General features: G+C 46.1%; 49 protein-coding genes and 1 tRNA gene (1 of these 50 running past the window's edge). 27 read left to right on the top strand and 23 right to left on the bottom strand.

Features of this window, described 5'->3' with window-relative positions:
• From ppk1 to glsA, 5 genes are all read right to left on the bottom strand, one after another.
• Positions 1-1744, bottom strand: the 5' portion of a protein-coding gene (gene ppk1, locus L0U89_RS15955) for a polyphosphate kinase 1 (protein WP_234862427.1). Its footprint begins 380 nt before the window's first position; 1744 of the gene's 2124 nt are visible here — the first part of the coding sequence; its start codon is at positions 1742-1744; its stop codon lies beyond the left edge, outside the window.
• A gap of 65 nt (positions 1745-1809) precedes the next feature.
• On the bottom strand, positions 1810-3768 hold the full coding sequence (gyrB, locus tag L0U89_RS15950) for a DNA topoisomerase (ATP-hydrolyzing) subunit B (RefSeq protein ID WP_234862426.1): 1959 nt from the start codon (positions 3766-3768) through the stop codon (positions 1810-1812).
• A 229-nt stretch (positions 3769-3997) separates the two neighbouring features.
• Positions 3998-4363 carry a CoA-binding protein gene (locus tag L0U89_RS15945; protein ID WP_040480644.1) on the bottom strand — a complete coding sequence of 122 codons (366 nt, stop codon included), beginning with the start codon at positions 4361-4363 and terminating at the stop codon, positions 3998-4000.
• Positions 4364-4365: 2 nt separating this feature from the next.
• Positions 4366-5325 carry a glycine N(alpha)-acyltransferase GlsB gene (gene glsB, locus L0U89_RS15940; RefSeq protein WP_234862425.1) on the bottom strand — a complete coding sequence of 320 codons (960 nt, stop codon included), beginning with the start codon at positions 5323-5325 and terminating at the stop codon, positions 4366-4368.
• A gap of 11 nt (positions 5326-5336) precedes the next feature.
• A complete protein-coding gene (glsA, locus tag L0U89_RS15935; protein WP_234862424.1) occupies positions 5337-6194 on the bottom strand; it encodes a lyso-glycine lipid O-acyltransferase GlsA in 858 nt (285 codons plus the stop codon).
• 182 nt (positions 6195-6376) lie between these two features.
• Between glsA and L0U89_RS15930 the strand changes: the two genes are divergently transcribed.
• Complete coding sequence (locus L0U89_RS15930) at positions 6377-7210, top strand: SDR family NAD(P)-dependent oxidoreductase (RefSeq protein ID WP_234862423.1); 834 nt, start codon at positions 6377-6379, stop codon at positions 7208-7210.
• Positions 7211-7225: 15 nt separating this feature from the next.
• Here the strand turns inward: L0U89_RS15930 and surE are convergent, their stop codons facing one another.
• The 4 genes from surE to dnaG form a co-directional block, all read right to left on the bottom strand.
• Complete coding sequence (surE, locus tag L0U89_RS15925; RefSeq protein WP_008628640.1) at positions 7226-8008, bottom strand: 5'/3'-nucleotidase SurE; 783 nt, start codon at positions 8006-8008, stop codon at positions 7226-7228.
• A 5-nt stretch (positions 8009-8013) separates the two neighbouring features.
• A complete protein-coding gene (locus tag L0U89_RS15920; RefSeq protein ID WP_234862422.1) occupies positions 8014-8649 on the bottom strand; it encodes a hypothetical protein in 636 nt (211 codons plus the stop codon).
• Positions 8650-8753: 104 nt separating this feature from the next.
• Entirely contained in the window at positions 8754-9977 is a 1224-nt protein-coding gene (locus L0U89_RS15915; protein WP_234862421.1) for a bifunctional 3,4-dihydroxy-2-butanone-4-phosphate synthase/GTP cyclohydrolase II, read from the bottom strand.
• A gap of 85 nt (positions 9978-10062) precedes the next feature.
• On the bottom strand, positions 10063-12003 hold the full coding sequence (gene dnaG / locus L0U89_RS15910) for a DNA primase (RefSeq protein ID WP_234862420.1): 1941 nt from the start codon (positions 12001-12003) through the stop codon (positions 10063-10065).
• 178 nt (positions 12004-12181) lie between these two features.
• Here dnaG and L0U89_RS15905 point away from each other — a divergent pair, with 178 nt between their 5' ends.
• Genes L0U89_RS15905 through L0U89_RS15895 form a run of 3 tightly spaced genes read left to right on the top strand, consistent with a single transcriptional unit; the run spans position 12182 to position 16579 of the window.
• Positions 12182-13273: an Mrp/NBP35 family ATP-binding protein gene (locus tag L0U89_RS15905; protein WP_234862419.1), complete on the top strand. Its 1092-nt coding sequence runs from the start codon at positions 12182-12184 to the stop codon at positions 13271-13273.
• 5 nt (positions 13274-13278) lie between these two features.
• Positions 13279-13527 (top strand): NifU family protein, encoded by a 249-nt coding sequence (locus L0U89_RS15900; RefSeq protein ID WP_234862418.1) that lies wholly within the window; start codon positions 13279-13281, stop codon positions 13525-13527.
• A 10-nt stretch (positions 13528-13537) separates the two neighbouring features.
• Positions 13538-16579 (top strand): T9SS-dependent choice-of-anchor J family protein, encoded by a 3042-nt coding sequence (locus L0U89_RS15895; RefSeq protein WP_234862417.1) that lies wholly within the window; start codon positions 13538-13540, stop codon positions 16577-16579.
• A gap of 65 nt (positions 16580-16644) precedes the next feature.
• Here L0U89_RS15895 and prs read toward each other — a convergent pair whose 3' ends face one another.
• Together prs and L0U89_RS15885 are read right to left on the bottom strand one after the other, a co-directional pair.
• Positions 16645-17565: a ribose-phosphate diphosphokinase gene (gene prs / locus L0U89_RS15890; RefSeq protein ID WP_234862416.1), complete on the bottom strand. Its 921-nt coding sequence runs from the start codon at positions 17563-17565 to the stop codon at positions 16645-16647.
• Positions 17525-19033: a nicotinate phosphoribosyltransferase gene (locus L0U89_RS15885; protein ID WP_234862415.1), complete on the bottom strand. Its 1509-nt coding sequence runs from the start codon at positions 19031-19033 to the stop codon at positions 17525-17527. The genes prs and L0U89_RS15885 overlap by 41 nt, the downstream gene beginning before the upstream one ends.
• Before the next feature lie 154 nt (positions 19034-19187).
• Between L0U89_RS15885 and L0U89_RS15880 the strand changes: the two genes are divergently transcribed.
• The 3 genes from L0U89_RS15880 to L0U89_RS15870 all read left to right on the top strand — a co-directional run bounded on the left by L0U89_RS15880 (position 19188) and on the right by L0U89_RS15870 (position 21361).
• Positions 19188-19802 (top strand): RNA polymerase sigma factor, encoded by a 615-nt coding sequence (locus L0U89_RS15880; protein ID WP_234862414.1) that lies wholly within the window; start codon positions 19188-19190, stop codon positions 19800-19802.
• The gene (locus L0U89_RS15875; RefSeq protein WP_234862413.1) at positions 19792-20541 is read left to right on the top strand and encodes an anti-sigma factor family protein; all 750 of its coding nucleotides are present in this window, start codon (positions 19792-19794) and stop codon (positions 20539-20541) included. Before L0U89_RS15880 ends, L0U89_RS15875 begins: the two co-directional genes overlap by 11 nt.
• A 112-nt stretch (positions 20542-20653) precedes the next feature.
• Entirely contained in the window at positions 20654-21361 is a 708-nt protein-coding gene (locus L0U89_RS15870) for a hypothetical protein (protein WP_234862412.1), read from the top strand.
• A 22-nt stretch (positions 21362-21383) separates the two neighbouring features.
• Here the strand turns inward: L0U89_RS15870 and L0U89_RS15865 are convergent, their stop codons facing one another.
• The 4 genes from L0U89_RS15865 to L0U89_RS15850 all read right to left on the bottom strand — a co-directional run bounded on the left by L0U89_RS15865 (position 21384) and on the right by L0U89_RS15850 (position 26697).
• A complete protein-coding gene (locus tag L0U89_RS15865) occupies positions 21384-24161 on the bottom strand; it encodes a CHAT domain-containing protein (RefSeq protein ID WP_234862411.1) in 2778 nt (925 codons plus the stop codon).
• Between the two features lie 36 nt (positions 24162-24197).
• Complete coding sequence (locus L0U89_RS15860; RefSeq protein ID WP_234862410.1) at positions 24198-25094, bottom strand: hypothetical protein; 897 nt, start codon at positions 25092-25094, stop codon at positions 24198-24200.
• 39 nt (positions 25095-25133) lie between these two features.
• Positions 25134-25958 (bottom strand): DMT family transporter, encoded by an 825-nt coding sequence (locus tag L0U89_RS15855; RefSeq protein ID WP_157198543.1) that lies wholly within the window; start codon positions 25956-25958, stop codon positions 25134-25136.
• Between the two features lie 85 nt (positions 25959-26043).
• Positions 26044-26697 carry an ABC transporter ATP-binding protein gene (locus L0U89_RS15850; protein ID WP_234862409.1) on the bottom strand — a complete coding sequence of 218 codons (654 nt, stop codon included), beginning with the start codon at positions 26695-26697 and terminating at the stop codon, positions 26044-26046.
• Between the two features lie 138 nt (positions 26698-26835).
• Between L0U89_RS15850 and sucC the strand changes: the two genes are divergently transcribed.
• The 3 genes from sucC (at position 26836) to L0U89_RS15835 (ending at position 29113) form a co-directional block, all read left to right on the top strand.
• Positions 26836-28053 carry an ADP-forming succinate--CoA ligase subunit beta gene (gene sucC / locus L0U89_RS15845; protein WP_234862408.1) on the top strand — a complete coding sequence of 406 codons (1218 nt, stop codon included), beginning with the start codon at positions 26836-26838 and terminating at the stop codon, positions 28051-28053.
• Positions 28054-28068: 15 nt separating this feature from the next.
• Positions 28069-28142 (top strand) — tRNA-Arg (locus tag L0U89_RS15840).
• Positions 28143-28276: 134 nt separating this feature from the next.
• Positions 28277-29113 (top strand): universal stress protein, encoded by an 837-nt coding sequence (locus tag L0U89_RS15835; RefSeq protein ID WP_234862407.1) that lies wholly within the window; start codon positions 28277-28279, stop codon positions 29111-29113.
• A gap of 130 nt (positions 29114-29243) precedes the next feature.
• On the opposite strand, the gene L0U89_RS15830 is transcribed toward L0U89_RS15835, so the two are convergent.
• A complete protein-coding gene (locus tag L0U89_RS15830) occupies positions 29244-30155 on the bottom strand; it encodes a DUF3078 domain-containing protein (protein ID WP_234862406.1) in 912 nt (303 codons plus the stop codon).
• Between the two features lie 258 nt (positions 30156-30413).
• Between L0U89_RS15830 and L0U89_RS15825 the strand changes: the two genes are divergently transcribed.
• The 6 genes from L0U89_RS15825 to L0U89_RS20485 all read left to right on the top strand — a co-directional run bounded on the left by L0U89_RS15825 (position 30414) and on the right by L0U89_RS20485 (position 32912).
• Positions 30414-30899, top strand: coding sequence for a DUF4136 domain-containing protein (locus L0U89_RS15825; RefSeq protein ID WP_234862405.1), 486 nt, complete (start codon positions 30414-30416; stop codon positions 30897-30899).
• A 4-nt stretch (positions 30900-30903) separates the two neighbouring features.
• Positions 30904-31215: an Mpo1-like protein gene (locus L0U89_RS15820; protein ID WP_008628609.1), complete on the top strand. Its 312-nt coding sequence runs from the start codon at positions 30904-30906 to the stop codon at positions 31213-31215.
• Positions 31216-31325: 110 nt separating this feature from the next.
• Positions 31326-31697, top strand: a complete 372-nt coding sequence (locus tag L0U89_RS15815) for a response regulator (RefSeq protein ID WP_008628608.1) — start codon at positions 31326-31328, stop codon at positions 31695-31697.
• 213 nt (positions 31698-31910) lie between these two features.
• On the top strand, positions 31911-32396 hold the full coding sequence (locus L0U89_RS15810; RefSeq protein WP_234862404.1) for a hypothetical protein: 486 nt from the start codon (positions 31911-31913) through the stop codon (positions 32394-32396).
• 70 nt (positions 32397-32466) lie between these two features.
• Positions 32467-32667, top strand: coding sequence for a hypothetical protein (locus tag L0U89_RS15805; protein WP_008628606.1), 201 nt, complete (start codon positions 32467-32469; stop codon positions 32665-32667).
• Between the two features lie 119 nt (positions 32668-32786).
• A complete protein-coding gene (locus L0U89_RS20485; RefSeq protein ID WP_008628604.1) occupies positions 32787-32912 on the top strand; it encodes a hypothetical protein in 126 nt (41 codons plus the stop codon).
• Positions 32913-32962: 50 nt separating this feature from the next.
• On the opposite strand, the gene L0U89_RS15800 is transcribed toward L0U89_RS20485, so the two are convergent.
• Complete coding sequence (locus L0U89_RS15800; RefSeq protein WP_234862489.1) at positions 32963-34510, bottom strand: peptide MFS transporter; 1548 nt, start codon at positions 34508-34510, stop codon at positions 32963-32965.
• A gap of 314 nt (positions 34511-34824) precedes the next feature.
• On the opposite strand from L0U89_RS15800, the gene pckA reads away from it, so the two are divergent.
• Positions 34825-36432 carry a phosphoenolpyruvate carboxykinase (ATP) gene (gene pckA / locus L0U89_RS15795; protein WP_234862403.1) on the top strand — a complete coding sequence of 536 codons (1608 nt, stop codon included), beginning with the start codon at positions 34825-34827 and terminating at the stop codon, positions 36430-36432.
• A 149-nt stretch (positions 36433-36581) separates the two neighbouring features.
• On the top strand, positions 36582-37019 hold the full coding sequence (locus L0U89_RS15790; protein ID WP_008628597.1) for a peptidylprolyl isomerase: 438 nt from the start codon (positions 36582-36584) through the stop codon (positions 37017-37019).
• A gap of 49 nt (positions 37020-37068) precedes the next feature.
• On the opposite strand, the gene L0U89_RS15785 is transcribed toward L0U89_RS15790, so the two are convergent.
• From L0U89_RS15785 to L0U89_RS15770, 4 genes are read right to left on the bottom strand one after another with little or no spacing between them, the layout of a single operon-like run.
• Positions 37069-38355 (bottom strand): NupC/NupG family nucleoside CNT transporter, encoded by a 1287-nt coding sequence (locus L0U89_RS15785; RefSeq protein WP_234862402.1) that lies wholly within the window; start codon positions 38353-38355, stop codon positions 37069-37071.
• Between the two features lie 54 nt (positions 38356-38409).
• Entirely contained in the window at positions 38410-39015 is a 606-nt protein-coding gene (locus L0U89_RS15780) for a bifunctional nuclease family protein (RefSeq protein WP_234862401.1), read from the bottom strand.
• 5 nt (positions 39016-39020) lie between these two features.
• Positions 39021-39989: an electron transfer flavoprotein subunit alpha/FixB family protein gene (locus L0U89_RS15775; protein ID WP_234862400.1), complete on the bottom strand. Its 969-nt coding sequence runs from the start codon at positions 39987-39989 to the stop codon at positions 39021-39023.
• Positions 39990-40024: 35 nt separating this feature from the next.
• Positions 40025-40762 carry an electron transfer flavoprotein subunit beta/FixA family protein gene (locus tag L0U89_RS15770; RefSeq protein ID WP_234862399.1) on the bottom strand — a complete coding sequence of 246 codons (738 nt, stop codon included), beginning with the start codon at positions 40760-40762 and terminating at the stop codon, positions 40025-40027.
• A 98-nt stretch (positions 40763-40860) separates the two neighbouring features.
• Here L0U89_RS15770 and L0U89_RS15765 point away from each other — a divergent pair, with 98 nt between their 5' ends.
• The gene (locus tag L0U89_RS15765) at positions 40861-41169 is read left to right on the top strand and encodes a tetratricopeptide repeat protein (protein WP_234862398.1); all 309 of its coding nucleotides are present in this window, start codon (positions 40861-40863) and stop codon (positions 41167-41169) included.
• A 5-nt stretch (positions 41170-41174) separates the two neighbouring features.
• On the opposite strand, the gene L0U89_RS15760 is transcribed toward L0U89_RS15765, so the two are convergent.
• Positions 41175-42176 (bottom strand): quinone oxidoreductase family protein, encoded by a 1002-nt coding sequence (locus tag L0U89_RS15760; RefSeq protein ID WP_234862397.1) that lies wholly within the window; start codon positions 42174-42176, stop codon positions 41175-41177.
• 40 nt (positions 42177-42216) lie between these two features.
• Positions 42217-43806, bottom strand: a complete 1590-nt coding sequence (gene dnaB, locus L0U89_RS15755; RefSeq protein ID WP_234862396.1) for a replicative DNA helicase — start codon at positions 43804-43806, stop codon at positions 42217-42219.
• 253 nt (positions 43807-44059) lie between these two features.
• On the opposite strand from dnaB, the gene L0U89_RS15750 reads away from it, so the two are divergent.
• The 8 genes from L0U89_RS15750 to L0U89_RS15715 form a co-directional block, all read left to right on the top strand.
• Entirely contained in the window at positions 44060-45436 is a 1377-nt protein-coding gene (locus L0U89_RS15750) for a UDP-N-acetylmuramate--L-alanine ligase (RefSeq protein ID WP_234862395.1), read from the top strand.
• Positions 45433-46239 carry a 3'-5' exonuclease gene (locus L0U89_RS15745; protein WP_234862394.1) on the top strand — a complete coding sequence of 269 codons (807 nt, stop codon included), beginning with the start codon at positions 45433-45435 and terminating at the stop codon, positions 46237-46239. Before L0U89_RS15750 ends, L0U89_RS15745 begins: the two co-directional genes overlap by 4 nt.
• A gap of 95 nt (positions 46240-46334) precedes the next feature.
• On the top strand, positions 46335-47096 hold the full coding sequence (locus L0U89_RS15740; RefSeq protein ID WP_234862393.1) for a PASTA domain-containing protein: 762 nt from the start codon (positions 46335-46337) through the stop codon (positions 47094-47096).
• A gap of 6 nt (positions 47097-47102) precedes the next feature.
• On the top strand, positions 47103-48938 hold the full coding sequence (locus L0U89_RS15735; protein ID WP_234862392.1) for a T9SS type A sorting domain-containing protein: 1836 nt from the start codon (positions 47103-47105) through the stop codon (positions 48936-48938).
• Between the two features lie 6 nt (positions 48939-48944).
• Positions 48945-49256 carry a rhodanese-like domain-containing protein gene (locus L0U89_RS15730; protein WP_008628577.1) on the top strand — a complete coding sequence of 104 codons (312 nt, stop codon included), beginning with the start codon at positions 48945-48947 and terminating at the stop codon, positions 49254-49256.
• A gap of 98 nt (positions 49257-49354) precedes the next feature.
• Complete coding sequence (locus L0U89_RS15725) at positions 49355-50830, top strand: M28 family peptidase (protein ID WP_234862391.1); 1476 nt, start codon at positions 49355-49357, stop codon at positions 50828-50830.
• Positions 50831-51140: 310 nt separating this feature from the next.
• Positions 51141-52118, top strand: a complete 978-nt coding sequence (locus L0U89_RS15720; RefSeq protein ID WP_234862390.1) for a PorP/SprF family type IX secretion system membrane protein — start codon at positions 51141-51143, stop codon at positions 52116-52118.
• Between the two features lie 647 nt (positions 52119-52765).
• Positions 52766-57671, top strand: a 4906-nt coding sequence (locus L0U89_RS15715) for a beta strand repeat-containing protein (protein WP_234862389.1), incomplete at its 3' end; no start/stop codon positions are given.

The following is a 57671-nucleotide window of genomic DNA, read 5'->3' as shown; positions in this document are numbered from 1 at the left end:
AGCATATGCCCCTGATTATCAATTTGACAGGAACACCTGCTTGCGATGCGCGATATAGCGCATAGATGATTTCTGAATCCTCCAGCGAATTGACCTTGATGAAAATCCCCGCTGGCAGTCCCTTTCGAGCGTTTTCGGATTCTTGCTCGATAAATTCGATCAGCTGTTTTCGCATATCCCGCGGAGCGGTGATCAGGTTTTGGTAAGAGGAGGGCATAGAGTGGCCCGTGATTACGTTGAAAAACTCGGAAACGTCGTTGGCCAAAACCTCATTTGTCGTCAGCAAACCAATGTCTGTGTAAAGTCTCGCCGTGTCCTCGTTGTAATTGCCGGATCCAAGATGGACAAAGCGGGTGACTTGGTTTTCGTCCCGCTTAACGATCAGCATCAGCTTGGTATGTGTCTTCAAGTTGCTGATTCCATAAATAACAAAACAGCCCGCTTTCTGGAGTTTTTTGGCCTCCCTGATATTGTTCTCTTCATCAAACCTAGCCTTTACCTCAAATAATACCGATACGTGTTTGCCGTTTTCCGCAGCCCGCAACAAAGTTTTGGTCACCCGGGAGTCTTTTGCCAATCGGTAAATGGTCATTTTGATCGCCATCACGGTGGGGTCGTCCGCAGCCGCATCCAATAGTTCCATGATAGGATCTATGTTGTTGTAAGGATGATGCAACAGGATATCCCTGGTTTTCAAAACCTGGAAAATATCATCAGAGCCCACGGCTGGATAAGAAATCGGAGGTACAGGTGGCGGTATTTGAGGAAGCTTGTCTTTGAATCTCTTGTTACCAATTACCTGCCATAAACCCGTGAAATCCAGCATACTAGCCCTTTCCACTTTAAAAATACTATCATCTGCGATATTCCATCTTTCTTTGAGCAAACTCACCATCCACCGGCTATATCCTTCCTCGATTTCTATCCTTACCACACGGCCGGTCTTACGCTCGTTAAGCTTTCTTTTTACTTCCTCCAGGAAGTTGGCATCCATGTCTTCACTTTCCTCCAAGGTGAAGTCGCCGTTTCGGGTAATCCTGAATAGGTTGATGGATTCGATATTGACATTGCGGAAAAGCGAAACGATATTCTCCCGTATTACCTCCTCAATCGGGATATAAACTACTACGTCTTCGCGCTCGATTTCGAAGAACCGGGGAATATTTGCAGGAATCTGCACGAATGACAATTTCCTGTTATCCTTTTTCTCTCCAATCGCCAGTGTGACTACCCCAAAAATCAGCAGCTTATTCATCAAAATGGGGAAAGTTCTATACCCGTCAAACACCATCGGAGTCAACATCGGATACACCGCCTTCATGAAATAGGATTTGATCGTCTCTTGTTCCTCTGGCTCAAGGTTCCGGACATTGCTCAGGATAAAACCGTCCTTGGCCATATTGGGCAGCAAATTCCGGGTAAAATGTTCTTGCTGGCGCTTGTGAAATTGTTGGCACTCAAGCATCAGTCGCATTTTGAAAGGTTCCTCGCGGAGTCCCGAATAGTCGATACGCTCCTTGTCATAATCGAGGTAGTTGTAAAGCGAACCAACCCGGATCATGAAAAATTCGTCCAAATTGGACGCTGTGATCGCCAAGAACTTCAATTTCTCAAAAATAGAACGGCTGTCCTTTTTGGACTGGTCCAATACCCGTTCATTGAATTTCAACCAGCTCAGATCCCTAGAGATCAGATCCGAGCTCTCGATGATGCTTTCAAATTTATCCTTTGCTGTGACTCTCATGGTTGGAAATAGTTCCTACAAATCTAATATTCTGGGCAAAAAAAAGAGCCTTTCGGCTCTCCTTTTTAGGTATCTATCTTGGCGTATTTCGCATTGCGCTCGATGAAATCCCTTCTCGGAGCCACTTCATCGCCCATCAGCATGGAGAATAGGTGGTCTGCCTCTGCGGCGGATTCGATCGTCACTTGTTTGAGGGTTCGGGTGTTGGGGTCCATGGTTGTACTCCACAGCTGCTCGGGGTTCATTTCTCCGAGACCTTTGTACCGTTGGATATTCACGCTGTCCTCCTTTCCTTCTCCTGCCATTTCCCTGATGAGCCTTTTTCGCTCTTCCTCGGTCCAGCAATACCGTTCATCTTTTCCCTTTTTCAGCAAATACAACGGTGGCTGCGCGATGTATACGTAGCCTCTCTCGATCAAAGTCCTCATATATCTGAAAAACAGTGTCAGAATCAAAGTCCTGATATGGGAACCATCAATATCCGCATCGGTCATAATGACGATTTTATGGTACCTCAGTCCTGAGAGGTCAAGTTCCTTGTCGTCATTCGCGGTACCAAATCTGACTCCCAATGCGGTGAGGATGTTTTTGATTTCGTCGTTGTCGTAAATCTTGTGCTCGTGGGCTTTTTCAACGTTCAAGATTTTACCCTTCAAAGGCAATATCGCTTGAAACTCCCGATCCCTACCCTGCTTAGCGGAACCACCCGCAGAGTCACCCTCGACCAAGAAAAGTTCGCAAATGGTTGGATCGGAATTGGCGCAATCGGCGAGTTTACCCGGCAATCCACCACCGCCCAAGACGTTTTTACGCTGCACCATCTCGCGGGCTTTCCGTGCCGCATGCCGGGCCTGTGCGGCCAAAATCACCTTCCCAACAATTGTTTTTGCTTCTTTGGGATGCTCTTCAAGCCAAGTCTGAAGCACTTCGGAAACGGCTGAATTTACCGCTCCAGCCACGTCAGAGTTGCCCAATTTCGTCTTCGTCTGACCTTCAAACTGCGGTTCGGCCACCTTTACGGAGATAACCGCTGTCAATCCTTCTCGGAAATCATCTCCAGCGATATCGATCTTGAGCTTGTCGAGCATGCCAGACTTGTCTGCGTAACTCTTCAAAGTCCTTGTCAGCGCCATCCTAAAACCCGAGACGTGAGTGCCACCTTCATAGGTATTGATTGTGTTGACGTATGAAACCACATTTTCCGAATAAGAAGAATTGTAGTTCATAGCGACTTGAACCGGTACATTTCCTTTTTCGGACTCGATATAGATGGGTTGGTCGATGATCTTTTCTTTGGTTTCATCCAGATATTGGACAAATTCCACCAATCCTCCTTCCGAGAAGAATTCATCGTTTCTTGGCGTTCCATCTTCCTCAAGCTCGCGGTAGTCTTTCAAGAAGATCCGTATTCCCGCATTCAAAAAAGACATCTCACGAAGGCGATTGGCAATCGTTTCGTACTTGTACTCTGTAATGGTAAAGATGCTGTCGTCCGGCTGAAAATGGATGGTAGTCCCACGCTTATTGGTGGTTCCCACCTCACGCACAGGATATTGGGGTACGCCGATTGCATATTCTTGTTCGAAAATCTTGCCATCGCGGTGCACTGTCGCTTTCAGATGCGTAGACAAAGCGTTGACGCAGGACACACCCACGCCGTGCAAACCACCCGAAACCTTGTAGGTATCTTTGTCAAATTTACCTCCAGCGTGCAAAACGGTCATGACGACCTCAAGGGCTGACTTCTTCTCCTTGGGGTGCATGTCGGTCGGGATTCCGCGGCCGTTGTCTTCGACTGTTACAGAATTGTTTTCGTGTACGGTGACGTGGATGGTATCGCAATGTCCAGCCAGCGCCTCGTCAATCGAGTTATCCACCACTTCCCAAATCAGGTGATGGAGTCCTTTGATTCCAACATCCCCGATGTACATTGCGGGCCTTTTTCTTACTGCTTCTAGTCCTTCTAAAATCTGGATATTTCCTGCTGAATACTCCTGTTGACTTCCTGCTTTCTTTTCGCTCATAACTTGTGTAAAAACGTCTTTTTTTGCTAGAAAAAAAGAGATTTTGGTGATTTTCAATTGAGGCGTAATAATACACAAAAAAAACGAGAGCGCCGCCGTTTTGCGACAGCTTGAGACCTTATTTGTAGCCTTATTTTACCAAAAATATCTGCGGAAAATGCGCCTTCTCCATTCAGTCAGGGGTGCGGAAATCGCAGCAACATTTTGTTTTTTTAATAAAAGACCATCATCAATACTGCCCCGTGCTCAGCAGCACCAAGGTGCAAGCGGGCCATACCTGAATCCCTTGGGCTTTTGCCAATTTCTCGAGTTCGGGATTCTCGGTACCGGGATTGAAAATGATCCGTTTTGGCTTAAGGGATAGAATATAATCATACCATTCAGGTTGATTTTGAGGACCAATGTACAGTGTCACTGTGTCGACATCCGGAATGGCAGGCCTAGTCCTCAAATCCAATATCGGCTTCCCGAAAACCTCTCCTGTCTTTATGCCCACCGGGATAAAATCAAACTTAAGCCGATCCAACATCGAGGCAGCTGTGAAGGCGTAACGTGTCGGATTATCGGTTGCACCGAGAATCACTGTCTTTTTCATGTTCAAACTGTCCTACTCCCAAACACCCTGTCCCGCTCGAAAGTCTCGAGGTGACGGTGTTTTTTACTTTCGTAGATATCGGCGATGGTGATCAAAATCCCAGTCTCTTCCACTTCACCAAATTCGTCATTGAGTGCCGTACCAAAGGTCTTCATGGTGGGCGAAAGATTCATGTAGGTATTGATCAAGGGTGGGATATTTTCACCAAAACCCCGGATTTTGCTGTTGAGAAGTTTGTAGCCTTCTTTATAATCCAAACCATCAAAAATCCCGAAAAATTGGCTCCTATCTGTCTCGTAGGTCAACTCAAGATGGGAATGTGGCTTTACGAGATTTTCCTTATCAGGGAAATAAAAGTGCATGAAATACAGCAACAAGTCCCGCGCTTCACGTTGGTAGTGGGGATACATCGTTACCTTTCCAAATAGGAATTTAATTTCAGGATTAAGCATAATCACCGCTCCCAAGCCATCCCAAAGGTTATCCAAGGAGAATAACCCCTTTCGATTGTCAATACTTGGCTGATATTTGGGTTGGACAAACGACCTCCCAAGTTCGATGGTCACAGGGATGTAATCGCGTTCGAATCTTTCGGAAAACGAAAACAGATGTGTCGTAGAAAGGTTCGGGTGGCCTTCATCATTGAGCCCCGCTTCCCCACATTTGATCAGCCGATATCCTGCCACAATTTCCTCATCCTCAGGATTCCAGGTGATCAATTGCTTGTAGCAATTCTCATTGGTATCGTTTTCATCAATATCCATCGGCAAACCGGTACCGCCGCCCGCAGCCCTGAAAGTCAATTCCCTCAACCGGCCGATTTCACGCATGGTGTTGGGTGCCTGATGGTAATCTATAAGGTAAATATGGTTGTTCCCGTTATTTGCATAACGCAGAAAACGCTCCTCAGTAAGTTCTTCTTTAATCAACCCACGGTCAACTGCTGGAATAAGTACTTGCATAGGAAAATTGTTTAGGACATCTGGTAAACGGTCTGTTTCACCCATTCCGCCCATTGGCTTTCTGTTTTGGATTTATCAAAGTACTGGTAAGAAATTGGTTTTCCTACATGGATTGTGACTTTTTTACCCCGTTGCGAAAACATCTCATCGGGAAGGTAAAACATCTCAATGTTGGACTTTATCCCCAGTCGTTTTCTGAGTCGCGCAAAATTGTAAAAGAAATTTGAATTGCGCCCTTCTATGTACACAGGAACGATGTCTTTTTTGTACCGCTTCGCTTTGCTGATAAAACTCTTCTTCCATTCCAGGTCTTTGATACCTCCGGGTTGCATCCTCGACACCAACCCAGCCGGGAAAACCAAAACGGCATAGTTGCCGGAATAAGTATCTTCGATCAATTGACTGACTTCGCGGCTGTTGGTACCATGCTTGTTGACCGGAACAAATATGGGCTCAAAGTTCTTGATGTTCATCAGGATATCATTGACCAAAAACCGCAGGTCATCCCGATATTTCCCCAGCGCGTGCATGAACGCGATCCCATCCAAGCCGCCCAAGGGATGATTGGAGGCAAAAATCACCGGTGAATCTGCTGGGATATTTTCTGCACCTGTCAAGCTAACCTCCACGCCAAACTCTGCGATAAGTGCATCCACAAACGCCAAGCCCTGCAAGTGTCCAATCTTGGCCATCACGCGGTTGATTTCGTCCTGATGGACAATTCTCTTCACGTAGCTGATGACAAACTTTGGCAAAATGCCGTAGACCCTCGGATTTTTTTTCCGAAAGACATCATCGATATCAATGAATGGTTTTTTAGTCTCCAATTGGATCGGGGATAGCCTGAAAACGGGTTTCTCGTAAATCATTGACCATCAAGCAAAGGCACCAAGAAGCACTTTAGGTCGGTTTCTTTCTTTCCTAAAACTCAAGAATCAATTAGGCTAAAATTACAAAAAAATGGACACGACGATTGAAAATTATCGATTCTACCGGGAAAATTGCAAACCAAAACTGGTCGGAGTTGGTTGAAAACTCAAAAAACAACTAAATGAAAATAGCCATAACTGGCGCCACTTCCGGAATTGGTTGGGTGACTTTGAAGAGAATAATTCCGGATGCCGAACAAGTTTTTCTTTTGGCCAGGAATAAAGACAAAGCCGATGTACTCCTGAAAAGCCTGCCAAGCGATCAATTGCAAAAAGTAAGATTCGTGGCTTGTGACCTTGCGGATTTAGACTCTGTAATTGCGGCGGCAAAAACCATCCAATCCCAAACCACGCATTTGGATTGTTTGGTCAACAATGCAGGTGGCATATTTGACAAGAAGGAATTTACGAAGGATGGGGTCGAGATGAGTCTCGCTGCCAATCACCTCGGTCATTTCTTGTTGACAAACAGGCTGATTCCACTCCTTTTGGCCGCAAAAAATCCCAAGGTCATCAATGTGAGTTCGGAGGCGCACCGCATGGCCAAACCCGACTTTGACGATCTGAATTTTGTGAAGAAATCCTACAGCTCGTTTTTGGCCTATGCCAATGTCAAGCTGTTCAACATCCTGTTTTCCAAATCCCTTGTCGACATGTACGGAAAAAAAGGCCTGCGAAGCTATTCCCTGCACCCAGGCGTCGTCAAGACCAATTTTGGGAAAGAGACCAAAGGGGTTTTCAGTTTGTTTTGGAAAATGGCGGCTCCGTTCATGATTTCCGCCGACGACGGTGCCAAAAACAGCCTTTTTCTTATTAAATCGGATTTTTCGGCCGAACAAAACGGAAACTACTTCAAGAATCAAAAACCTAAAAAACCCTCTTCCTTGGCACGTTCGGTCAAGACACGGGAGCAATTGTGGGAAGTGTCCGAAAAAATGTTGGAAAAGTGGTTGTGATTTTTGGGAGGAATTTTAGAACTCCTCCCATTTCCAATCTTGGTTGATCTGATTGATGGCATGGTGTGCCGTCAAATCGTATTGGCAAGGAACTATTGACACGAAGTTGTTGGCAATCGCCCATTCGTCGTTGTCCTCGCCTTTGTCAAAATTCACGAAGTTGCCAGCCATCCAAAAGTACTTCCTGCCATTTGGGTCATAGCGCTCAGAGAACTCCTCCTGCCATTTGGCGTGTGCCTGTCTACAGACTTTAATCCCCTTGATCGCCTCAAATCTTTTGGGCGGAAAATTCACGTTTAGCGCGACTCCTTTTGATATGCCGTTTTCAAGAACCTGCTTTGAAATCTTGTAAACGTATTCCTCTACATGGCTGAATTCCGCCTTGGAAGAGTAATCACAAAGGCTGAAGCCGATGGAGGGAAGTCCTTCCAATGCGCCTTCGATCGCTGCAGACATGGTGCCTGAATACAAAACCGATATCGATGTATTGCTTCCGTGATTGATACCGCTTACGACCAAATCTGGCTGACGATCCTTGAGCACGTAATGTTTGGCCAACTTTACACAATCCGCCGGGGTTCCGCTGGATTTGTAGGCCTGCACACCTTCAAAAATATCCTCTTCGTAGAGCCGGAGCGTTTCACCGATGGTAATCGCATGACCCATGCCGGATTGGGGGCTGTCTGGCGCTACGACCACTACTTCACCCAATTGCTGCATCACATTGACCAACACGCGTATTCCTTTGGAGGTGATCCCGTCGTCGTTTGACACGAGGATCAAAGGCTTTTTGGACATTAAATTTACCTGATTTGATTATAGTATGCCGTAATCCTGAGGAGATCCCCACGCTTGTCATGCGAAAGTCTGTTCTTTCGCATGTACACGTCGACCTCGTCCGAACGGTCGGCTAAGATATCCAAAAGTTCTTTTTTCTTTTGGTTGTAATGCTGGATTTTTCCATCCTTCAAAAAATAGAAATTGAATGCCAACTTATACGCTCCACCCATCGGCGGGCCCCAAATGGGATTCATCATCATCGGGCCATACATGCCCATTCCACGGCTATCAGTGGTGATATATTCGCGACACAGCAGGATAATCTCCTCACCCTCGGTCAGCACTTCGAAAAACACCGGCGTCTCGTAATCCCCTGTAAGTGGATATGGGAGGGTGTAAAATGTCCTTACACCTCCGTACTGCTCGTCAAATATCTCGAAATGGGTCACATTTGAAGCGCCAAAGGTCTCCACTCCGCTGTTTTGGACCTGAACAAGATTGTTTTCCAAGTCATATTTAAGCATACCCTGAAATACCTGCCCGTTGACACTGAAAACCTGTCCCTTGTGCCAAATCTGGGATGGGAACTGTCCGCTTTGTGCAAGGGCCTGCACAGCTGCACACATCAACAAGAACCACAGCAAATGAATTTGTTTCATGTATTTGGCTTGATTATTCCAATTAAGGTACGAAACGAGCGACAAATATGTTGATGCAATTTGCATGCTTTTTTAATTTTCGGTCCGAAAAGAGAAACCTTTTCTTATTTCAAGTTTTTCAAAATGGAATGGCCCATTTTATCACGTTTGGTAGCAAGGTATTTTTCATTGTGGGGATTGGGTTTGATTTCCAGGGGAATTTGTTCTACGATTTCGAGCCCATAACCTAAAAGCCCAACTCTTTTGGTAGGATTGTTGGAGATCAAGCGAATTTTGGAAATACCCAAGTCCCTCAGGATTTGGGCACCCACACCGTAGTCACGCTTGTCCATAGGAAATCCCAACGCCAAATTGGCTTGCACGGTATCCATTCCCTGTTCTTGGAGTTTATAGGCTTTCAGCTTGTTGATCAGGCCTATGCCCCTACCCTCTTGGTTCATATAGACAACTACGCCTTTACCTTCCTTTTCGACCATTTCCATCGCTTTGTGAAGCTGCGGGCCGCAATCACAACGACAGCTTCCAAATATATCTCCGGTGACGCAAGAGGAATGTACCCTGACCATTACAGGCTCATTTTCGTCCCAAGAGCCCTTAATGAGCGCAAGGTGGAGATCGCCAGTGCTCGTTTGGCGATAGGCAATTAGGTCAAAATCACCCCAAGCGGTGGGCATCTCTACCCCTATTTCCCTTTTGATCAGGGACTCATGCTTCATCCTGTAGGCGATGAGGTCTTTGATCGATACCAGTTTGAGACCAAACTTTTTCGCAACGTCCACCAAATCCGGAAGTCTTGCCATCGTACCGTCCTCATTCATGATTTCCACAAGTACCCCGGCAGGTGCCAGTCCTGCCAAACGCGCAAAATCAATCGCTGCTTCGGTATGTCCCGCACGTCTCAACACACCTCCTCTTTTCGCTTTTAGCGGGAAAATGTGTCCCGGCTTGCCCAATTCATCCGGATGGATCGAATCATCGATCAGAGCTTTGATGGTCTTTGCTCGGTCCGAGGCCGAAATCCCCGTCGTGCAGCCATGGCCAATCAGGTCCACAGACACAGTAAAGGGAGTTTCAAAGGTCGCGGTATTGTGCCCAACCATCAGCTCCAAGCCCAATTGCTCGCACCTGTCCTCGATCAACGGCGCGCAGATCAGGCCACGTCCATGCGTCGCCATGAAATTGACGATTTCGGGCGTCACCTTCTCGGCAGCACAAATGAAATCTCCTTCATTTTCCCTGTCTTCATCATCGACCACGATGATCACTTCACCGTTTTTGATGGCTTCAATGGCTGATTCGATAGTATCGAGTGTGATGATATTGGACATTTGGATCTGTGGTATAATGAAAATCAGGGAGCAAAATTAGTACCCTTTGGCGAAGTAAACAGGGAAAACCCAAATAAAGTTTGGTTCAGTAACTGACCACAATGCCGAGCAATTTGTCGATTTCGATTTGGTATTTTTTCAACTCCATATATACTTGGATGCGATGGCTAAGTTCCCCGACTTCCATTTGAAGTGTTTCGGCTTCTTTAATTTTCTGTTTTGCTTCCTCCAACAACTTTTTGATCACCTTTTTCTTCAAATGCAAAATGTTGTCATAAACGGTTTTGGCCAAATCATCCGCCTCATGGTAAGTAAAAATGTGGTAACGGGTCTCCCAAAGTGTCGATAGCTCATATTTTCTCGTGATCATGCTGATGACCTCTTTCTTGACTTCTTGGTCATCTACTTGCAAAAAAAACTCCGGCTGGGGTAGGACCTTCTGCTCGAGTGCGGATTTATAGAGTTCCAATATCTTCCTAAAAACGGGCGTTTCGAAATGAAGCTCGGCGGTCTCCTGCAGCAGGTATTCGCAAACCATCGTTTGGTCAGAAACCATCTCAAAACCATAATTGACCAAGAGGCGCATCGTTTCTCGTTCCTGCAGGAAGATCATCGACTGGAACGAAACCTGCTCTGGCTGCGTCGGAAGAATTTCCTCCATGGCAGCTTCGCGTTCTGATTCCTCCCTTTGCTCTTTGAAATAGCGATCCTTTTCGCCCTTTAGTAGAATCTTGTTGACCTCAGTTTGGATTACTGCCTCCTCGATTTCAAGCAATTTGGCCGACTGGCTTACAAAAACGGTACGGTTGATTGGATCTGGTATTTTGGACAAACTTCCGATCACATGCCGCACAAGTTCGGCGCGTTTGATGGGATCTTCGGCAATCTCTTCCTTGTATAGACCAATCTGAAAGGCAATAAAATCTTGGGCTTTGGTCCTTAGATATTCTGAAAACGCCGAAGGCCCAACCTTGCGCGCGTAGCTATCAGGGTCTTCTCCGTTTGGGAAAACGACCGCTTTGACGCTGAGCCCCCCTTCGAGTATCATATCAATCCCGCGCAGTGAGGCCTTGATACCGGCGGCATCTCCATCATAGAGGACCGTGATATTGTCCGTAAAGCGCTTGATAAGCTTGATTTGGTTTTCCGTCAGGGAAGTGCCCGAGGACGCCACTACGTTTTCGATTCCCGCCTGGTGCAAGGATAGCACATCCGTGTAGCCCTCGACCAAATAGCAGTTGTCTTTTTCCCGGATCGATTTTTTGGCCTGAAAAATCCCGTAAAGCACATCACTCTTGTGGTAAACCTCAGTCTCGGGCGAGTTGATGTATTTGGGCTGTTTCTTGTCATTGGTAAGGATCCTCGCCCCAAAACCGATCGGCTTGCCGCCAAGGTTGTGAATAGTAAAGGTGACACGTCCTCTGAACCGGTCATAAATCCTTTCAGGTTCGCCTTCTTTTTGGAGAACCAAGCCCGCCTTCAACAAAATCTCCTCCGAATGCCCCGACTGCTTGGCGGCTTGAAGCAGGGAATCCCACTTGTCCAAGGCATATCCAAGGTCAAACTTCTGGATCGTCTCCGGACGAAGCCCCCTTTCTTTGAAATAGCTCAGTCCAATGGCCTTCCCTTCTTCGGTTTCAAGATTTTTGACAAAAAAGTCCTTGGCATAGCCCAGGGCGATATAAAGACTCTCCCGCTCGTTGTAGGCTTGTACTGCTTCCGGTGTCGCCTGCTTCTCCTCCTCCACCTCGATGCCATACTTTTGGGCCAAATGTCGTATAGCTTCATTGAATCCGATCCCTTCAATATCCATGACAAACTGGATCGGGTCGCCCGCCTTTCCGCAGCCGAAACATTTGTAAATTTGTTTGGCCGGCGAAACCGAGAAAGAAGGCGTGCTTTCATTGTGAAAAGGGCAGCAGGCCCATAGGTTCTGTCCCTTTTTCTTCAAAGGCACATAATCTCCGACCACCTCCTCGATGTCCACCCTATCCTTTACTTTGTCTGTTGTCGCTCGGCTTATCACGGTTTTGGATTATTGGATTTCAAAGATAGAAAAGGAAAGGAACAACTCTGTCCAAACTTCGGAAACCAAATTATCGAGCTAGAGGTTAACTCCTCTGAAAAGGCTTCGGTAGGCCCTCCGAAATGTTTTTCATTTAGAATAAATATAAATTAATTTGCGCACCAATAAATCCCTCCCCATGCAAATCGACAACACGAATATCCTGAAGGCACTCTCCAAGGTGCAAGATCCAGACCTTAAAAAAGACTTGGTGACCTTGGGAATGATTCAAAAACTTCATGTTGAAGGCAAGAAAATCAGCTTCTCTGTAGTGTTGACCACGCCTGCCTGTCCTTTGAAGGAGGTAATCAAAAACAATTGTGTGGAGGTGCTGGAAGAAGCTTTCGGAGAGGACATAGATTTGGATATCACTATGACTTCACAGGTGACAAGCAGCCGCACCAATGCACCGCTTTTGCCAAAAGTGAAGAATATTATTGCCGTTGCATCCGGCAAAGGAGGCGTGGGAAAATCCACGACGGCTTCCAACCTTGCTGTGGCGCTGTCCCTTACGGGAGCCAAAGTTGGTCTGATCGACGCGGATATATTTGGCCCATCGATTCCGATCATGTTCAACGTGGAAGCTGAACAACCTGCTATCAGGCAGGAAAATGGCAAAAACGTCATCATCCCCATCGAACAGTACGGAGTCAAGCTGATGTCGATTGGCTTTCTTACACCCGCCGATGCGGCAGTTGTTTGGAGAGGCCCAATGGCTAGTTCCGCATTGAAGCAATTCATTGGTGACGTGGACTGGGGCGATTTGGATTACCTTTTGATTGACCTCCCTCCAGGCACTTCCGACATCCACCTGACTATGGTTCAAACAGTCCCAGTGACAGGTGTGGTGATCGTCACGACTCCACAAAAGGTCGCTTTGGGAGATGCCACGAAGGGTTTGACCATGTTCAGACAGCCGCAAATAAATGTTCCCATCTTAGGTGTTGTGGAAAATATGGCTTATTTTACCCCGGAAGAGTTGCCTAACAATAAGTACTACCTTTTCGGTAAAGAAGGGGGCAAAAGATTGGCGGAGAAATTCAATGTCCCTCTTTTGGGTGAGATCCCAATCGTGCAGAGTATTAGAGAAAGTGGGGATTCGGGATTTCCGGCGGTTTTGAAGTCGGGAGTCACCCAAGATGCGTTCTCAGCGTTGGCAGAATCAGTGGCAAGGCAAGTGGCGATCAGAAATGCTGAATTGAACAAAACCGAAGTTGTGCAAGTAAATTAAAGATGATGAATACGGAATTAAGAGAAAAAATCGAAACCGCTCTTGACAGTATCAGGCCCTATTTGGAAGCAGACGGCGGAAACGTCAAGATTGTGGACCTGACCGACGACATGGTGTTGCGGTTGGAGTTGATGGGTGCTTGCAGTTCTTGCCCCATGTCCACAATGACACTCAAGGCAGGCGTAGAAGAAGCAATCAAGAGGGCCATCCCCGAAATCACCAGAGTTGAAGCCGTCAATACAGTACCTGCTTAATCCATCTTAAATGAAAAGTAAGTCCTTAGGGTTTGGGACATTTATTTTGTCCTTATCTTTTGTTTTAGCCAGTATCCAGGGATTCTCCCAAAGTTTTTTTGGAAAACCCTATCAGCACATCCATGACGAAAAATGTGCTGCAACTTACATCGAGCACCTGCAGGAAGAGCGACTCGGTATCTACGGAAGCAAGGATTTCTTCGAGACTTGGATGAACGGCCAGCTTGAGCAGCGCAAGAAAAATGCCCCTGCAATAGCAAGGACACAAAATGGGACTCGGGTAATTCCAGTAGTAGTGCACGTGATTCACAACGGGACCGCTGTTGGTACAGGAACGAATATTCCCACCGGACAAATTGAAACACAAATACGGATCCTCAACGAAGATTTCAGGCGGCTGAATCCAGATCGGTTCCAAACACCCGAGGAGTTTTTGCCTGTTGCAGGAGACGCAAATATTGAATTTGTGCTTGCCAAACAGGATCCAAATGGCTTACCTACCGACGGGATCGTCAGAGTACAGGGACCTAAGTCAGTCTATACCCCAAGTGACGCCCCGCTCATTGGACAGCTTTCACTCTGGCCACCTGAGGATTACATGAACATATGGGTAGTACCATTAGTATCTCCATTTATTGGATACGCTTCGTTCCCGATATCGGATTTACCTGGTCTGAATTTTCCTCCCAACTCTAGGGAAACGGACGGGGTGACAATCGACTACAGATATTTTGGGGAAGGTGGTAATGCAGTCGCAGGCTCCCGGGGCAGGACAACCACCCATGAAGTTGGGCACTTTTTTGGACTGAGGCATATTTGGGGTGATGGTGGCTGCGAGGTTGATGATTTTGTCACTGATACGCCCAACCAAGATGGTTCAAACACAATCTGCCGAACCACCAACCCAAGGATTACCTGTAATACCCGTGACATGGTCGAAAACTTCATGGACTACACGGCAGACCAGTGCATGAATATTTTCACAAAGGGCCAGATTGAAAGGTTTGACGTGGTACTCGCTTCAAGTCCGAGAAGGGCTAGTTTGGTAAACGGGCGGGGAACAGTCGCACCGGTTTTGAGACCGGATGACTTGAGGATGAGTAAAATCATCGAGCCCCAAGATCTCGTCTGTAGCCAGACTTTTTCTCCTCAAGTGGAGGTGTTCAATCTCGGCACAAATGCAGTGACTTCGACAAGGGTCGAAATCAGAAATAACGGAGCACTACTCCAATCGAGGGATTTCAATGTTGCCTTGGCTGTGGGAGAAACGACCATTCTCACATTTAATCCCATCACCATCAATCCAAGCGGAAATAACTTTGAGGCTCGAATCACGCTTGTAAACGGGAGAACCGACTCGAACCCTTCCAACAATACCCTGACTTCGGAGCCAAGGATACAGCCCGCGCTGCAACTCCCATATTCCTTTAGATTCGAGGAATTGAATAGTACTTGGGAGGTCGTCAATCCAGATTCGGATTTTGGCTGGGAACAGCGGACGATAAGTATCGGAGGTACAGCAACCAATACCGTTTACGTTAGAAACTATGAATATGACTCACCGGGCGAGCAGGACTTCCTGATTTCCCCCTCGATTGACTTGTCCAATGTGGCAAATGCGCAATTGACGTTCAATTTGGCGCATGCTCCATACAATGACCCTTCCGTTGGGGACTTCCTTTTGGTTGCGGTTTCCACAGATTGCGGCAATTCATTTGAGATTGCCAGTGCACCCTATAATAAAAACCGCGTATTCCTTCAGACAGTCACTCCAACCCCCGACGAATTTATCCCCAATTCAAATACACAATTTAGAAGGGAAATCGTTAACCTTAGCCAGTATGCAGGCTCGTCAAATATCAGACTGGCATTTATCAATGTAAATGGCTATGGGAACAACATATTCATCAAAGACATAGAAATACTGACAAGTGAGGTGCACAGGTATGACGTAAAATTGACCGAACTGCTGTCCCCTACCCCAATAAACTCAAACAACTTCGAAAACGAGGAAATCTTGGTAAAAAACATTGGAACACTTCCAATTTCTGGCTTCGTTTTTCAAAGGTCTAGTACGTCCACCCAGAATTTTATTGCAAGAGCCAACGGTCTCGCGCCGGGTGACAGTACCTTGATCAACCTGCCTAAAGGAACCTCGACGGGTCTCAATTCACTCACCTACAGGGTATTGTACCCCAATTTCGACCAGAATCCAAGAGATCCAATCGAACTCCGGCGCTTTGTCATAGCAGACGTGGAACGTATACGCGCTCCTTTTAGGCAAAACTTCAATAGCACTGTAACATTCTTGCCTTGGCTGACAATCAACCCTGAAAACAACCTTTCTGGTTGGAGCATTTCAAACCTCCAATCAGGACCCTTGGGCAGCGCGGTAGCAAGACTGACAATCCCATCAGGTGAAAATAGCTTTTGGCTAGGTTCGCCGCTGCTGGATTTGACGGTAAGCCGACAAGCAGCTATTTTCTTTGACATTGCCGCGGGGCGCGTGGCTCCAAATACCGTATTGAAGGTCCTAGCTTCTGACAATAGTGGCAACGACTACGCGGAGGTATTGAAATTGACAGGCTCGGAAATTACCACTGTCGATGCCTCGGAGGCCAACCCTAACAATTCGAATGAGTTCGAAAGAAAATTCGTGGATTTGAGCTCATTCGCCGGTACCGGGAAAAATTCGAGCCGTGTGGCAATTGTAGTAGAAAATGGTGAGGAAGGATTTAGCCCGATTTACCTGGACAATATCGAACTCTTCCTGTCAGCGGATCCAGAACCCGTCAATCCGGGCTTGGGGAACGTGAAAATCTATCCAAACCCTGCAAAAGACAACTTCAATATTGTCTTCAATTTCCAGAATTTCGAATCTGTCAATATTGAAATCATTTCTGCGACAGGTGCAGTGGTGCACAATGTAGACTATCCAAACACCCTGAACCAAACCTACCGATTCAGCTCAGACCAGTTTATCAAGGGGCTTTATATTGTAAAGATTTCGAGTAGAACAGTCACACAGACCTTCAAATTGTTTGTCCAATAAATTTAACTCCGAAAAAACGACAAAGGCCAGCGAATATGCTGGCCTTCGTCATTCAAATCGTCTAATCAACTATTCCTGAGTTGTTCAAGAATTAGTCCGCCTACACTTTTCACGATCAGGAAATCTGTTTTGACGGCATAGCTATTGGGGTGGGTATTGGTAGTGACTACTTTGGAAATAACCCCTGAGTCCTCGATCTTCCTCAAGGCCTCGTTGGTAAACAATCCGTGTGTCGTGATGGTGAAAATTTTCTTCGCCCCGGCGTTTTTATAGGCTTTTGCGGCATTGATCAATGAACCGCCAGTCCGCACCATGTCGTCGTAAATGACCACATCCCTCCCATCCACGTCTGCCGAAATGCTGGTGACTTCTGTCTTTTCACCCGAAATCCTTCTTTTGAAAACAAACGCTGCATTGACGCCCATTTCGTTGGCCAATGATTCCACCCACTTAGCTCGACCGGCATCTGTACAGGCCATCACAAATCCATCCTCCGCGAGCTCTTTTGCTGCCTCAATGACGATTGGCTTGCAATAGACATGGTTGATCAGCACCTGTCCTTCAAAATAGTGCGGGATTCCCTCAGAATGGAGATCGAAGAAAATGAAATGATTTCCCAAACTGGTTCTTGGCAGGGAAGAAAACATCACCGCCCTGGACTTAGCGGTGACCACTTCTCCGATTTTAACCGCACGCTCCATCGTGCTGTAGCCAAAATAGGGAAAGAAAATCTGGATCGAACGGGCGCCATATTTGATCAGCGCATATGCCAAATCGTAAATTTCTAATGTATCTGAGTCGGAAATCGTGCCCCCTATCAACACCACGTCCCTACCCTGAACAGGTGTCAGTATCCTTTGATATCGCTCTCCATCCGGAAACAGCTTAACCTCAATCTTTCCCTCTTCAAATTCCCCGAGGGCCAAGATTTCCTGTTGTAGGTATCTATAATCGGGAATGCAAAATATGATTTTCTTCTCCGTCATTGTTTTTCATTTTAAACACAAGGCTATTTCTCAATTGGTAGAGACTTTCCTCCAATCCAACAGGATAAATATGTGGATTTACCAAGCGTTTGTGGGTTTTGTCAAAATATTCCAGATTTCTTTGAGCCTTTTCTTTGATTTCGTGGATGTTGGAACGTTCGTACACTTTCTGTCCTTTCAGGAAGATCGGTTTGAGCAAAGACTCCACTTCCAATCCCTTTGTATTGATCTTCTTCATGCGCGTAGGATCGATGGGATCGAGGATAGTGAATTGATCCCTGCCAACGTCACTTCCCTCAAGGCAGATCATATCTGCCACGGCTCTTCCGTTTTTTGAAAATCTTAGTACCTGCTGCCTGCCAGGAACATTGATCTTTATTGCCTGTTGGGATACCTTCACACGGGGCTCCCATTTTCCTTCAGAAGTTTGGATTGCCGCCAATTTGTATACAGCTCCCAAGGCAGGCTGGTCGAAGGCAGTCACCAGCTTGGTACCTACTCCCCAAACATCGATAGAAGCATCCTGGACATTAAGCGAAGTGATGATGTGCTCATCCAGGTCATTACTCGCGACGATTTTGGCATTGGGGAATCCAGCCTGGTCGAGCATCTCTCTTGCGATATTGCTATAATAAGCCAAGTCGCCTGAATCTATCCTGATGCCCACAAGTTCCTTACCTTTTTCCCTCAGGATTCTTCCAACCTCAATGGCATTGGCCACTCCCTTGATTGTATCGTAGGTATCGACAAGAAACACGCAATGGTCAGGAAATGCCTCTGCGTAGGCTTTGAATGCCTCCAATTCGGAATCAAAGGACATGATCCAGCTATGGGCATGGGTACCAGATACAGGGATCCCAAACAATTTGCCCGCCATCACATTGCTGGTAGCCGAACAGCCTCCTATGTAGGAAGCCCTGCTCGCTGCCAAAGCACCGTCTATTCCTTGCGCCCGTCGCAGTCCAAACTCAAGTACCGACTTACCCTGCGCCGCAAAACAAATCCGCGCCGCCTTGGTCGCAATCAGCGTCTGGAAATTGATGATGTTGAGCAGAGGTGTTTCCAATAGCTGGCATTGGATAAGTGGACCGGTCACCTTCACCAAGGGAATATGGGGAAACACAACTGTTCCCTCCTCCACGGCTTCGATATCGCAGGCAAACTCAAGCTTTCTCAAATATTCGATGAAACCCGTTTCAAAGGTCGGATTCCCATCTTTGGTCTTCATCTCGGACAGGTAAGCCAGGTCATCGTCGTCAAACCGAAAATTGCGACAAAAGTCGATCACATAATCCAAACCTGCGGCAAGCGTAAATCCGCTTTGAAACGGGTGCTTACGAAACGAAAGGTTGAACACCGCCTGCTGCTCTCCTTTTCCCGACTTCCAGTAGGCATATGCCATTGTCAATTGGTAAAAATCCGTCAAAAGAGCCAGTGAACCCTGGTAAAGATCCCGTGTGATTTTCATATTGCTCGGTCAAAAATCGTGTTATGTCCAAAAATAACACTTCAAGTTGGAATCCATGGGCCTTTGGAACATATTGTCGTCTCGATAAATTGGAAAAGAAAAGTTACCATTAGGTTACAATACCACAAGCAAACGCGACTAAAGTATAGAAAGAATGAAGAAACCAGAAAACTTGACGGATTCCGAGATACTCCACGGCATCATTCTCGGAGGCCCAGATCTGGAACGCTGCCTTGGCTACCTGTATCGCCAACATTACAGTGTGTTGGAGCACTATGTCCAGACAAATTCCGGCGATCAGGATGATGCAGCTGATATTATCCAGGAATGCTTTCTTGTTTTCGTGAGGATGGTGGAAGACCGCAAGTTTAGGGGCGAATCGTCCATCAAATCCGTCCTATATGCGATTTGCCGAAATCTGTGGATTACTGAACTCAGAAAAAGAAAAAACCTTATGGCCCGACACGAACTATACGAAGCTGAAAAGGAAAGTATATCTCCCGATGTGAGCAGCGAAATCTCCCGACAGGAAGACAGCCGAGTGGTCATGGACTTGTTTGAGACTTTGGGTGATAAGTGCAAAAACATCCTGTTGGCCTTCTATTACGAAAACCTCTCGATGAAGGAAATCACCGTAAAGGAAGGTTTCTCAAACGAGCAGGTACTTCGCAACAAAAAACACAAATGCCTAAAAGCCCTTGTGGAAAAAATCCAAAATCACCCAACCCTTTACCAAACCCTAAAAAACGCCCTTCAAAATGGACAATGACCTTCAGATGCTGGAAGATTACCTGGATGGTACGCTCAGCAAAGCCGATGCTGAATCGGTGAATGAAAAGCTAAAAAAAGATCCGGAATTGCGGGAGATGTTGGCACTGCTACAAGCATCCACACAGGGAATAAAACTGGCTGGACGCCGCACATCGATCCGAAAAATCCATGAGGAATTCATTCTCGAGACCAGATCAAACAAAAAAATGGAGCCTGCAACGACTCGGAAAATCTTCCCTTGGTGGATGGGAGTAGCTGCATCCCTCACCCTTGTCCTTGCATTTACTGCAATCAGCATCTTTAGGTTCCCTGGCAGCTTTCTCGAAGAGAGTGCAATCAAGTACGAGCTGCCTACGATGCGCAGTGCCGGAACCAATATCGACGATTTAGAGACTGCATTCAAAAACAAAAATTGGAGTGTCCTGCTGGAAAAAGTCGATATCCAAGAGACAGATCGCAAGGCTTTGTTTCTAGCCTCGATGGCAGCCCTACAAAAGCAGGAATTCGAATTGGGCCTACAGTATCTCGATGCGCTTGAATCCCAAAACAATGTCCAAACCGAACCCCTTTTCAAAAACGAGATATCCTATTATCGCCTGGTGTTTCATTTGGAGCTAAGGGACTATAATAGCGCGCTAGATGCATGGAAAACTTTGGATGCGGAGAAAGACAATCCATACCGAACCTCACTTGGCTTGATGGACAAGGCGAGCCTGTGGATTTTGGGACAATTTTGAAAAAAACATCAAAAAATTTTATGAAACATGGTTACAAACCGAAGAGCAGGGTAGACTAAAGCATGTAACTAAACAATTTAATGCCATGAAATTTCCAACATCAATCTCCAAAATGCTTTTAGTAATCGCCACAGCTTCCGTGGTTTCCTGTACACAAGAAGAAAATGTCCCCATGTTTGGCCAAGGGGAAGGAAAAATGGGAATTGCTCTTAGACTCAATAACGGCCTGAGTTCCTCAACCAATGCCCGTATTGCCAACAGCAACCTTCGCCTGACAAATGGATTCATCCAGATCAAAGAGTTGGAATTGGACGTGGAAGGCAGGGATTCGAGAGGTGAGTTCGAAAAGGAAATTGAAATCGACTTTGACGATATCAAGAAGGTGACTTTCGATGAATTTGACCGCAGTGTCGACTTCTTCATCAACATTCCCGAGGGAGAATACAAAGAAATCGAACTCGAAATGGATCTCATTGAATACCGCAATGAACCTTCTATTTTCATCGAGGGAGTCTACAGCAAAGACGGAACTGACATCCCTGTTAGATTCCAGTATTTCGGGGATGAAATTGACTTCAAGGTAGAGATCGAATCCGACGATGATGACAACTACTTCAAGATTGACCGGGTGAACAATCCTTTGGCGCTTTTCGAAATCAACGCATTGAATTGGTTTAGCCAAATCACAGACGCTGAATTTAACAATGCGGAAATCACTGAAGACGTCATCGTACTCAGCAGACAATCCAATAAAGCGCTGTATGACAAGGTAAAGGGCAAACTCGAAGCTTCTGCGGATATCGAGATTGAACTTGATTAATTCAAAGTGACTTGGTCTGCCTTTAAATCCATCCCAATCGGATGGATTTTTCCATTTTTTTGGACTTTAGCCACCAGAATAACCCGCCCACGAGCAGCAGCAGACCAAGAAGCAAACTGTACATCAAAATTGGTTTTTCCGAAGAGGGCAAATCTCCGATCAGAACCAGATGGGCCCAAAAAGCCGGATGGTGAAATTGAGCCATCGTTGGATCCGAAAGGAGGTCATTTTTTGCTTTCTGCAAGGCAATAGCATAGCTGTCGCCTTCATCCAAATACAAGTAGAATCTGGCCGAAATGTAGGCTGTGGCTTTGTCCTCGGCTTTCCAAAGCGTGGTGATTAGATTTTTGCAACCTGCAAACGAAAAAGAACGCGAAAGGCCAATGATTCCTTCACTCGCGCTGAGGGAACCGTAATTGGTTTCACAAGCGCTCAAAAAAACCAGGGAAGTTTTCTCCAATGAAAGTCCGCTGATTTCTATTGGATATAGTTTGTTGCCACTTTCATGGGGAAAAAAAGCAACAAAGGCCGCCTCTGGTTGGGCAGATTTGGCGACAGCGTGTGTAGCTAAGTGCAGGATATTTGCATCATCGACCTTATCGAGGAATTTCTCCTTTGTAGCAGCAGCGTCCAAGAATTTTTCTCCCTTAAAAGACTCCAATTCCTCTAAGGAATACGGCAGCCGATCCAATTTTTCATCCCCAGTCTCCAAACCCGACGAATGAAAAGGGGCAAAACCTACGATCGAGGAATGTAGATACTTCGTCTTTTCGGAAGAAAAAAAAGTGGAAGAAAGCTGATAACTTATGCTCAGAGATTCCACCAAAAAACCCCCGTCCTGATTTTCCAGCACTTCGAATGGCAAACCTGCAAGAGAGGAATGCGGAATGATCATCAGATTGTCGTAATCGGACAGCTTGGGCATAATCGGCGAAAGCAACAGCCTGGAAAGTTCGGTCCCGATTCCTCCAGTTTTGTATTCTTTGCCCAATTCGAACGTCGATATCCTCGTTTTGAACTCAGGTATGGCGTTGTGAAGTAAAGCATAATCCGATATCTCGTATACCTTCAACTGCCGTTCGTCAAGCGTAAAGGCAAACCAAGCACTTCCCGCATCGAAAAATGAAAGCAAAAGCGTGTTTGATCGTTTGAGAGCCTCCTTTAATTCCGCCAAATGAATGGAGTTTCTTTCACTTTTTGCTTTTGTATATCCTGGGAATTCGGCGAATTGGCCGTGCAGCCTTGAAAGTTCCAGCCTTTTGTCCAAAGCCAATTCATTGAGAATCCTTCGCTGCTGCTCATCGCTCTCCGCGAATATTTTCTGTTGGATCTGGGAAAGTGAAAATTGAATATCGCGCTCCTTTTGGATCAACTCATCCGGTAAATCCTCCAGCGTCTTGACCCTCTTTTCCCGGATTCCGATGTTCAGTCCCATCGCCTTGCTTTCTTCCGACCAAGCATATGCGCGCTCCAAAAGCGATTGTTCGCTGGTTTCGAAATACTTCTCTAGTACCTGGTTTATCCCGTCCCGATAGCCTTCCAGCACGAAATCAGAGAAAAACACCCTCGCTTCGTCATTGTCGTAGTAGTTGGCGACCAAATAAGCGAAGTCAAAAGCCGATTGAAACGAGGCGACTGAATACCCAAAATAGGGCCCGCTCTTTTCCCCTTTCGCCAACCGCCCAAATGCCTTCGCCTTACCTATCAGTGCCTCGAAAAGGTGGTTTGATGCAAAGCCGACACTGTAATCGCTGGGGTTTTTGAGTATATCCTGTTGGTCAAAATTTCCATCTGCCCGTACGATTGCCTGATGATAATGGGTTGCCGCACCCAGAAAATCCCCCTTCTCCAAGGCCAAGTCTCCGAGCTTGTTGTAGAGGGGGGCAAGACGAAAATCAGATTCTTTCCGGTTTTCTAAAAAGTCGACCAACAAATCTTCTGCCTCCAAGCGGGCACCTTTTTGAATCAAGGCTTCTGCCCTTAGATCAACAAAAAACGGAGAAACATCGCTTTGGTTCCCGGTCTGCTGCAGGTATCGATCTGCTGAGTCCACTTCGTTCAAATCGAGGAAAATTCGAGCAATCTGCAGGCGCGTTTTGTCAGTATCAATCCCAGAGATGAGCAGATTTTTGTAGATAGAAAGCGCCGAATCTGGCTGATCGAGGTTTACCAGGCATGAACCAATATTGTTCAGAAAAGAAAAAAGGGCATACCGGTAGTAAGGCTCCAAATCATCAAAGTCCCTTTGACCGATTGTGAGGTTTTTTGCTTTACTGAAATAATTGACTGCCTGTGAGTAATTACCCGATTGGTAATAGATGACGCCCAGCGAATTGAACAGCCTGGAAGATTGATTGGTCGCCATTGGCCCATTGAGTCTTTTTTCGGCTTCTTTCAGGAAAAAAATACTGCTATCTGCCTTACCTAGAAGGTAATAGGACTCCCCCAAATACAATGTGGGATCAAAAAGCAATGAATCCGCAAGTTGGGAGGATATACCAATGTCAATCGAAGTCCGATAGCGCGCGATCGCCAACTCATACTTGGTCGCCAGCACAGCCAATGTGCCGAGCTTCTCAAAAACATCAAGCTGCAGATCCTTCGCCAGCGTCACGAAACCAGGGTCATTTACCATCTCCAAAAAGATGGCTTCTGAAAGACTATCCGTTGACTCAGTGGGGGCATCAGACTCGAAGAGCGACGTCGCCATGCGATACCTTTCCAACAATGATTTTTGGGGAGACCGTTGGGATACCAAGCAGACCAGAAGAATACTGAACAAAAGCCATCGAAGCCGCATGGCTAAAAATATACCAACAATTTCTGCTTTCCTAATCTACTGTAAGCGCCCTACAACAACCAAATAAGGCGGTCTTGGCTTGGCCTTTGGGTTTTCAGCCGCCACCCTTGCAAATGGCAAACTTGCAGGGACATTGACTTTCAGGATGGAGTTTTTCTTCTCTTCAATCTCGTCAAGCAGTGACTGAGGTACATCAGACAACTTCTCAAAATAATAAAGCCGAATATCTATGCGATTTCTGGCCCTCAGGCTTGAGTCGTTCAACCTGTAAAAAAGTTTGGCATCTACCCTAGACCCATTCACCGGACTGGCTCCAAAAGCACCGTTTTCCAGTGTCTTTTTCAGGTTGATTTTTCCAGAGGAAGATCCAATTTTTATACCAAGCGAAGCAAGACTAGGCTCCCCGGTACCTTCATCATCGTCAAACTTACAACTATCGTCGTCATCGTCGTCGTTATCATCGTTGTCGTCATCATCGTCATCGTCGTCATCACAGGGCGTTAACAGCGTTCTATTTCCATCAAAAATCGGAATCGCCAAGGTATCGTTTTGGTCGAGGATATAGACTTTGTCCTCATAATTGATTCCCGCGATGACAAGTTCAAATTCGCAAACTTGACTGCTCCCAACAGGCTGAAACGTAACTCGGTAGCGAAGCCCGGATTCACTTTTGTTGATGTCGATTTCCCCGGTCTCTTCATCAATGACCAGTCCTTCAGGAAATACGGTATAGGTGCCTTCGGCAGGGTTTACGGGTTTGATGATATTTTCCGCTGAATCCGACACATAAAAAATAGTGTCCGGATAAGAGAAAGATGTGCATGAAAAAGTCTCACCCCCAGGATTTTCATCATCAGGCGATATCGAAGACTCACAGGAAGCCATAGCTACCACCATTCCGCAAAGCGACAAGATATAGATAATCGTCTTCATTTACACTAGGTCGATTCTTGGTGCCAAAACGTAACCCATTTATTTGAAAATATTTAAAACCACTCCTATCAGAACCAAAATCATACCCAAAAAAACAACGAGGCTATACGTTTCACCAAAAACAAAGAATCCAAAAAACAATGCGTAGAATATTCCCAAATAAGAAAGACTCGCAATCTTCGACAATTGGGCATTTTGATAGGCCAAGGTCATAAAATACTGGGCAAATTGGGTCAATAAGCCCACTGCCAGCAAAATTGCCCAATCCCAACCAACCGGATCCACCCAGACAAAATAACTCGCGACAGTCGCCACCGGTATTGTGATAAAAGGGAAATAAAACATAATCACAAGCGGGTGCTCTGTGGTGTTCAATTTCCGGATAATGTTGTACGCAAGTCCCATGGCCATCGCAGCAACAAGACCAACTCCCAAATCAAACATTCCTATCCTAGGGTCAAAGCCCTCAATTACCATCACGCCCGCAAAGGACAAACCGAAATACAGAAACTGCCGGGATTTGACCTTTTCCTTTACAATGAATATGCCCAAGATCGTGGTGAAAATCGGCCCGAGATAGTTGATCGTCACGGCACTTGCCAATGGGATGGTTTGCAACGTATAGAAGAAACCAATCAATCCAATCGATCCGGCCATTCCCCTCAGGATCAACAATTTCTTGTTTTTCCCAAAGACTGGAATTGACTGCCTCCTTAGCGCCAAAAAAGTGATCACCAAACTGAAAACAGACCGGAAAAGGATGATCTCTATAGCAGGGATATGCGGAATCAGCTTGACAGAGACATTCATCAGGGAAAAAAGGATCCCTGCCAGCAACATGTGTTGAATACTCTGCCTAGTCAATTTTGGTTGAGAAAATTTTGTTTAAAAATGACCTTGAATTGAAAATGGTTCATTTATCCAGGCGATGAAATTTGGTAAAGACACCTCAAGTCAAAATCTTCCCATCCTGCATGACCAGTTTTCGATCCGCCATTTGTGCGAGCTCTTGATTGTGGGTTACGATCACGAAAGACTGTCCAAACTTCTTTCTCAAATCAAAGAAAAGCTTGTGGAGGGATTCAGCGCTTTTGGAATCAAGGTTGCCGCTCGGTTCATCGGCAAAGATGACTTTTGGAGAATTGATCAAGGCCCGCGCCACTGCAACCCGCTGCTGCTCTCCACCGGAAAGCTCGGACGGCTTGTGGTCAAGCCTGCCTCCAATTCCCAAAAGCTCCGCCAACTCCTTTGCTTTTGCTTTAAGTGATGCCGGGTCTTTTCTGCCGATGAGCCCGGGGATCATGATGTTTTCTTCGGCCGTAAATTCCGGTAGCAGGTTATGGAACTGAAAAATAAATCCGATTTGCTGGTTTCTGAAGTCCGCGAGTTTGTCGCCTTTGAGGTTGTTGACCTGTATGCCATTGATCCATACCTCTCCCCTATCAGCTTCATCCAATGTACCCAAAATATGGAGCAAAGTACTCTTCCCCGCCCCAGACGCGCCTACGATGGAGACGACTTCGCCTTCCTTGATGTGCACATCTACCCCTTTGAGTACCTGGAGGTCTCCATAGTTCTTTTGAATTCCCTTTGCTCGTAGCATAATCAAACGTTGCTCCGCCAAATATAAAAATTAGATCAAGCGCGCTTGCTGTTCGGACAATTTATTTGCCGAAAGACCCAAGGCCGATTTGATAAATCCCACCCCAGACCTTAACTTCGGGCAAAAATTTTCACAAGGATGAACATTCACGAATATCAAGCGAAAGAACTTTTGAAAAGCTATGGTGTCAGGATACAGGAAGGCATCGTGGCAGACAGCCCTGAATCGGCACTTGAAGCAGCAAAAGGGCTAAACGAGCAGACAGGAACTTCCTGGTACGTGATCAAAGCCCAAATCCATGCAGGTGGCAGAGGAAAGGGCCAGATCAAAGAAACGGGCTCTCGTGGTGTCGTCCTGGCAAAAAAGCAGGAGGATGTTCCGACCAAAGCAGCCGATATCCTTGGGGGCACATTGGTCACCATCCAGACTGGCGCAGAAGGTAAGAAGGTAAACAAGGTATTGATTGCGGAGGACGTATATTATCCGGGCGCTTCCGAACCAAAGGAATATTATCTTTCTATTCTATTGGATAGAGGAAAAGGCTGCAACGTCATCATGGCCTCCACCGAAGGCGGTATGGACATTGAAGAGGTAGCCGAAAAGCATCCGGAAAAAATCATCAAGGAATGGATCGATCCCAAGTTTGGTTTGCAGGGCTTCCAAGTCAGGAAAATTGCGTTCAAACTCGGTCTTGAAGGAAATGCGTTCAAAGAAATGGTGAAATTCATCACTTCCCTTTACAACGCATACGTCGGTTCCGATTCATCCCAATTCGAAATCAATCCAGTGTTGAAGACGTCAGATGACAAGATCCTAGCAGTAGATGCCAAGGTGAATTTGGACGACAATGCGCTCTACAGACATAAAGACCTCGCTGATCTGAGGGACGTCGCTGAAGAAGATCCTCTGGAAGTAGAAGCCGGCAAATCAGGCCTGAACTATGTCAAGTTGGATGGAAACGTGGGCTGCATGGTCAACGGCGCCGGTTTGGCTATGGCAACCATGGACATGATCAAACTTTCCGGTGGCGAGCCTGCCAACTTCCTCGATGTGGGAGGAGGTGCCAATGCGACGACCGTTGAAGCGGGTTTCAGAATCATTCTTCAGGATCCAAATGTAAAAGCCATCTTGATCAACGTGTTTGGTGGAATCGTAAGATGTGACCGTATCGCAAATGGTGTGGTGGAAGCCTACAGATCGATTGGAAATATCCCTGTACCCATCATCGTACGTCTGCAGGGCACAAACGCCGAAGAAGGTGCCAGAATCATCGATGAGTCAGGCTTAAAAGTATCTTCCGCAATCACGCTCAAAGAAGCGGCCGAAAAAGTAAAAAAGGCGCTCGCTGAGTCCTAATCAGATAATTTTACCGCACCTGTAGTTCAACTGGATAGAATATCGGATTTCGGCTCCGAGGGTTGAGGGTTCGAATCCTTCCGGGTGCACAAGAGCCTTGGCAAATGCCAAGGCTCTTGTTTTTTTGACTGATTTTTATCATTCTACCGACTGATTTACAATAGGTTAACTGTCATTTTTTTGGAATATTTTTAATTCAACAAACATCAAATCCCGAATAGCCATGAAAAAGATACTCGTGCCGACCGACTTTTCGGAATGTGCCAAAGCTTCAGAAAAATATGCCGAGTTCCTAGCAAAAAAAACTGGCGCGGAACTCCTCTACCTACACATCATTCACACACCCGTAGATTGGAGTAAACTCACGAAAGATCAGGAACATTTGTTTCCAGAGATCATGGAGAGCATTGCCAAAGCAAAGGAATCACTTAAATCCCGCATAAAAGCAGCTGAGAGCATGGGGATTACTGCGGCAAAATTGCTCATTTTCAACAATACGAATGAAAAAATCCACCGATACGCAGAGGACGAGAATATTGACCTCGTAGTGATGGGTTCTCATGGACAGTACGGATTTAGAGACCACATTATTGGGACAAACACCTATAGTATGCTTAGGAGGTCAAAAATGCCGGTGGTTGTTGTCAAAAAGGAAATGGAAAATCCAAAATTGGAAACCCTAGTGTTCGCGACAAATTTCCAGAGTGAAATGGGAAAATCATTCGAAAGAATCGAACACCTCGCCGAAGAACTCAAAGTAAAGCTTCACATTCTCTATGTCAACACCCCAAACAACTTCAAAGGGACATATGATATCATCAACCAAGGGAAATCGTTTCTAAAAGAGTATTCTAATTACAACTATGACATCCATATCGTGGATTCACTGAGTGTCGAACGGGGAATCATACAATTCCTGGAACACGGGGAATACGACGGAATTGCAGCGATTACCGAGGGCAAATCGGACTTTGCGCAGTACTTCTCCCCTAGTGTTACCGAAAACCTAATTTCAATGTCAAACAAGCCCATAATCAGCCTCAAGGCCTCCGGAAAATAAAAAAGCAGGAGAAACTCTCCTGCCCTTTTTATGAAAACTAAACCAACTATTATTTAACTACCACAATTGAAACAAAAATACTACATAAATATAAAATTCAAAATATTTTGATAAAAACCTGTTAAAAAACCTACTTTTTGTTACTCACTTTGTACACTATGCCCAATGCCAAGGCCTGGCTAAATTGAATCCCCTCAGTCATGTCGATATCATAGACGTTGATGCTGGTAAATGTCACATCAACATATCTTGTGATCTTGGCGATCAAGGTAAAATCCAACCTGTGGTCTATCGTCTCAAACGAAAATTCCTGCAAATTGGCAAACAACTGGTACCTGGAATTCAGAGTCAGGTTGTCATTGAATTTCTTGTTGTAAGTCGCAAAAACTTGGAAAGCCAGCCATTCTGTCCTTAGGGTTTCGCCCCGCGCGACACCATAGTTAGTAGGTACATTGTTGATCAATGTCGTGTCTGTGACAAAGGTAAACCTCGGGGAAAAAGGCGCTAAGCGAAGCGCGAAATCTTTGTTGGGTTTGTACTCGAAACCAAAGCCAGTAGTCAAGAAAGCAGGCGCAAAAAACCTTGATATCAGCAGCGGATTTGCATTGTCCGTGAAATCAAAACCATCCGTGAATTGGCTGATGAAGTTTAAACCCGCAAAATATCCCCAATGCTTGTTGATTTTGTAGCCAACCTTGGTATCGTAGAATATCCGGTCATTTGATTTTCTGAACTGTTCCTGTCCATCGTTTTTGACTAAACCATAGATAAGTTCGAGTTGACTATCCCAACTCCATCGGTCTTTGGCATATTTCAGCCTCCAATCCAGGATCGAACCAAAAGCAAGGGAATTTACACCACCCGACTTCCAGTTTCCGGAAAATGCAGCCTGGTTGAAATTAAAGCCAACGCTGAACTGTTTGTCCCAATAAGTTGTGTCTTTGGGCGCAGGCGCTGTGTCTTGAGGTACCGCAACCTCCCCTTGACCAAAAGCCACCTGAATACTCAAGAGAAATGCGAAAAGGGTAGAAAGTTTTTTCATAGTTATGATTTTAAGTGAAAAATCGAAAATAAGGATTAATAAGTTGCTGTAAAAGAGTCGGTCTTAGATGAGCAAGTCAAAACCATCGGATGAGCGCATTTTAAAAACATTTTTTCAAAATTTGGAGTAAATTGATTTCTAGATAGCCGAAAATAAATGACCAATCGATCCAAAAAATTACCTCAAGCATTATTTCCCGTCCTTTTGTCTTTGTTCATGACTATGTCCTGCGCTTCTATTGAGATTTTCAAAGAAAACATGGAAGTAAAAAACCCGAGAAATTATCGAAGCTTTGTCATCGTCAACAAAGAGCTAGGAAGGAATGGCTTTAAAGATGGGTTTCTGGACGCGATCACCATGGATCAGATTCAACAACTGTTGGAAAAAAACGGGCTTACTTATGACAGGGAAGATCCAGAAATCCTAATTCGTTACACTTCCAACCAGGATCCACGCCAAAAAGAAGTATATGCCAACCAATACCCCATGTGGGGGAGTCGCATGTGGTGGGACCCTTGGGTTTACAACCCTTCCTATTTCAACAGACAAATGACCACCTCAACCACACAAAGTTATGAATTGCTTCAAGTGATAGTCGATTTCATTGACCCACATTCTGACAAACGGGTCATGACCCTGACCGCCGTCTCTGAGACGAGTAGTCCAAAACACCGACAAAAAATGGTTGCAAAATCAACTGAAAAAATCATAGCCACCTATTTAAAAGAAACCCAAACCAAATAGAACCATGGAAGCAAGATTCAAAACACTAAAAGAATTTTACCCTTTTTACCTGAGCGAGCATATGAACCCAACGAGCCGAAAACTACATTTTACAGGCACCGCATTGCTCTTCGTGATATTGGGAGTCGCAATTTATCTGGGCCGTTTCGGCCTTTTATGGCTAATACCAATCGTCGGATATGGTTTTGCTTGGGTGGGACATTTTTTCTTTGAAAAAAACAAACCAGCTACATTCCAATATCCTTTTTACAGTTTGGCATCCGATTTTATCCTGTTTTTTGAATTGCTGACAGGAAAACAGAAATTCAATCCTTGAAAAAAAGAGGAGTCATCGGAATTTTTTCACTCTTCGACGTTGTAAATGAAAAGATTACTCGTAATTTGGCATTGTGTTTATCGTATTTCAAATCCAATATTTTGTAGTTAATGCTTAAGATCGTTCTCATAGATGATGACCCAATCAGCACCTTCGTGACCGAAAGGCTGATAACCAAAAACATCAAGGTCCCACATAAGATCTTCAAGTACCAGAGTGCGTCCAAAGCTTTGCAGGACATTTATCAAATCGACCCAAATTATTTGTTTTTGGATCTCAATATGCCTGAAATGACAGGTTGGGATTTTTTGGAGGAGTTTAAGGTAGAAAATATCCAGCCGGAAGTCTACATATTGAGTAGTTCCGTAGATGAAAGAGATATGATGAAGGCCGAAAAGTATACATTGGTCAAAAAGTACCTTTCTAAGCCACTAATCAAGAAGTACATCACCAACATTTTCCCGGATTTCGCAGAGAGTTAATTTTCCAGCCTCGAAAAAGTGCTTTTTTTCGAAACCAACTTTTTGTAGAGGCCAAGTGTGAGTAAACTAGACTCAGGGTCAGATTCTTCAAACAAGTTTGTTCAATTCACAGTACTTCTCTTTTATTCAGGTTTTGTACTTTTTGGGAACAAATTTTGGAAGCACAAAAAACACCTTGCACCTTTAATTGGTTAACTTTTGAAAAAAAGCGTAATGGCTATACCTAATCCTGAATTGATCTTTGCGCTGCGAAAAACCGTGGACAAACTTAAGAACGGTGCAGCATACGAGTGGGGCCACATGGGCAGCTGCAATTGCGGCAACCTGGCCCAAGAATTGATCTACATGACCAAAGACGAAATCCATCGGCATGCGATGACCCGAAGCGGGGACTGGAATGACCAACTGTTGGAATACTGCCCAAGTAGCGGCTATCCGATGGACCTTATGATCTCCAAATTGCTTGAAAAAGGCCTCAGAATCGAAGATCTTAGGCATTTGGAAAAACTCTCTGACCCTATGATTCTGTCCCAAATTCCGTTCGAACGCAGAATCCAAATGAAGAAAAATTTCCGAGAAGACGTGATCCTTTATTTGGAAAAATGGACGGAAATCATGGAGAATCAATGGCTTGAAAATTGCGAAAGGAAAAAGAAGAAAATCCAGAAAAAAAATAACAGGAATAAGGTGTTTGCATAAATATATATTTTGATTTAATTAGCGCACATCAATCCATTTGATAACATCAACCATTAACCTTATTCATACTATGGAGGAACTTGACGACGATTTTGAAGATTTCGACGATCTTGAGGACGAGGACGAATTTGCAGAGGAATTCCAAGACGAAGTGTACGACTTCGAAGAGGAGGACGAGTTTGCAGAAGAGGAGGACTTTGAGGACTTCGACGAAGATGAATTCGATGATGACTTCGAAGATGAAGATGAATTTGAAGATGATTTAGACTAATCATGCCCGCATCCTAAGCAGGAAACTCTTGGTTCTCCCTGCTTTTTTTGTGAAGTATTTTGTCCTAAAAAAAGTCTGGAGTATCTTTCGGGCGATTCATCAAAGAAATCAATTTAGATATGTTACTAGAAATATTCAGTTCACCGCTTGCATCAGGCGCTCAGTTGTTTTTATTGATTGTATGCATCTTGGCTGGCCTGGGTGCCGGACTTAGTGCGATGGATTTCAGGAAGACCAACAAATAGTCTGAACATAAAGCTTAAAAAAAATTGGCCCTCTTCGGGCCATTTTTTTTTTATCTTACATTTCCCATCAATTTTCTAAGCGGACTACTGATGAGGATTAGCAGACCGCCAGCACCGATGGCTGTCATGACAATGAGCTTGTATTGGTCCGGCATCTGCAGAATCGCCTCCTCCGTACCACCGCTTGCCTCGCCAGCAATCAATCCCGCAAACAGGTTACCAAGCGCCACGGAGAGAAACCAAACACCCATCATCTGCCCACCGTACCGCTTTGGAGCCAGCTTGGTCACAAGACTCAATCCGACAGGGCTCAAGCTCAATTCCCCAAATGTGTGCAGCAAATAGGTGAATATCAACCAGTTTGGCGCGGCTAAATCACCAGCAGCAGCAATTTTTGCCGCAAAATACATCACCAAAAAACCTATGCCAAGCTGAATCAGGCCCAAAGCGAATTTCAAGGGAGAGTTTGGCTCCATGTTTCTACGGCCAAGCCAAATCCACAACGCACCAAAAAAGGGCGCAAAAATGATGATGAACAGGGAGTTGATGGACTGGAAAAAGCCGGCAGGAATTTCCCAACCCATCATGTTACGGTCCGTGAAACGCTCAGCAAACAAATTCAATGTCGAACCTGCCTGCTCAAACCCTGACCAAAACAGGGCTGAAAACACGAATAGGATTCCGATGACGGTGACTTTCTTCCTTTCGTCCGAATTGAGTCCTCCAAAAAATATGACATAAAGCAAATAGGCATAAGCAAGCACGAGAAACACAATCCCCGACCACTCTGCAATCACGCTTGCATTCACTTTGACGAAGCCCAAGAATATCATCGCCATCAGAAACACGACCAGGGCACCAATTCCCAAGAAAATTTTTACCATCAATGACTTCTCACGCTGTTTCTCAGGCGTATCAAATGCAACCTCTTCCCCATATCCATCAAGGTTACTGCCACTCAATCTGTATTGCACCAAACCGATGACCATCCCCAATCCCGCAAGACCGAAGCCCAAATGCCAATCAACCGTCGCGACAGCGCTACAAGCCAATGGCGCGATAAAGCCTCCCAAGTTGATCCCCATATAAAATATTGAAAATCCCGCGTCACGCTTGATACTCCCCGAGGGGTACAATTGTCCTACAATCGAGCTGATGTTAGGCTTCAGAAGCCCAGTACCGATCACAATCAAAATCAATCCCAAGAAAAACGAGTTGGTGTCCAATGCCGTCAAACCCACCCGGGCCTCGCCACTGTCTCCCAACATATGGAAGATGCCAGGCAAGGCCATCGTGAAATGCCCCAAGGCAATTATGATACCACCGTACCAAACTGATTTTTTGAGCCCAAACAAGCGGTCAGCAAACCATCCTCCTGGTAAGGCCAAAAGATAGACGCCCATGGTGTACAATCCATAAATGGCACCCGAAGTCTTGTCATCAAAACCCAATCCGCCATCGGCTACCGTCGCCGTCATAAACAAAATCAAAAGAGCACGCATGCCATAGTAACTGAACCGTTCCCACATTTCGGTGAAAAACAAAGTCATCAGTCCTTTCGGGTGGCCAAACATGGTTGGTCCCGGATAGAGATCCATCCGCTCCGTGGCTGAATTTGAAGGTATATTTTTTTCCAAAGCGATGATTATTTGGTTTTTGAAACAAGATATAACCACAATGATAAGGGATTTTTTTGTTTTCTTCTATTGACATTTTCCATTGGCAAACAGAAGGTGAAAAAAGGATTTAGCAAGCATAAATCTCAAAAAAATCTGACCAAAATAGCGTTGAAAAATAGACCAAATAATATTTTCGAAATCGATTGAATGAAGAAAAAATGGACATTTTATTGTAAAAATGTGCAGCTTTTCTCTTTATATTTGAGTCAGATTATAAACCCAAATATTACTTTATGCACCCCAGTACTTTTCAGGAAAATCTTGAGATTTTACCGCTACCCCACCCAGTACCAAATACAAATGGCCGGATTTTTTGGAACCTCGAAACCGCTGAATTGGTAGAACTAGCTATTGCCAACGGAGAAGGTCGTCTTACCGACTCAGGGGCCCTGATGGTAGAGACCGGCGAGTTTACCGGACGGTCTCCCAAGGACCGTTTTATTGTCAGGGAAGAATCTACCCGGGACACCGTATGGTGGGGAGATATCAACATCCCGTTTGCCGAGGAAAAATTCGACAAACTTTACGGCAAAATACTGAAGTACCTCGCTGACAAAGACCTGTATGTGAGGGATGTATTTGCAGGGGCCAACATTGACTACAGGCTTTCGATCAAGATAATCAATACCCTGGCATGGCACAATCTCTTCAGCGCCAACCTCTTTATCCAACCGGACAAGGAAGAATTGGCTAAGTTCAAGGCGGATTTCACGATCATCTGTGTGCCTGATTTCAAGGCAATACCGGGGGAGGATGGCACCCGCCAGGAGAATTTCGCGATCATCCACCTGAGTAGAAAAATCCTCCTCATCGGCGGTACCGCCTACGCGGGCGAGATGAAAAAAGGAATATTTTCCGTCCTGAATTACCTGCTTCCTATCAAACACGGGGTTTTGCCGATGCACTGCTCAGCAAACCTTGGAAAGCACGGAGACGCAGCGATCTTTTTTGGACTATCGGGAACCGGAAAGACAACACTTTCCGCGGATCCAAACCGAGGACTTATTGGCGATGACGAGCACGGTTGGGACGAAAACTCCATCTTCAATTTCGAAGGGGGATGCTATGCCAAAGTATTCGACTTAAGCCGTGAAAAGGAACCCGAGATTTGGGACGCGATCCGTTTTGGCAGCATTGTGGAAAATACCAAATTCATCCCAAAAACCCGTAAAGTCGACTTTCAGGAGAAAACCATCACCGAAAACACACGCGCCGCCTATCCACTTCGCCATATCGCGAATGCCGTACTTCCGTCTATTGGACCAATCCCAAAAAACATCTTTTTCCTCACGGCGGATGCCTTTGGAGTACTTCCACCGATTTCCAAACTCAACAAAAGCCAAGCGATGTACCACTTCGTCTCCGGATATACGGCAAAAGTCGCAGGTACGGAAATGGGCGTTACAGAGCCAAAAACAACCTTTTCCGCTTGCTTCGGGGCGGCATTTCTCCCCTTACACCCGACAACCTATGCAAAATTGTTTGGGGAAAAGATGGAGCGGCACCATGTCAACGTATGGCTGGTCAATACCGGTTGGACGGGTGGTCCATTCGGCGTTGGTTCTCGCATGAAACTGGCCTATACCCGGGCAATGATAACTGCCGCATTGGAAGGTAAACTGGATAGAGTTGACTACGTAACCCACGAGATTTTTGGGGTACTTGTCCCCCAAGATTGTCCCACAGTGCCTCGGGAAATATTGAATCCAAAGTCGACTTGGCAGGACCCCCACGCCTATGACCTCAAGGCAAAGGAACTTGCCTATGGTTTTATCCAAAACTTTGAGAAATACGAGGATTTTGCTGGCGAGACAATTATGGCTGGCGCTCCAAGACTATAGAAATACCCCATCAGAATCAATAAAACCCAAATAGCCAGGAGCACTGCGGTGCTCCTTTTTTGTTGATTTCCAGCTCAAGTTTGATTCATGAGCAATAATTTGATAAGCTCAAGGTATATAATTGCTATTTTTGCCAAAATTCATAAAAAATGAAGCACGCAGAAATCCAAACAGTCAAAGGCACCATGAAAGTGGAGTTTTTTGAAAAAGACGCTCCGAAGACAGTTGAAAACTTTGTTTCCTTGGCAAAAAAGGGCTTTTACGATGGCCTAACTTTCCACAGGGTAATCCCGAACTTTGTCATCCAAGGCGGTTGTCCAAAGGGCAACGGCACGGGCGGTCCAGGCTACAAAATCGACTGTGAACTCACAGGTGGTAATCAATACCACGACAGGGGTGTTTTGTCCATGGCCCATGCCGGACGAAATACGGGCGGTTCGCAGTTTTTCATCTGCCACAGCCGGGACAATACCGCTCATTTGGACAGAAACCATACCTGCTTCGGCAAGGTCGTCGAAGGCTTGGAAGTAATCGACGCTATTCGCCAAGGCGACAAGATCGAAAAGATTACGATTTTGGAAGATTGATCTGAAAAAATCCGGCCCCGCCACCAACGGGGCCTTTTTTTTTGTTTGTTTACCCGAAAAGTGCGCCCGCAATCGTCGCCGTCATCAAGCAGGCCAAGGTGGCTGCAGTCAAAGCCTTGAGTCCAAGTTTTGATAAATTGCCCTGTTGGTTTGGGGCAATGCTTCCGATACCGCCCACCTGAATCGCGATAGAACTGAAGTTCGAAAATCCGCAAAGGGCGTACGTCGCTATCACAACAGACTTCGTAGAGAGGTCACCTGCAGCCTTCATATCGGCCAAACTCAAATAGGCGACAAATTCATTGATCACCGTTTTTTGCCCCAAAAGCGAGCCCACACGAAGCGTCTCCTGCCATTCTACACCGATAATCCACGCAAAAACACGAAACACTTGGCCCAAAATGTATTCCAGGGAAAACCCCGAAAACTGCCCGTCAGTCGATGCAGCTACAAGGGCATTGATTCCCGAATAATGTCCTATCAAATCCTCCAAAATAAAGTTCAGCGCTGCAATCACCGCAATAAAGGCCAAAAGCATACCCCCTACATTGAGTGCCAATTTCAGCCCATCTGATGCACCGATCGACATGGCATCGATTAGATTCACGCCAAGGTTCTCACCGCTGACTTCAAGGGAATCGTTGATCACCTCCTTGTCGGTCTCGGGAAGCATGATCTTGGAAATCACGATGGCTGCTGGAGCGTTCATGATACTTGCACCCAGCAGGTAGGCAGCAAATTTCGCTTGTTCGACGGGATCACTCCCACCCAAAAAGGCCACATATCCGGCCAACACGCCACCTGCGATTGTAGCCATTCCCCCAGTCATCAAACACATCAGTTCAGATTTGGACATGGTTGGAATAAAGGGCCGGACCAAAAGAGGCGCCTCCGTTTGTCCGAGGAAGATATTCCCCGCTGCAGAGAGACTCTCAGGTCCAGACAAACGCATCGTCCTCGCCATTACCCAGGCAATCCCGAAAACGATCTTTTGCAAAATCCCCAGATAGTAAAGCCCCGCGGAAACCGTAGAAAAAAATATGATCGTGGGTAGGACCTTGAAAGCGAAAATGAAACCGAAGGTATCCGTAGCAAGGTCGCCAAAAATAAACTTGGCTCCGTCCTCTGAAAAGCTCAAAAACTTGACGAATCCCTGACTCACCAAGTTGAAAAGCTCCGCCACTGCGTCGACCTTCGTGATCAGGAAACCAAAAACAGCCTGCAGTGTCACCCCAATCGCCACTAATCTCCAGTCTACGCGCCTTTTATTGGCTGAAAAAAGAAAGGCGACAGCCAAGATGACAATGATTCCAATGATTCCCCTAAAATATTCCATTTGGCTTTGATAGTATCTTAACAGAAAAAAACCTGGCGTTTACCAGGTTTCAGATTAGTTTCTTCGGTTGATTTCGTCCCTAATCCTGGCAGCCTTTTCATAATCCTCATTATTTATGGCTTTGTCCAGCATTTGGTTTAGTTTGTCGAGACTGTAGTCCTTTAGCGAATCTGGGCTTTTGGTTGATGCAGTTGAAGGTGACCGGGTCGCTTTGCTCTGTTTTTGTTGCTCTTTCTTCTCGTCATCCTCATTGAACTCTATGGCTGCTTCCGCCATTACCCGAGGCACACAGAAAATCGGCGCATCGAATCTTACCGCGATAGCGATCGCATCCGAAGGCCGCGCATCAATCTCAACCTGCTTGGAAGCATTTTTGCAGATGATTTTTGCATAAAACACCCCTTCCCTCATATCCGAAATAAGAATTTGGACGATCTGGAAATTGAAATTTGAAGAAAATGACTTGAACAGATCATGCGTCATCGGCCTGTTGGGGATGATCTTCTCAATCTCAATCGCAATCGCTTGCGCCTCAAACATGCCGATGACGATAGGGAGCCTCCTACTGCCTCCAACCTCGCCCATGACCAAGGTAAAGGAACCCGACTGGGAATGATTGGAGGACAAGCCCAAAATCTCTAATTCGATAGGTTGGTCCACAGGTGTTATTTTATTGCTTTGACAGCTTCAGTGAGTTTCGGCAAAACCTCAAAAGCATCTCCGACAATTCCATAATCAGCAGCTTTGAAAAATGGGGCCTCAGGATCTTTATTGATGACGACGATGAATTTTGAGGAGTTCACTCCCGCAAGATGTTGAATAGCGCCCGAAATTCCAACAGCGATATATAAAGTTGGGGCAACTTTTACGCCTGTCTGTCCAACATGCTCATGATGGGGTCTCCAGCCAATATCGGAAACTGGTTTTGAACAACCTGTCGCGGCACCCAATTCTTTTGCCAAATCTTCTATCATACCCCAATTCTCTGGTCCTTTCATTCCACGTCCACCAGATACCACAATATCGGCCTCCGGCAACAAGATTTCTCCTGTTGTCTTATCAGTTGACGTTATTTTGGTCGCAAAGTTTGTATCTGCGATTTGCAGGGAGACCTTTTCTACCGAAGCTTTCGCTCCATCTGTTTTCAGGTCGACGGCATTTTTCTTGATCGCGAGGATTTTGTTTTCTTTCGTTACAGAAGTTTGAGCAAACGCCTTACCGGTGTAGATGCTTCTTTTTACGACGTATCCGTTAGCGGTTTCCGGAAGTTCAACGACATTGGAAACTAAGGCGGCATCTAATTTGATCGCCAGACGGGCAGCTACCGCGTCGCCCAAAGAAGATTTCGCAAGGATAAGAGTTTTGGCGCCAACCTTTTGGTAGGCTTGTGCAACTGCTTCCGCATGGGCTTGGATGACACCATCGTCAAGTTTGCTATCTGCTACATGAAATACTTTGGAGGCGCCTGCAGTCCCGACATTGGATAGTTCGGCGTCAGAAACAGTTCCTAAAGCTACCGCAACCACCTCTCCGCAATTAGTTTTGTCAGAAAGAGCCCTCGCAAACGAAACCGCTTCCAAACTTGTCTTTTTTACCGATCCTTCGGCTTGTTCGATATATACTAATATGGACATAACTTCTTCTTTTACTGATAATTGAATAATTAAAATTAAAGTACTTTGGCCTCGTTCTTTAGCAATTTGACCAGTTCAGCGACATTGTCTTTATCGACCAACTTGACGGCACCCTTTGCTGGGGGAAGCTGGAAATTGATCACTTCCGTCGCCACGTTTTGATTGGAAGGTTCGACTACCGTAAGCGGCTTGGTACGGGCAGACATGATGCCACGCATGTTTGGGATTTTCCATTCGGCAATCGGTTCCTGGCAGCCGGCCACCAAAGGCAGCTTGGCCTCCAAATATTCCTTTCCGCCTTCGATTTCACGCGCCATTTTCACCTTGTCACCCTCGATCTCCAATTTCATCACCGGTGATATCGAAGGGATTCCCAACAACTCACCGACCATTCCGTGCACCATGCCACCATTAAAATCAATCGACTCACGGCCCATCATGATCAAATCATAATTGTTTTGCTTGGCAATTGCAGCAATCTGTTCTGCGACAAACTGGGAATCCTTTGGAAAGGCATTCACCCGGATAGCATCGTCCGCACCGATTGCCAGGGCTTTTCTAAGTGTTGGTTCAGTTTCTGCTTCACCGACATTGAGAACTGTGAGTGTGGCATTCAACTGCTCCTTCAACTCGACCGCCCTTGCCAAGGCATAATCATCGTAGGGTCCGATGATGAACTGTACGCCGTTTTTATCTAGCTTGGTATTGTTGTCCGTAAACTGAATTTTCGAGGTAGTATCTGGAACGTGTGTGATACAAATAAGAATTTTCATCGACTGATTTTTTGGTTACTTATTTTTAAAATTGCGTGAATTTAGTCATAAGGGTATCATATAAAAAAGAAAAAATGAGCAAAAAATCCCGAATTCAGATGTTACAATCGTTTGCGGAACAAGAACCCGACAACCCCTTCAACTGGTATGGATTGGCGCTCGAATACCTCGACGATGAACCTTGGGAGGCTTTAAGATATTTCGAAAAGCTTTTGGCAGAGTTCCCGAATTATCTGCCAAGTTACTATCATGCCGCCCATTTATTTGCTCAAATGGGGTATTTGGAACAAGCCCGTTTGGCTTTCGAGAAAGGGATTGAATTAGCGCAATCACGAAATGAACTGAAATCACTCAGTGAGCTGAAAAACAGCTATTTAAATTTCAAATTTGAAAACGATTTGGATTAAGGCATTCAGGAAATCCTTATTACGATTTTGCCCATTTGTTGCCCGGCCTTCATCCTTTCAAATGCGGCAACGCTGTCTTTCAATTCGAAAATTTGGTCAATAATTGGGACGATCTGTTGGTTCTTTACAAAATCTACCATCTGCACAAAGTCTCCATCTGAGCCCATGGTGCTCCCCTTGATCGTGAGTTGGTTCCAGTAGACTTTTCTCGCATTGAACCCGGATGGATTTCCCATCGTCGCACCGTAGAAAATTATCCTGCCCCCGGGATTTGCCACATCAATCAGGTTATTCAGTGTATCTCCCATAGCACTATCGACAATTAGATCAAATCCCCCGACTGTAGCCCGCACTTCCTCTACCCAATTGGCATCCTTGTAATTGAATCCAGACAGTACGCCGATTTCCTTTGCCCTTTTGATTTTTTCGGCGCTGCTGCTGCTTACATATACTTGGGCACCGGCCGCTACGGCATACTGCGCCGCGAATTGCGCAACGCCCCCGCCAATCCCAGTAATCAAGACTTTCTCCCCAGCCTGAAGTCCACCCTGCACGAAAACCGCCCTGTAGGCAGTGAGTCCCGCCAATGGCAATGCTGCAGCTTCCTCCCAGGACAGGTGTTCCGGTTTGTAGTGAAGCCGATCGTAGGGTACCTGGACATACTCTGCAAGGGTTCCATTGTCGGGAATGCCGAGAATCCTGAAGTCATTGGACTTCGCATGTTCCGCACCACCCCAATTGGAAGCAGGATTGATAATGACCTCTTTTCCAAGCCAATCACCCGGAACTTTTGAACCAATCTTCACAACCTTACCCGCTCCATCCGAACCTAGGATAACCCCGTCACGGAGGTTTGGATACAAACCCTGTCGACTCCATTCGTCCCGGTGGTTCAGGGCAGATGCTACCAGGGAAATGCGTACTTCGTTTTCCTTTAGCGCGGGAAGTTCGGTTTCTACCAGTTCTATTTTGTCCGAAAGATTTCTGTTGAGGATGATCGCCTTCATTGAAAAAACTTCAAAATGGTGTGAAATGCGTCAATTCATTTTAAAACGGCGCAGGCTCGTTGCTGCCAAAACCACCTGGAAAGGTATCGTCAACATCACCGCCATTGGCCTTGCTGGAAAGCCGGATGGTATTCCCCGATTCAAAGCCTTGACCGGCGGCGCTACTCGGAAACTTGCTTCCGTACATGGCATCCTGTGCTTTGTAGGGCACGTTCATTTCCAAATCCGCAAACTTGGTGTATTTACCGATAAACCTCAGCTTGACGGTGTCCAAAGATCCATTTCTGTGCTTCGCAATAATGACTTCGCCAACTCCCGCCGTTGAATGGCCTTCCTCGTCCTCCGTGATTCCATAGTACTCGGGCCTGTACAAGAACATAACCATATCGGCATCCTGCTCGATCGCTCCAGATTCCCTCAAATCCGACAATTGCGGCCGCTTGTCTCCTCCCCTTGTTTCCACAGCCCTCGAAAGTTGCGAAAGTGCAATGACGGGGATATTGAGTTCCTTGGCGATTTTCTTCAAGGCCCTTGAAATACTGGCAATCTCCTGTTCGCGGTTACCGCCTTGTCCCCCACCCTTGGCATCTCCCGACATCAATTGGAGATAGTCTATGACGATCAATTGAATATCGTGTTGCGCCTTTAGCTTTCGGCATTTTGCCCTGAGCTCCAATATGGACAATGCAGGCGTGTCATCGACAAACAAGGGGGCCTTCGAAAGCTTTCCTGTCTTATGTACCAACTGCTCCCATTCGTAATCCGCCAAGCTTCCTTTCTTGATCTTTTCCGAATCCAACTCGGCTTCTGCTGAGATCAAACGGTTGACCAATTGGACAGAGGACATTTCCAATGAGAAAATCGCCACCGGGCGACTGTGATCCACGGCGGCATTTCTCAATACCGACAATACGAACGCCGTTTTTCCCATGGCAGGCCTCGCGGCAATGATCACCAAATCCGACTTTTGCCATCCCGAGGTCACCCGGTCAAGTGCCGTGAAACCGCTTGGTACCCCTGTAAGGCCGTCCTTTTGTCCTTTCTTCGCCTCCAATTCCATGATTGCCTCTTTCAGAATGGAGCGCATGTCCGCATAATTCTTCCGGATGTTTTTCTCAGAAATCTCAAACAGCGACTGCTCCATTTTGTCGAGCAACTCAAAAACGTCCGTGGTATCTTCGAACGCGTCCTTTTGGACTTCGGACGCGATGCTGATGATTTCACGTTTCATTGCCTGCTCGGTGACGATCCGCGCGTGGTACTCTATATTAGCTGCAGAGGAAACTTTGGAAGTAAGTTCGGTAATGAAAAAAGCGCCGCCTGCCAACTCCAATTGACCTTTTTTCCTCAATTGGTTGGTCACGGTCAACAAGTCGATCGGTTGACTGTCGGAAAACAACTCGAGAATAGCGGAATAGATGACCTTGTGCGCCTCTTTGTAGAAGCTTTCGGGCTTCAGGATATCGACTACGTTGGTCAAAGCATCCCGCTCAAGCATCAATGCTCCCAACACTGCCTCTTCCAAATCGATGGCTTGGGGCGGCAACTTGCCGATTGACGAAGTCAAACCAAGCTCGGGCTTCCGCCTTCCTACCAATCTATCTTTCCCTTGGGGTTTATTGTCTGCCATATCAGCAAAAGTAGATGCTTTGCAACAATCTTTTTGAACATTTTATACACTTGTTATCAACATCGCGCACAAGTCTCTACAAGTCAAATATTTGATATACGAACGTTGGGTTTTGAAGCTTATTTTCCAGGACCAGGGACCAAAAGGAGTTTCTGCGGAGCAAGCGCTCGATGTAAAAATTTCCCCAAAAATAATCCACACCGCACCGTTTGGCCTAAGTCTGATTTATTACTTTTGGACATTCTGAAACAATATGTCAAAGAAATACCATTTCATCGCCATCGGTGGTGCGGTCATGCACAACCTGGCACTCAGTATGGTCGACAAAGGCTACAAAGTCAGCGGATCGGATGACGAAATCTACGAACCCTCACGCACCCGGTTGGAAAAAGCTGGCATCCTACCAAAGGAAAAAGGCTGGTTCCCTGAAAAAATCACGGCTGACCTTGACGGTATCATTCTAGGCATGCATGCGCGCATCGATAACCCTGAGCTGCAAAAGGCAAAGGAATTGGGGATTCCGGTGTATTCTTTTCCTGAGTTTGTGTTTGAGCAAAGCCGGGACAAAAAGCGCGTCGTGATCTCCGGCAGCCATGGCAAGACGACCATCACTTCCATGATTCTGCACGTCTTGAAGTACCACAAGCTGGACTTCGACTATTTGGTAGGTGCCCAAATCGAGGGATTTGAATTGATGGTTAGGCTCTCGGATGCCCCTATCATCATCATCGAAGGCGACGAGTATTTGACTTCCCCGATAGACAGGAGACCAAAATTTTTTCACTACCACCACCACATTCTCTTGATGAGTGGCATTGCTTGGGATCATTTCAATGTTTTCCCAACGTTTGAAAATTACAGGGAGCAGTTTCAAATTCTCGCTGAGATGACGCCCGAGCGTGGAACGTTTATCTATTGCAAAGAAGATCCCCATATAGTTGGAATCGCCGAAGGGCTCAAATCGAAACCATTTGCCAAAATCCCCTATGGCGCCCATCCGTACACGATTAAGGATGGCGAGACTTTCCTTCTTACCGAAAAAGGGGAAATCCCAATCCTGATTTTTGGAGAGCACAACCTCCAAAATCTCCAAGGTGCGAAAGAAGTTTGCCTCAGCCTGGGTTTGACGGATGGACAGTTTTATGAAGCCATCGGAAGTTTCAAAGGCGCCGCAAAACGTCAGGAGGTTTTGGCGAAATCCGCGTCATCCATTCTTTTTCGGGATTTCGCACATGCGCCCTCCAAATTGAAAGCCACGGTGCAGGCGGTAAAGACACAATTTCCTGAGCGAAAACTGATTGCGGTACAGGAATTGCACACATATAGTTCGCTCAACAAGGACTTTGTCCACAATTACGTAGGGAGCTTTGCCGCTGCAGACGTTGCGGTTATCTATTTGAACCCAAAAGCAGTATCTTTGAAAAAACTCGAACTGATGGACGAGGAGACACTCAAACAGGCATTTGGCCGCAATGATCTCAGGCTTTTCACCGAAATCAAGGATTTGAAAACGTTCCTCGAAAACCAATCCTACGCCAACACCAACCTGCTGCTTATGAGTTCAGGCAACTACGACGACATGGATTTGTCAGTACTCAAAAACAAAATCAACCAAAACCCACAAGCATGAAGTTAAACCTGAAGACGCCTATCGCATTTTTTGATATCGAATCCACTGGGACCAATGTCGCCACGGACCGGATAGTTGAAATCTCGATTTTGAAAGTCCATCCCAATGGCAGCCAGGAAACAAAGACATTCTTGGTCAACCCGACAATCCCCATTCCCCACGAAAGCTCGCTGATACATGGAATTTACGATGCAGACGTCAAAGACCAACCCACCTTCAAGGCGCTTTCCAAAGAACTCCACCAATTGCTTTCTGGAGCGGATTTGGCAGGTTTCAATGTGCTGAAATTTGATATACCCTTGCTGGTGGAAGAATTTCTGAGGGCGGGAATTGACTTTGATATCGAGAAAAGAAATATCCTGGATGCCCAGAAGATTTTCCATATGATGGAAAAAAGGAATCTGGCAGCGGCCTACAAATTCTACTGTGGCAAAACCCTGGAAAATGCCCACAGTGCAGAGGCCGACACCATCGCCACTTATGAGGTCTTTCTTGCTCAAATCGAAAAGTACGTGGGTGAGGAAGCCGAGGACCTTTTGGGCAACAAATTGGGTGTTTTTGAAAATGACATGAAGAAAATCCACAGCCTTCTCAATGAAAAAATGGTGGATTTGGCCGGAAGGTTTATCTTCAATGAACGAGGTGAGGAATGTTTCAACTTCGGGAAGCACAAGGGCAAAACGATCGAGGCGGTACTCAAAGAAGAGCCATCCTACTACGATTGGATGATGAAGGGGGATTTCCCTTTGGATACAAAACGCAAGTTTACCCAAGTCAAATTGCGAAGTTTCAATCAGCGTTGAGAACAATTGCTCAGTTACAGGTAAGAATTCAGACGGACATACACAAACTTCAAATTATTCGTTAGCACATTCGGGGCAAGCCCTCAAGAAAAAACATGAGAGAATCATTCAAAAAAATTGGACTTCACCTGCTCTTGGTTTTTGTGGCATTTACCGTACTTGGCTTTCTATTCCTCAAGGTTTACCTGCCATTTTACACCAACCATGGACAAACGGTAAGTGTCCCAAACTTAGAGGGATTTTCAGTGGGCGAACTCGAGGATTATCTTAAAGCCAGAGACCTCACTTACGAAGTGGCTTTGGATAGCGGATTTAGCACAGAGATGAGGCCACATACCGTGATGAAGCAAATTCCAAAGCCAGAAAGCAAAGTCAAAAAGGGGCGAAAAATCTACGTGACCCTCAATGCCCAAAACGCCCCTCTTCTCAGAATGCCGAACCTTGTGAATAGCCCGCTTAAGAACGCTCAAGAAATCCTTTCAAATATGGGGCTCTTGCGTGGCGAGATTATTTACGTGCCAGATATAGCACCTAATGTGGTGCTAGAGCAAAAATACCGGGGACGGAGTATTCCCGAAGGTTTCGAAGTACCGAAAGGGGCACAAATTGATCTTGTAGTCGGTGACGGCCTAGGAAACCAAGCTTTAGAATTACCCAATTTTGTAGGAATGGACGAAGTAGATGCAGAGTTTTTGCTGATTGGTTCCGGCCTGCGCATGGGTAACATTAATTATGTAGAAACGGATACTGTACCGAGTGGCATTATCATCAGACAGTTCCCTCCGGCAGGAGTGAGTGTCAAGACCGGAGAGGCTGTCGAACTTTGGATTTCTGAAAGCAAAAACCGCACGAACTGATCATAGTTGAAAAACCTTGCACCCCATATCGGTTTTTTAATGCTCTTTGGGCTGATTCTTTTAGCCCCAAAGGATTTATTTGCCCAGTTTACTCAATTACCAACACCCAAGAAACCCAAGGAGAAAAAATCGGAAAATTTCAGGATACAGGACGATCCCCTGCAAATTCCATTTTGGGATGATTTCTCAATCCCTGGCCTGGATACGACAAAGTGGATTGTTCGTGGAGCTACCCAATCCTTTACCGTCGGAAATGAAGCACCATCCTATGGCGTGGTGTTGCTCGATGGTACAAACGAAAATGGTAGGCCCTATTCCACCACTCAGTTGGATCAAGGCGAAACCGACCAAATCACGTCAAAACCAATTGATCTTTCGGTAATCAGTCCGGCAGAGGAAAACACGGTGTATTTGAGTTTCTTTTGGCAAGCAGGCGGCAAAGCTGAGATGCCGGATGCTACGGATGAAATTCGATTGGATTTTTTGGATGCAAATGGTATTTGGGTGACAGTATGGGAAAAAGCAGGCGGACTCTCGGCAGAACAGCTTTTCTTTACGCAAGAATTAATTCAGGTCAGGCCGATATTCCACCACGCGGCCTTTCAATTTCGCTTTGCAATCAGGGGTCGGAGTTCCGGGCCGTTTGACAGCTGGATATTGGATTACATTTTTCTTCACAAAAACAGAAACGCGAATGATCTCTTCACCCAGGACAGAGCATTGACTTTACCCAACGGCAGGCCATTTGAGAGATATTCGTCAGTTCCTCTTTTTATGTTAAAGAGGGATTCAGAATCCTTTTGGATCAATACCCAAAATGAATTCAAAAACTTGAGCAATTCCTTTCGGGCGATGGAATACAGCTTTGAAATCCGGGACAAAGAAAGCCAGTCTGTCGTCAAGTCCATCAACAGCAACACTCCTTTCAACCCGGTACCAACAGCGCAGGAACGCCGTGGTTTTTCCAGCAACCCTATCGAGGATATTGTGCTAGCGGACGAAGAAAAAGACTATGAGTTGGTGAGTTATCTGGTTACTGGGGACGGACTTTTGCAAGGAATCGAAAATGGACAGCCGGTTAGCTACCCTAGCGTGGATTTTCGGGACAATGACACCGTGAGGACCTTGTTGTCAATTAGGGACTTTCTAGCCTACGATGATGGAAAGGTCGATTACTCTGCCGGAATCAACCAGCGGTCGGGAACACTCGCCCTTCGCTACGAGGTCGATGGCCCAGCTTTCCTAAAGGGTATCAGTATAAATTTCACCAATTTTGCCCAGGTCAACAGCGTCGTGGACATCAACGTGTGGCGGGATTTGGGACAAGCTCCTATTTACACCAAGGAGGTAATTATCCCGGACAAAGGCGCATTGGAAAACTTCGCCTATTTCGAAATTGACCGCAATGTTGAGGTCGGAGGCGTATTTTATGTGGGATTCACCCAGTTTACCAACGACTTTGTCCACGTTGGTTTAGACAAAACCTATGACAATGGCAGTGAGATATTCTTCAACGTCTCCGGTACCTGGCAGCAAAATGAACGAATCCAAGGTTCACTGATGATTCGTCCCCATCTCAGCGCAAGCCGTGTTATTCAAACTGACGCAGACGCATCTATTTCGGTCCGCGCCTATCCCAATCCAGTATCCGGACCTCTCAACCTAGAGGGAGATTTTGACACCTTTGAGGTATTTGATCCGATCGGCAGGCGCATCAATCTACCCGTGACTGAAACTGAAGAAGGCAAAATCATTAATTTTGAAAACATGCAGATGGGCGTATATGTCATCAAAGCATCCAAAGGAAAACATTTACATACATTCAGGATTTTAGTCAAATAAAAGAACATGGAAGACATCACCGCAGCGGAATTAAAGAAAAAGCTGGAAAACAAAGAGGAATTCATTTTTATCGATGTAAGGGAAGAATGGGAATACGAGGAAGACAACCTCGGTGCTACCAACATCCCCTTAGGTCAACTTCCCTTCCAACTTGGAGAATTTGAATCATCAAAAGACAAAGAAATTGTCGTGCAATGTCGCTCCGGTGCCAGAAGCGGCAATGCCAAAAAATTCATGGAGAGCCATGGCTTCAGCAAAGTCAGGAACCTCCTAGGTGGCATTATGGCATACAGGGCGATGGAGCAAGAGGAGGAATAGGCCTACCCATTATTTAAAAAGCCGAAGCCTTGAAGATGTACTCTATAATCTGCCAAGTGAGGCTTTTGAGTCAACCGAATTAATCCAACAATCGAATAATGAAAAGAACAATACTGTTTTTCGCTCTTTTGAGCACAAGTTTCTATTGCCTTGCCCAAAAGAAATCAATAGAGAAACAATTCAACCAGAAGGAAGCCATATCACATTTTAGGTTTTTGGCCTCCGACGAATTGATGGGAAGAGATCCCGCACGACCAGAAATGGACGCCGCATCCCGATATATCGCTGAGCAGTTCTGGAAGTATGGCGCAAAAGAGGTTCCCGGAGCTAAGGGTTATTACCAAGAAATTCCCTTCCGGCTTTCTGCACCGCCGACAAAAGGAACAATTATGTTTGGAGAAGAAAGTTTCAATCAAGGGACGGACCTATTGGTACTTGATGGAGATGGACTCGAAGGCACGTATGAGCTTGTCGTGTTGCAGCATGGGGTTGAAGCCGACTATCAAGGCGTAGACGTGAAAGGCAAGATCATTGTGGCAAACATCGGTGCACCAAACAGAATGAATCCGGCGGATTTGTTCAGCCTAGGCAGGGAAAAAATCGCCCTTGCCAAAAGCAACGGAGCAGTAGCGATCATTGAAATGTTCAACGTGCCTACCGTTCCCTGGCCAGCAGTAGTCAATTACCTCGGGAGACCCCAACTGACCATCGGTGCCCCTGATTCGAAGGATGCTTTACCATATATATGGGCGAGAGACCTTAAGAATGAACTCATCAATGCCATCGGACGTGGCGAGATCAAAAACGCCAAAGTTGATATCCAAGGAAAAAAGAACCGAAACATCATTGGCAAAAACGTCATAGCATATATAGAAGGTACCGATCCTGTTTTAAAGAATGAATATGTAATGCTATCTGCCCACTATGACCATGTTGGCGTAGGAAGGCCTGATGCAAAAGGTGACTCCATATATAATGGTGCAAGAGACAATGCGGTCGGTACCGTAGCCGTCATCAATGCAGCGAAATACTTTGCAGAGAATCCACCCAAACGGTCTATCCTGCTTTGTGCCTGGACTGCAGAGGAAAAAGGCTTGCTCGGTTCCGAGTATTTCGCCAACAACCCGCTCATCCCGCTGAAACAAATCATTTACAATCTCAATATCGATAATGGAGGCTACAACGATACCAACCTGGTTACTGTGATCGGATTGGGCAGAACTTCCGCGGATCCGTTGATTGAAAAAGCAGTAAGCGAATTTGGGCTGAAAGCAATCGCCGACCCCGCACCGGAACAGGGCTTATACGATCGATCTGACAATGTGAATTTCGCCCGGCGTGGAATACCAGCGCCGACGTTTAGCCTTGGGTTCACAGCCTTTGATGACGAGATATCAAAATACTACCACCAGCCCGGTGACCATGTTGACAACTTTGACCTGGAATATGCGGTCAAGTATTGGAAATCCTATATTCTTTCAGCCCAATATATTGCCAACTGGAATCAAAAACCTGTTTGGCAATCCGGAGATAAATATGAAACAGCTGGAAAAGAACTTTATGGATTGAAATAACCACCCTTCATGGATATTTAAGGCCGGGCCCACACAGGTCCGGCTTTTTTATTTTTTTGCGGAAGTCATTTGTTCGATTTACCGAGTGAATTATCAAAAAAGTGCCTCCAATGCCAAATTTGACTCTTTTTTACCCGTTTAAGTGTCTTTAATAGATTTTTATTTTTTCATTAAAATGTATTTCAAATATTTTTTTTTGCATTTTGTGAAATTTTTTTCAAAAAATGTTTGGTTGTTATTTACATTTTACTCTATATTTACATCATAAATTTGTATGTGAAATACAAATACAACTCTAAACTATCTCGCAATGAAAAGGAATTTTAAACTGAGTGCAATGATCATATTCATTGTATTCTTCAAACTGACAGCAGGCTCCGCCCAACAGTTACCCCAGTTTAGCCAGTACATTTTTAATGGCTTACACATCAACCCCGCCTACGCAGGTTACAAGAACGAAGGCTATATCCAAAGCACCTACAGGAGTCAATGGGTAGGATTCGAAGGTGCGCCTACAACGTTTACAATGACGGCAGATTTGAGTGCCAACGAAGGAATGATGGGTTTTGGTGCCATGGTATTGGCTGACAAAATCGGTCCAACAAGCACCACAAGCGCGATGCTATCTTATGCATATCGCATTCAGACGGGTCGATCCTCCTACTTCAGCCTAGGTGCAAGTGCAGGCGTTTCCCAATACATGATCAATGGTGATGAATTGAGGGCCATCAACCCTGATGATACCGAGCTTCCCCAAGGCAGGCAAAATATGATGACACCAAATATGAACCTGGGCATGTTTTTCCATACAGATGGATTCTACGCCGGAGTCAGTGGCTTCAATCTAATCGGTAAAAACAATTTGGAAAGGGAACATATGGCACTAGCGGTACACGATATACACTACTACATCACAGCTGGTGGCTTATTGAATATTTCTAACAATGTTCAATTCAAGCCCTCCTTCCTGGTGAAATATGTAAGCGGCTCGCCTACTACTTACGATCTCAACGCGATGTTCCTGTTTGCAGAGAAGTTTTGGATCGGTGGATCGTACCGTTCGAACCTTCACCTCAGCAACAACGATCCCGAGGTGCCAAACTTGAGCAACAGAAACGCGCTAGCCTTTATCACCGAATTCTTTGCGACGCCAAATCTTAGAATCGGCTACGCATACGATTACAACTTGAACGTCCTACAAAACATGAGAACCAATTCACATGAAATATCACTTGGATACTACCTCTCTGCCCGTAAGGTCAACATGAAAAACCCAAGATGGTTCTAAAAGAAAAATAGATCGAGAAAATCACCCACCAAAATCAGATAGACAAGAGGGATTTCCGAAGGCAAGTTGTACCGCGATTTTTTCAACAAAAACCACTTGCCTCATTCCGATCAGGGAATGAAATCCAAAGAAAAGGAGATTTTTTAAGTTTAGAGTTTGTCACACTAAAAAGGCCGCCGGAGGTAAAATCATCTGGCGGTTTTTTTCTTTTTTACAAAATTGGGTTTGAAAAAACCGCTTCCAACTGGCTGATGTCTGCTGTTGGTAATTCAAAACTACAATTATATTAATAAAGAAATGTCTTCGAAAAAGTCGGATGTTGCCAATTTTTTGCTTTGTAAAAAGGATTTTTTTAAAAATCGCAATAATTCGAAATTTTTGAATGCCTGATTATCAGATTTTCACCATGGTATCGGGTTGGTTTTTCATTTTCAAAAATTCCTTATTCGCTTAATTACCCAATTTTCGAATAATCCTTACTCAATCAGCGCACGCTTCAATCAGTCCAATTCCGACGGACACGATTGAAACCAATGGTGAGATAGATACCTGAATCTACCGGCTTCACCCATCCGTGGGTATCCATGCACCGAGGAATTTTTGGACGACCAAAACCGCAGGACTCTTCAATTTTAAACTTTAAGGACATGAAGACTTTAGTAAATGCATTTCTCAGGCTACTAGTTGTCAGTACTGGACTTTTCATCCTATCCCAATCGGATGCTTTTTCCCAAAACCAACCAAATCTTCTCGATCTGAGAACCTGTGGGAAGTCTTGTTCTTCCAACAACTTCACGATCAAGGAAGTCTACCTGAGTAATGCGTCCGGAGTTCCACTTGCCAATTCCTTCGCCACTTGTACACCCGGCGTCCAGCAAACAGCCTATATTTCATTTGTATATAGTTCGAATTCCGGATCGTCGACGGACAATACGCGGCTTTTTGCGGACCTTGTCATTGGCGGTACTTCACAATACATCAACATATGGCTGGGTAATCTTCCCGCTGCAAAAAGCGGAGACCGGGTTGTGACCTTGAACTACCAATTCACCTGGACCTGTGGTTTAGAAGTTAGTCTTAGAAATCCTCTAATGGCTTGGACAACATCTGGGTCGGCGAATCTTTTTAATTCATATCAGTGTAATGATTACCCAAGCGCACAGTGCCAATTTGGTGCTGACATTCTTGTAAATGCACCCTTGGCAGTTCAATTTGACTTCACTGCCTGTACTGAAAATGGCAACACCTCCGTCAATTTTACATCTACCAGTAACGGCGGAAAAAAACCCTACACCTACAGCTGGAACTTCGGCACAAACTCAAGCCCTACCACATCCAATCAGGCCAATCCGAGTGTCGTTTATTCATCCAACGGGACCGCTACGCTCACACTTACAGATGCAAACGGAGTTTCGAATACTTTTACAAAGAACATCCTTCTCCCTTCGGAAATCACCTATTCCTCATCGGTGAACCAACCAACCCCTGGAAATTCAGATGGCTCTATATCCCTGACAATAAACGGTGGCACGGGAAATAAGAGTGTTACTTGGAACGACGGCGGTACCGGTTTGTCGAGAACCAACCTTGCCCCAGGCACCTACGTGGCTACAATTACAGACGAATTCAATTGTCTAAAGACCGCAACGTTTGTACTTTCTAGTCCCACTCCGGGTGTTTCGCTAGTCAAAACCGGTTTGTATGAAGATTTCAATAATGACGGGATCCAAAATGCAGGCGACCGAATTAACTACACATTCACAATTGGAAATACCGGGAATTTCCCACTCACGAATGTTTCAATTTCGGATCCCGCTATAAACGTAAATGGAAGCCCTATTAGCTTGGGTGTTGGAGAGAGCAATTCTACTTCATTCACGGGATTCCATACCATAGTTCAGAACGATTTAGAGCAAGGTTTTTTTACCAATACCGCCACGGTTTCTGCGACAGCTGGATCAATTGTCTTGACCAATACCGATTCCCACACTGAGAATTTCACAATATCACCGAGGATATCTGTTCAAAAAATTCAAGTTGGAGGTCCAAACCCAGTGACCAATCCCAACCAAGTCATCGAGTATCGGATATCTGTTTCAAATGTGGGCAACAAAAACATTTCAAATGTTTCGGTGCTCGATTTTCTTCCGGGAACACCGAACCCAGTGGTTCTAAATGTCGAAAGTGGAGATACAATTGATCCAGGCATTTTAAACGTTGGGGAGGAATGGATCTTTAGTATCGACTACTCCGTCACCCAAGCTGTGTTTGACTTGGGTGAAAACATTGTTAACGTGGTCAATGTAGCCTCAACGCAGATTCCAGGACCGGTGGTGGCATCAGCCAGCACTCCGATTGTTCAAAGTCCTGCCCTGTCCATTGACAAGTCGGTGGCTGAAAGCAGCTTCGACGCAGTGGGAGACGTGTTGAATTATAATATTGTCGTCACCAACACGGGCAATACAACATTGTCAAACGTCGTGGTCGTTGATCCGCTGACAGGGCTCAACCAGACCATCGCTTCGCTGGCTCCGACGGCTTCTCAAAGCTTCAATACGTCTTACACAATCGTCCAGTCTGACTTGGACAACGGTTCGGTTGGCAACACGGCTTCCGCCTCTTCGGGCTCTGTATCCGTTTCCGATCAGGTAACCGTCAACGCGGTGCAGTCACCTGCCTTAAGTATCCAGAAAACAGTCGCAGAGGGCAGTTACGATGCGGTGGGCGATGTCCTGAACTACACCGTTACAGTCACCAACACGGGCAACACAACCCTGTCGAATGTCGTGGTCGTCGATCCTTTGACTGGCCTGAACCAGACCATCGCTTCGCTGGCACCGACGGCTTCCCAGAGCTTCAACACATCTTATTCAGTAACCCAATCCGATATCGATGCGGGTTCAGTGGCCAATACGGCTTCCGCTTCAAGCGGTTCGGTATCCGTTTCCGACCAGGCAACCGTCAATGCGGTACAGTCACCTGCCTTAAGTATCCAGAAAACAGTCGCAGAGGGCAGTTACGATGCGGTAGGCGATTTATTGAACTACACCGTCACCGTCACCAACACGGGCAATACAACATTGTCCAACGTCGTGGTCGTTGATCCTTTGACAGGACTCAACCAGACCATCGCGTCGCTCGCCCCAATGGCTTCGCAGAGCTTTAGTACTTCTTATACCGTCGTCCAGTCTGATCTGGACAACGGTGCGGTTGGCAATACAGCTTCGGCTTCTTCGGGCTCTGTATCCGTTTCCGATCAGGTGGTCGTGAATGCGGTACAGTCTCCGACCCTAAGTATCCAGAAAACAGTCGCAGAGGGCAGTTACGATGCGGTAGGCGATGTGCTGAACTACACGATCGTCGTCACCAACACGGGCAATGTAACACTCTCCAACGTCGTGGTCGTCGATCCGCTGACAGGCTTGAACCAGGCCATCGCTTCGCTGGCTCCAACAGGTTCGCAAAGCTTCAATACTTCTTATACCATCGTCCAGTCAGATATCGATGTCGGATCGGTAGCCAACACAGCTTCCGCCTCTTCGGGCTCTGTATCCGTTTCCGACCAGGTAACCGTCAATGCGGTACAGGCACCTGCCCTGTCCATCGACAAGTCGGTGGCTGAAAGCAGCTTCGACGCAGTGGGAGACGTGTTGAATTACACCATTGTCGTCACCAACACAGGCAACGTGACTTTGTCGAATGTTGTCGTAGTCGATCCGCTGACCGGTCTCAGCCAGACCATCGCTTCGTTGGCTCCGACGGCTTCGCAGAGCTTCAACACGTCTTACTCAATCGTCCAGTCCGACTTGGACAACGGTTCGGTTGGCAACACGGCCTCCGCCTCTTCGGGATCGGTATCCGTTTCAGACCAGGTAACCGTCAACGCGGTGCAGTCCCCTGCCCTGTCCATCGACAAGTCGGTTGCGGAAAGCAGCTTCGACGCAGTGGGAGACGTGTTGAATTATACTATTGTCGTCACCAACACGGGCAACGTGACTTTGTCGAATGTCGTCGTGGTCGATCCGCTGACTGGCCTCAATCAGACCATCGCTTCGCTCGCCCCAACGGCTTCGCAAAGCTTCAACACTTCCTACACCATCGTCCAGTCTGACTTGGACAACGGTTCGGTTGGCAACACGGCTTCCGCATCTTCGGGCTCTGTATCCGTTTCCGACCAGGTAACCGTCAATGCGGTACAGTCTCCTGCCCTATCCATTGACAAGTCGGTGGCTGGAAGCAGCTTCGACGCAATGGGAGACGTGTTGAATTATACTATTGTGGTGACCAACACGGGCAATACAACATTGTCCAACGTCGTGGTTGTCGATCCGCTGACAGGACTCAACCAGACCATCGCTTCGCTCGCTCCAACGGCTTCCCAGAGCTTCAACACATCTTATGCAGTAACCCAATCCGATATCGATGCCGGATCGGTGGCCAACACAGCTTCCGCCTCTTCGGGCTCTGTATCCGTTTCCGACCAGGCAACCGTCAATGCGGTACAATCGCCTGCTTTAAGTATCCAGAAAACAGTCGCAGAGGGCAGCTTCGACGCAGTGGGAGACGTGTTGAATTACACCATTGTCGTCACCAACACGGGCAACGTGACGTTGTCGAATGTTGTCGTGGTCGATCCACTGACTGGTCTCAGCCAGACCATCGCTTCGCTGGCTCCGACGGCTTCGCAGAGCTTCAATACTTCTTATACCATCGTCCAGTCTGATCTGGACAACGGTTCGGTTGGCAATACGGCTTCCGCCACTTCGGGCTCTGTATCCGTCTCCGATCAGGTAACCGTCAATGCGGTACAGTCACCTGCCCTGTCCATTGACAAGTCGGTGGCTGAAAGCAGCTTCGACGCAGTGGGAGACGTGTTGAATTATACTATTGTGGTGACCAACACGGGCAACGTGACTTTGTCGAATGTCGTGGTGGTTGATCCGCTGACAGGGTTCAACCAGACCATCGCTTCGCTCGCCCCAACGGCTTCGCAGAGCTTCAATACTTCTTATACCATCGTCCAGTCTGACTTGGACAACGGTTCGGTTGGCAACACGGCTTCCGCCTCTTCGGGCTCTGTATCCGTTTCCGACCAGGTAACCGTCAATGCGGTGCAATCGCCTGCATTGGGTATCCAGAAAACAGTCGCAGAGGGCAGTTACGATGCGGTAGGCGATGTGCTGAATTATACGATCGCCGTCACCAACACGGGCAACGTGACGTTGTCGAATGTTGTCGTGATCGATCCGCTGACTGGTCTCAGCCAGACCATCGCTTCGCTGGCTCCGACGGCTTCGCAGAGCTTCAACACATCTTACACAATCGTCCAGTCCAACTTGGACAACGGTTCGGTCGCCAACACAGCTTCGGCTTCTTCGGGCTCTGTATCCGTTTCCGACCAGGTAACCGTCAATGCGGTACAATCGCCTGCTTTAAGTATCCAGAAAACAGTCGCAGAGGGCAGTTACGATGCGGTGGGCGATGTCCTGAACTACACAATTGTAGTGACCAACACGGGCAATGTAACCCTGCCCAACGTCGTGGTCGTCGATC

This window comes from Mariniradius sediminis, from assembly GCF_021491425.1.
GTDB lineage: Bacteria > Bacteroidota > Bacteroidia > Cytophagales > Cyclobacteriaceae > Mariniradius > Mariniradius saccharolyticus.
The sequence above is the reverse complement of the archived record's forward strand: the minus strand, read 5'-3'. Positions and strand labels throughout refer to the sequence as shown.

Coding starts and splice junctions, on each gene's coding strand:
- L0U89_RS15810 (WP_234862404.1), top strand. CDS start 31,911: ATGGCTATACCTAATCCTGAATTGATCTTTGCGCTGCGAAAAACCGTG.
- gyrB (WP_234862426.1), bottom strand. CDS start 3,768: ATGAGCGAAAAGAAAGCAGGAAGTCAACAGGAGTATTCAGCAGGAAAT.
- L0U89_RS15770 (WP_234862399.1), bottom strand. CDS start 40,762: ATGAAAATTCTTATTTGTATCACACACGTTCCAGATACTACCTCGAAA.
- L0U89_RS15740 (WP_234862393.1), top strand. CDS start 46,335: ATGAGAGAATCATTCAAAAAAATTGGACTTCACCTGCTCTTGGTTTTT.
- L0U89_RS15850 (WP_234862409.1), bottom strand. CDS start 26,697: ATGCTACGAGCAAAGGGAATTCAAAAGAACTATGGAGACCTCCAGGTA.
- L0U89_RS15745 (WP_234862394.1), top strand. CDS start 45,433: ATGAAGTTAAACCTGAAGACGCCTATCGCATTTTTTGATATCGAATCC.
- L0U89_RS15820 (WP_008628609.1), top strand. CDS start 30,904: ATGGAAGCAAGATTCAAAACACTAAAAGAATTTTACCCTTTTTACCTG.
- L0U89_RS15875 (WP_234862413.1), top strand. CDS start 19,792: ATGGACAATGACCTTCAGATGCTGGAAGATTACCTGGATGGTACGCTC.
- L0U89_RS15815 (WP_008628608.1), top strand. CDS start 31,326: ATGCTTAAGATCGTTCTCATAGATGATGACCCAATCAGCACCTTCGTG.
- L0U89_RS15760 (WP_234862397.1), bottom strand. CDS start 42,176: ATGAAGGCGATCATCCTCAACAGAAATCTTTCGGACAAAATAGAACTG.
- L0U89_RS15915 (WP_234862421.1), bottom strand. CDS start 9,977: ATGTCCAATATCATCACACTCGATACTATCGAATCAGCCATTGAAGCC.
- L0U89_RS15800 (WP_234862489.1), bottom strand. CDS start 34,510: ATGGATCTCTATCCGGGACCAACCATGTTTGGCCACCCGAAAGGACTG.
- L0U89_RS15785 (WP_234862402.1), bottom strand. CDS start 38,355: ATGGAATATTTTAGGGGAATCATTGGAATCATTGTCATCTTGGCTGTC.
- L0U89_RS15885 (WP_234862415.1), bottom strand. CDS start 19,033: ATGAAAATCACACGGGATCTTTACCAGGGTTCACTGGCTCTTTTGACG.
- L0U89_RS15905 (WP_234862419.1), top strand. CDS start 12,182: ATGCAAATCGACAACACGAATATCCTGAAGGCACTCTCCAAGGTGCAA.
- L0U89_RS15830 (WP_234862406.1), bottom strand. CDS start 30,155: ATGAAAAAACTTTCTACCCTTTTCGCATTTCTCTTGAGTATTCAGGTG.
- L0U89_RS15860 (WP_234862410.1), bottom strand. CDS start 25,094: ATGAAGACGATTATCTATATCTTGTCGCTTTGCGGAATGGTGGTAGCT.
- L0U89_RS15920 (WP_234862422.1), bottom strand. CDS start 8,649: ATGAAACAAATTCATTTGCTGTGGTTCTTGTTGATGTGTGCAGCTGTG.
- L0U89_RS15865 (WP_234862411.1), bottom strand. CDS start 24,161: ATGCGGCTTCGATGGCTTTTGTTCAGTATTCTTCTGGTCTGCTTGGTA.
- L0U89_RS15835 (WP_234862407.1), top strand. CDS start 28,277: ATGAAAAAGATACTCGTGCCGACCGACTTTTCGGAATGTGCCAAAGCT.
- L0U89_RS15895 (WP_234862417.1), top strand. CDS start 13,538: ATGAAAAGTAAGTCCTTAGGGTTTGGGACATTTATTTTGTCCTTATCT.
- L0U89_RS15880 (WP_234862414.1), top strand. CDS start 19,188: ATGAAGAAACCAGAAAACTTGACGGATTCCGAGATACTCCACGGCATC.
- surE (WP_008628640.1), bottom strand. CDS start 8,008: ATGTCCAAAAAGCCTTTGATCCTCGTGTCAAACGACGACGGGATCACC.
- L0U89_RS15775 (WP_234862400.1), bottom strand. CDS start 39,989: ATGTCCATATTAGTATATATCGAACAAGCCGAAGGATCGGTAAAAAAG.
- L0U89_RS15720 (WP_234862390.1), top strand. CDS start 51,141: ATGAAAAGGAATTTTAAACTGAGTGCAATGATCATATTCATTGTATTC.
- L0U89_RS15750 (WP_234862395.1), top strand. CDS start 44,060: ATGTCAAAGAAATACCATTTCATCGCCATCGGTGGTGCGGTCATGCAC.
- L0U89_RS20485 (WP_008628604.1), top strand. CDS start 32,787: ATGTTACTAGAAATATTCAGTTCACCGCTTGCATCAGGCGCTCAGTTG.
- L0U89_RS15730 (WP_008628577.1), top strand. CDS start 48,945: ATGGAAGACATCACCGCAGCGGAATTAAAGAAAAAGCTGGAAAACAAA.
- prs (WP_234862416.1), bottom strand. CDS start 17,565: ATGACGGAGAAGAAAATCATATTTTGCATTCCCGATTATAGATACCTA.
- L0U89_RS15945 (WP_040480644.1), bottom strand. CDS start 4,363: ATGAAAAAGACAGTGATTCTCGGTGCAACCGATAATCCGACACGTTAC.
- sucC (WP_234862408.1), top strand. CDS start 26,836: ATGAACATTCACGAATATCAAGCGAAAGAACTTTTGAAAAGCTATGGT.
- glsA (WP_234862424.1), bottom strand. CDS start 6,194: ATGATTTACGAGAAACCCGTTTTCAGGCTATCCCCGATCCAATTGGAG.
- glsB (WP_234862425.1), bottom strand. CDS start 5,325: ATGCAAGTACTTATTCCAGCAGTTGACCGTGGGTTGATTAAAGAAGAA.
- L0U89_RS15765 (WP_234862398.1), top strand. CDS start 40,861: ATGTTACAATCGTTTGCGGAACAAGAACCCGACAACCCCTTCAACTGG.
- L0U89_RS15825 (WP_234862405.1), top strand. CDS start 30,414: ATGGAAGTAAAAAACCCGAGAAATTATCGAAGCTTTGTCATCGTCAAC.
- L0U89_RS15930 (WP_234862423.1), top strand. CDS start 6,377: ATGAAAATAGCCATAACTGGCGCCACTTCCGGAATTGGTTGGGTGACT.
- L0U89_RS15725 (WP_234862391.1), top strand. CDS start 49,355: ATGAAAAGAACAATACTGTTTTTCGCTCTTTTGAGCACAAGTTTCTAT.
- dnaB (WP_234862396.1), bottom strand. CDS start 43,806: ATGGCAGACAATAAACCCCAAGGGAAAGATAGATTGGTAGGAAGGCGG.
- L0U89_RS15805 (WP_008628606.1), top strand. CDS start 32,467: ATGGAGGAACTTGACGACGATTTTGAAGATTTCGACGATCTTGAGGAC.
- pckA (WP_234862403.1), top strand. CDS start 34,825: ATGCACCCCAGTACTTTTCAGGAAAATCTTGAGATTTTACCGCTACCC.
- L0U89_RS15870 (WP_234862412.1), top strand. CDS start 20,654: ATGCTTTTAGTAATCGCCACAGCTTCCGTGGTTTCCTGTACACAAGAA.
- L0U89_RS15790 (WP_008628597.1), top strand. CDS start 36,582: ATGAAGCACGCAGAAATCCAAACAGTCAAAGGCACCATGAAAGTGGAG.
- L0U89_RS15900 (WP_234862418.1), top strand. CDS start 13,279: ATGAATACGGAATTAAGAGAAAAAATCGAAACCGCTCTTGACAGTATC.